Origin of the sequence: Pseudomonas sp. NBRC 111140 (genome assembly GCF_001320885.1) — a bacterium.
Taxonomy (GTDB): Bacteria; Pseudomonadota; Gammaproteobacteria; order Pseudomonadales; family Pseudomonadaceae; genus Aquipseudomonas; species Aquipseudomonas putida_P.
The window spans coordinates 1-54,375 of sequence record NZ_BCBQ01000036.1; the positions used below are offsets into that span (position 1 = coordinate 1).

Sequence of the window (54,375 nt, forward strand, 5' to 3'; positions counted from 1 at the left end):
TCAGCCCATGGCGGGCGATCTGGTCCAGCATGTGTTCAAGGAAAGGCACACCGATATCGAATCGGGCCTTGCCACTGCCATCGAGGTTGATCGAGCACTTGACCTGGGTTTCCAGGGTATTGCGCTCGACGGAAGCCTTACGTTCGACCATCACCAGCTCCGCAAAATCATTGGGCGAAAAGGGCTCCATTATAGGCCCAGAACGCGCCAGCTTGAAACGCGGATGACATATGGCAAAGCGAGGAATTACGCGGGCTAGATGCCGCTACAGGTCTATACAACCAGGTAATTGGGGCTGCCTTGCAACCCCAAAGGAGCGGCTCAGTGGAACAGCACAGCTGTCTTCTGCAAGGTTACCCACACCCCCCAGGCCAACGGCACGACCACCACAGCCCAGGCCAGCAGCACCAGTGGCAGGCTGCCCGGCGCCGCTTTCCACTCCAGCGAGCGTGCACTGTCGGCGCCCTTGTCCTGGCTCAACGCCCGCTCGGCGGCCAGCTCTGCATCGCTCATGAAATGCTTGTCGGCCACCGGGCGTACCAGCATGTTGCAGATAAAGCCCAGCACAAGCAGGCCAGCGAGGATGTACAAGGTCATGTCGTAAGCCGCTGCCCGCTCCACACCCGCGGCCAACTGAGACTCACGCAGATAAGTGATCAACACCGGCCCCAGCACCCCCGCCGCCGCCCAGGCCGTCAGCAGACGACCATGAATGGCGCCGACCATCTGCGTACCGAAGAGGTCAGCCAGGTACGCCGGCACGGTCGCGAAGCCGCCACCATACATCGACAGGATGATGCAGAACGCGGCCACGAACAGCGCCACGTTACCCAAGTGCCCCATGTTCGGCACCAGGCTGTAAAGGCCAACGCCCAAGGCGAAGAAAGCGAAGTAGGTGTTCTTGCGGCCGATGTAGTCGGAGAACGACGCCCAGAAGAACCGCCCGCCAATGTTGAACAGGCTCAGCAAGCCAGTAAAACCGGCAGCGATCGCGGCAATCTGCGCCAGCTGGGCAGTGTTCAGCTGGCTGAAGGTCAGTTCGTTGCCCAGCAGCTTGCCGGCGAACACCTCCTGCAGCAGCGGCGAAGCCATGCCAAGAATGCCGATGCCTGCCGACACGTTCAGGCACAACACCAGCCAGATCAGCGCAAACTGAGGCGTCTTCCAGGCCACGCTGACGTGCACGTGACGGTCGGTGACCATGGCGTTGCCGGCCTTTTTCACCGGGGCCGTCCAGCCTTCAGGCTTCCAGCCGGTCGGCGGGACACGATATGCCAGAGCGCCGGCAGTCATGAACACGAAGTAGATCGCCGCCATGGCGACGAAGCTCTGCCACACGCCAACTTCATGCTCGTTGCCAAAATGCCCCATCAGCGCGGTGGCCAGCGGTGCACCCACCATGGCCCCGCCGCCAAAGCCCATGATCGCCATGCCGGTGGCCATGCCGCGCTTGTCCGGGAACCACTTGATCAGGGTCGACACTGGCGAGATATAGCCCAATCCCAGGCCGATACCGCCAATCACGCCGGAGCCCAGCCACATCAGCCATAGCTGGTGGGTTTTCACGCCGATTGCCGAAAGCAGCATGCCGCCACACCAGCACAGGGCCGAAACCAGGCCAGCCTTGCGCGGGCCGGCGTGCTCCAGCCAACCGCCCAGCACCGCCGCCGAGCAGCCGAGAAAGACGAAGAACAGGGTGTAGATCCAGCTCAGCATCGAGATCGGCCAGTCGCATTCGGCGCTGAACATCCGGGCCATGAAGCTCATGTCTGCGGCACAGGCAACGGGGGCGGTGATGCCGAGGGCTTGCGACAAAGGCAACCAGAACACCGAGAAGCCATAGGCCATGCCGATGCACAAGTGAATGGCCAGGGCGGCGGGTGGCACCAGCCAGCGGTTGAAGCCCGGGCGGGCGATGATGCGCTCCTTCGACAGGAAGCCTGGCGCACTGGCCGAGGAGCCCGTCGCGACGGTACTGGTCATGGATCTGATCCTTGTTATAGGGAGGGTGCTCGCAAAGCGGCGCAAGGTTAGCAGAGCCAAGTAGCGTGAAAGCAATCTGATATCGTGATTTATTGCTTGGCTGAAACGGTCCTCTTTCCTGTGCCAGCCTCTTCGCGGGTAAACCCGCGAAGAGGCCGGCACAGGCGAACATCTGCCCGCCGAAAGCCGTACCATCTGCTGAAAACGTAGGATATGCCCTGTATCTCTGGTCGAATACGCAGGGACAACCCTCGCGGCGTTATACTCTGCCGCCTGAATTTCACTAACGGACTACAAGGACTCGCCCATGAAAGCGTTCGGCAAAATCCTGGGACTGGGGCTTCTCGGGTTGCTGCTGATCATCGTGGCGCTGGGCTTCGCCCTGACCCACCTCTTTGATCCCAACGACTACAAAGACGAGATTCGCCAGCTGGCACGCGACAAGGCTCACGTGGAGCTGACCCTCAACGGCGATATCGGCTGGAGCCTGTTCCCATGGCTGGGCCTGGAGCTGCACGAAGCCAGCATCGCCACCTTGGCCAAACCCAAGGAACCGTTCGCCGACCTGCAGATGCTCGGCCTTTCGGTCCGTGTACTGCCATTGCTGCGCCGCGAAGTGCAAATGAGCGATGTACGCGTCGAAGGCCTGAACCTGACCCTGGCGCGTGACGAACAGGGCCATGGCAACTGGGAAGACATCGGCAAGCCGCTGCCTGCGCAAAACGGCACAACCGCCGGTGCACCCGCGCAGCCACCTGCCGAGCAGAAGCCCACGACCGCCGACAACAACGACCGCGCCGTCAAGCTGGACATCGACAGCCTGACCGTGAACAACGCCCGCGTGCAGTACACCGATGCCAAGACCGGCCAAAGCTATAGCGCCGAAAGCATCCAGCTGAGCACCGGCCCGGTCCATGAAGGCGCCAACATTCCGCTCAAGGCCAGCGCCTTCATCAGCGCCAGCCAACCGAGCATCAAGGCCCGCACCGAGCTGGCCGGCGAACTGCGCTTCGACCGCAAGCTCAAGCGCTACAACTTCGAAGACATGCGCCTGTCGGGCGAAACCTCGGGTGAACCCACTGGTGGCAAGACCGTGACCTTTGCCGCCCAAGGCCAACTGCTGGTAGACCTGGCTGCCAATGTGGCTTCGTGGAACGGCCTGAAAGTCTCCGCCAACCAGCTGCGCGCCCTCGGTGAGCTGAACCTGCGTGACCTGGACAAGGCACCCCAGCTGAGCGGCGGTCTGTCCATCGCCCAGTTCAACCTGCGCACCTTCCTCGACAGCATCGGCCGCCCACTGCCGGCCACCAACGACCCGGCCGCCTTCGCCAAGCTGGAGCTGGTGACTCGCCTGCAGGGCACGCCCAACAGCCTGGCCCTGGAAGACCTGGCGGTGAAGCTGGACGACAGCACCTTCAGCGGCCGCGTGGCCGTCGAAGACTTCGCCAAGCAGGCCCTGCGCCTGCAGCTCAAAGGCGACACCTTCGACGCCGACCGCTACCTGCCGGCCAAGAGCGAAGAAGCCAAGGGCGCCACCGCTGCGCGCCAGGCCGAGGTGAAGCAACAGGAAGCCAGCGCCGTGGCCGGTGCCGGCACCACGCCACTGCCCAATGCCCCGACTCAGGTGGCCTGGAGCGACGACAAACTGCTGCCGGTGGACCGCCTGCGCGCCCTCGACCTGCAGGCCGACCTGGCCTTCGGTTCGTTGACCCTGGACAAGCTGCCGATCGAAGACGCCCAGCTCAAGGCCATTGGCCAAGCTGGCCTGTTGACCCTGCAAACCCTGCGCGGCGAACTGTACAACGGCACCTTCGAAGCCAAGGGCACGGTCGACGTGCGCCCTGCCGTGCCACAACTGGGCGTGAACACCAACATCCAACGGGTGCCGGTGGAGCACTTCATCAAGACCGAAGGCAAGGAGCAGACGCCACCGGTCAAGGGCCTGCTGACCCTGACCAGTGATCTGACGGCCACCGGTAACAGCCAGAAGGCACTGGTCGACACCCTGAACGGCAGCGCAAACTTCACCATCAACGACGGTGTGCTGGTCAATGCCAACCTGGAACAGCAGCTGTGCCAGGCCATCGCCACCCTCAACCGCAAAACCCTGAGCGGCGAACCACGCGGCAAGGACACCCCGTTCCAGGAGCTGCGCGGCAGCCTCGTGGTACGCAATGGCGTCGCCAGCAACCCGGACCTCAAGGCCCGCATCCCAGGCCTGACCGTCAACGGCCATGGCGACCTCGACCTGCGCGTGCTGGGCATGGACTACAACGTGGGTGTGATCGTCGAAGGCGACCAGCGCGCCATGCCGGACCCTGCCTGCCAGGTCAACGAACGGTATGTTGGCGTTGAAGTGCCGCTGCGCTGCCGCGGCCCGCTGGAACTTGGCGCCAAGGCCTGCCGCCTGGACCAGAACGGCCTGGGCAAGGTGGCGGCCAAGCTGGCCGGCAACCGCCTGCAAGACAAGATCGACGAAAAGCTTGAAGAAAAACTTGGAGACAAAGTGAGCCCGGAAGTGAAAGACGCGCTCAAGGGGCTGTTCAAGCGATGAGCCCCGAGCAGTTCTCCAGCGCTGTGCTGGATTGGTATGACGAGCACGGCCGGCACGACCTGCCCTGGCAACAGGGCATCACCCCGTACCGGGTATGGGTGTCAGAAATCATGCTGCAGCAGACCCAGGTCAGCACCGTGCTCAACTACTTCGACCGCTTCATGCAGGCCCTGCCGACCGTGCAGGCCCTGGCCGAGGCGCCGGAGGACGAAGTGCTGCACCTGTGGACCGGGCTGGGCTACTACACCCGTGCCCGCAACCTGCAAAAGGCCGCGAAGATCGTCGTCGAGCAACATGGCGGCGAATTCCCGCGCAGTGTCGAGCAGCTTACCGAGCTGCCCGGCATCGGCCGCTCCACGGCAGGTGCCATCGCCAGCATCAGCATGGGCATCCGCGCGCCGATCCTCGACGGCAACGTCAAGCGCGTGCTGGCCCGCTACAGCGCCCAGGCGGGCTACCCCGGCGAGCCCAAGGTGGCCAACCAGCTGTGGGCCACCGCCGAGCGCTTCACTCCACAATTGCGCGCCAACCACTACACCCAGGCGATGATGGACATGGGCGCCACGCTGTGCACGCGCAGCAAGCCCAGCTGCCTGATCTGCCCGCTGCAGCGCGGCTGCGAAGCGCACCTGCACGGTGAAGAAACCCGCTACCCCGAGCCCAAGCCGCGCAAAGCGCTGCCGCAACGGCGCACCCTGATGCCTCTGCTGACCAACCCCGAAGGCGCCATCCTGTTGTATCGCCGCCCTTCCAGCGGCCTGTGGGGTGGTTTGTGGAGCCTGCCGGAGCTGGATGACATTGCCCAACTCGAAGACCTGGCCTATCAGCACGGCCTGCGCCTGGCTGGCAGCCACGCCATGGATGGCCTGACCCACACCTTCAGCCACTTCCAGCTGGCGATCGAGCCCTGGCTGGTGCGCGTCGACCCGGTCGGCGAGCACATGGCCGAGGCCGACTGGCTCTGGTATAACCTCGCCACCCCGCCGCGCCTGGGCCTTGCCGCCCCGGTAAAAAAGCTGCTTGAACGCGCGGCCGACGAACTGATTGCAGGAGACGCCCGATGACCCGCACCGTGATGTGCCGCAAGTACCAAGAAGAACTCCCAGGCCTGGAACGCCCGCCCTACCCAGGCGCCAAGGGCCAGGACATCTTCGAACACATCTCGCAGAAAGCCTGGGCTGACTGGCAGAAGCACCAGACCATGCTGATCAACGAAAAGCGCCTGAACATGATGAACGCCGAGGACCGCAAATTCCTCCAGGCCGAAATGGACAAGTTTTTCGCCGGCGAAGAATACGCCCAGGCCGAAGGCTACGTTCCACCGGCCGAATGACCCCAAAAATCGTAAGCGACGGAATTAATTTAAAATTTTTTCAAAAAGTCGTTGACGAGCGGTCCGGAAATCTATTTAATTCACCTCGTCGCCCAGATAGCTCAGTCGGTAGAGCAGAGGATTGAAAATCCTCGTGTCGGCGGTTCGACTCCGTCTCTGGGCACCACCTTCAAGCTTCTGGTGGTTGCAAAGTTACCCGAAGCGACAACAAGAAACCCGCCTAGTGCGGGTTTTTTGTTGCCTGTGATTTTTGCTGCAGGCTTGGCAGCCAACTGACTTAGCTACCAAATTCAATCCGGACGTTACCCTGCAGTGGGTGGTAGCACCTCGGCATGAAGCCTCACCCCAAGCGCCGCCATCACTTTCATGATGGTCGCCAAGCTGGGGTTACCTTCAGCAGACAGCGCCTTGTACAACCCCTCCCGCGTGAGCCCGGTATCGCGCGCCAGTTGAGCCATACCACGAGCACGAGCGATATCACCCAAGGCAGCAGCAAGCAGTGCAGGGTCGTTTTCCTCCAGACAGGCTTCGAGGTACAAGACCATGTCCTCCTCTGTCTTCAAATGGTCCACAGCATCCCATTTGGTCAATTTGATATTTTTCATGATGGCCTCCTAGAGGTCGCGAGCCAGCTTGAGAGCCGATTTGATATCCCTGGCCTGACTAGCCTTATCGCCACCCGCCAGGAGGATGATCACTTCATAACCTCGCCGAACGAAATACACCCGATAGCCCGGACCATAGTCGATCCGAAGCTCGGATACCCCTTCAGCAACCGGCCTACAGTCACCCATCACTCCAAGACCCACCCGTCGTAACCGGACAGTTATGCGTGCTTTCGCACGCGGGTCCCGCAAAGCAGCGAACCACGTTCGGTAGGTGTCGGTTTGAACTAATGTATGCATGGGAGGAATGTAAACCGTAGTTCACACTACAGCCAATTGGTAGCTGTTTCAAACTGTTTATAGACACCCAGTTGACCAGCATCAAATGGCCATCACTCGCCACAATTTAAGGTGCTGGATGGACATCCGAATCGACTAGCAAGGACCCCATGAGCGAAGAATCCCCCCTACTGCTCCCCGCCCCCGGCGAACCTGCCGTCACCCCAGTCCGCACGCGCCGCCCACGCCAGCGCAAGCCGGAACCGACGATCACCCGCATCAGCCAGCAACCCGCAGCGCTGGAAGTGGCTACCGCCCCCAGGGGCAGCAATGAAGACAGCACCTCGGCGCGCCTACCGGCCAGCTACCCCTACCGCACCCGGCTGCGCCGCCAGGACTACGAGAAGGCCAAGCACGCGCTACAGATAGAGCTGCTGAAGGTGCAGAGCTGGGTAAAGGACACCGGCCAACGTGTGGTGATTCTGTTCGAAGGGCGTGATGCCGCAGGCAAGGGCGGCACCATCAAGCGCTTCATGGAGCACCTCAACCCTCGCGGTGCGCGCATCGTCGCCCTGGAAAAGCCTTCCGAGCAGGAACAGGGCCAGTGGTATTTCCAGCGCTATATCCAGCACCTGCCCACGGCGGGTGAAATGGTGTTCTTCGACCGGTCCTGGTACAACCGCGCCGGGGTAGAGAAGGTGATGGAGTTCTGCACGCCACTGCAGTACCTGGAATTCATGCGCCAGGCGCCGGACCTTGAGCGCATGCTGTGCAACAGCGGCATCCTGCTGTTCAAGTACTGGTTTTCGGTGAACCGCGAAGAGCAGCTGCGCCGCTTCATCTCGCGCCGCGACGACCCGCTCAAGCACTGGAAGCTGTCACCTATCGACATCAAGTCGCTGGACAAGTGGGAAGACTACACCGCCGCCAAGGAAGCGATGTTCTTCCATACCGACACTGCCGATGCACCGTGGACAGTGATCAAGTCCGATGACAAGAAGCGTGCGCGGCTCAACTGCATCCGCCACTTCCTGCACTCGCTGGACTACCCGGGCAAGGACCATAGTGTGGCCCATGCGCCGGATGAACTACTGGTCGGCAGGGCATCGCACGGGTTCGAAGAGGATGAGTCCGCCCCGCTGGCGAGTTGAAACGCCGAGGCAGCTGCGCTTCAATACGCGCAATTTCCGAACACCCCAAGGATTCACCCCATGGCCACCCCTACCAAGCAACAGAAACGCGCCAAACGCGCCGCCAGCAAGGCCAAGCAGAACCGCATGGTGCGCAGCGGCCAGGCGGTCAAGGCCAGTGCCGGCGACAGCGCCAGCGTCGAGCAGGTGTACAACAAGGCCATGGAGTCGGGCAGCTACGACGCGATGTTCAACAAGATGAAGGAAGCCCAGGAGGGCGGCCTGGTACCGATGATCTCGGTGTTCCTGGTGGACCCGCTACTGGCCCTGGTACTCAAGGGGCACAAGGAAGAGCACGCCACCGACTACATCGTGCTGGTGTTCAACGCCTACCGCAAATGGCTAGACGGCGCTGACGAAGAGGCCACCATGGCCTGGCTGGAGAGCGATGAGTTCCAGGAGGCCTATATCGCCGCTTCCGAACTGGTTGCCAAGCAGCAGCAACAGCAGAAGCAGTTCGGCTGACAGGGCCGTTTAACCTGCCAACGAAAAAGGCCGTGCCCCTCACAGGGCACGGCCTTTTCATTTCAGCCAGCGCGGATCAGTTATCCAGCGCCACCCGTCCGGCAGCCTCACGCTTGCGGTGCACCAGCAAGCCAGCTGCCACCACACCAATGCTCAGCAGCGCAGTCGCGATGATTTCGGCGCGGTGATCTTCACGCAACGCCATTACCACCAGAATGGCAACGATGAAGGCAATGGTCGCCCAGGTCAGGCCCGGGAACAGCCACATCTTGAATGTGATTTTCTCGCCGCGGGCTTCACGCTGGGCACGCATGCGCAACTGCGACACGGCAATCACCAGGTACACCAGCAGCGCAATGGCGCCCGAACTGGCCAGCAGGAACTCGAACACCTGGGCCGGGGCCACGAAGTTGGCGAACACGCAAAGGAACGCCGCTGCCGTGGACAGCAAAACCGCCACGTGCGGGGTAGCCGCCTTGGTGGTGCGCTGGGCGATGGCCGGTGCGTCGCCACGCTTGCTCAGCGAGAACAGCATGCGCGACGAAGTGTACAGCGCCGAGTTCAGGCAGCTGGTCACCGCGATCAACACCACGATGTCGACGATCAGCTTGGCATTCGGTACGCCGATACGGCTCAGCACGGTCTGGTAGGAACCGGTTTCGGCCAGCGCTGGGTCGTTCCAAGGCACCAAGGCGACGACCAGGAAGATCGACACCAGGTAGAACAGGCAGATACGCCAGATCACCGAATTGGTGGCACGGCTGATCTGCTTGCCCGGGTCCTTCGACTCGGCAGCGGCGATGGTGACGATTTCAGTACCCATGAACGAGAACATGGTGGTCAGCATCGCGGCCAGCACAGCGCCCAGGCCGTTCGGCATGAAGCCTTGGGTATCGAACAGGTGGCTGGCACCGCTCACCTGACTGTTTGGCACGAAGCCGAACAAGGCAGCACAGCCCACGGCGATGAAGCCGATGATCGCCAGCACCTTGAGCAGGGCGAACCAGAACTCGAACTCACCGTAGTTCTTAACGCTGCACAGGTTGGTCAGCGTCAGCCCCAAGGTAATGATGAGGGAGAATGCCCACAGGTCGACCGCAGGGAACCACGCATGCAGGATGGCTGCGGCGGCATTGGCCTCCAGCGGTATCACCAGCACCCAGAACCACCAGTACAGCCAGCCAATGGTGAAACCGGCCCAGCGCCCGATGGCGCGGTCGGCATATGTGGAGAACGAACCGGTGTCAGGCGAGGCGACAGCCATTTCACCCAACATGCGCATCACCAGCACCACCAGGGTACCGGCGGCGGCATATGCCAGCAGCACGGCAGGGCCGGCAGCTGCGATGGCGTGGCCGGAGCCTACGAACAGGCCGGCACCGATGACGCCAGCGATGGACAGCATGGTCACATGCCGTTGTTTGAGCCCCTGAGCGAGGTCATTGGAATTGTTACCGCTCATTGAAACTACCTTTGTAAGGAGTGGACCACTCCGACTGCGGGTACAAAGCGCACCAAGGGTTGGCCTAGGCGTCGCTGCAATCGGCGGTTTCCTACTGGCAATAAGCGCGCCATGTGCTGAATGCATTCGTCAGAAGTTTCTGCGGGCCTTTTAGAACGCGGCTTGGAGGGCTTTCGGCCAAGACTTGACCGAAAGAGCACCAAATCATCGGATTACTGAAATACCCACTTACAAATGCACCACAGGTGCTCCCCGGTAACACCTGTGCACCACCGCAATGCAAAAAAGTGCAACCTTGAGGTACAACCTTTAAAGCTAGCGACGCATTCGCGGGTAAACCTGCCCCCACTGGAATCGTTTGACCTAAAGGTCGGCTTTACCCCGCCAATGGGCCAAAACCGCTTCCATGAGCGGCCCAAAGGTGGCACCATTGCGCCTTTTTTCATCAAGGCTCTGGTGCTGGGCGACACCTTCGCGGACATCTGCGCGACGTTACGCTGTAGCGATGCGACAAACTGCCCCACCAGTGCCCACAGTCCCCGGCGACCCTGTTGGCCGTCATAATGCCGCTATGCTAGCTTGGCGCACGCCAGGAAGGCCGCCAATAGCTGGGAACGCACCCGAACACATGAGGACCGCACATGGCTCAGGCCACGCCCGCGCTGGAAATCCGCAATCTGCACAAACGCTACGGCGAGCAGGAAATTCTCAAGGGCATTTCGCTGACCGCACGCGACGGTGACGTGATCTCCATCCTGGGGTCGTCCGGCTCCGGCAAGTCCACCCTGCTGCGCTGCATCAACCTGCTCGAGAACCCGCACCAGGGCGAAATCCTGGTCGCCGGCGAAGCCCTCAAGCTCAAGGCCGCCAAGAACGGCGACCTGGTCGCAGCCGACAACCGCCAGATCAATCGCCTGCGCAGCGAAATCGGCTTTGTCTTCCAGAACTTCAACCTGTGGCCGCACATGTCGATCCTCGACAACATCATCGAGGCGCCACGCCGCGTGCTCGGCCAAAGCAAGGCCGAGGCCATCGAAGCCGCCGAAGCGCTGCTGAACAAGGTCGGCATCTACGACAAGCGCCACAGCTACCCCGCCCAGCTTTCCGGAGGCCAGCAACAGCGCGCCGCCATTGCCCGTACCCTGGCCATGAAGCCCAAAGTGATCCTGTTCGACGAGCCCACCTCGGCGCTCGATCCGGAAATGGTCCAGGAAGTGCTAAACGTTATCCGCGCATTGGCCGAAGAAGGCCGTACCATGCTGCTGGTGACGCACGAGATGAGCTTTGCCCGCCATGTGTCCAGTGAAGTCGTCTTCCTGCACCAAGGCCTGGTCGAAGAGCAGGGATCGCCGCAGCAGGTCTTCGAAAACCCGACCTCGGCGCGTTGCAAGCAATTCATGTCCAGCCACCGCTAACGGAGCAATACATGCACACTTACAAGAAGTTCCTCCTGGCAGCTGCTGCCACGCTGGTGATGTCGGCAAACGCCATGGCCGCAGAAAAACTGCGCATGGGTATCGAAGCCGCCTACCCACCGTTCAACAACAAGGATGCCAGCGGTAACGTGGTTGGTTTCGACAAAGACATCGGTGACGCCCTGTGCGCCAAGATGAAAGTCGAATGCTCGGTCGTTACCTCCGACTGGGACGGCATCATCCCGGCCCTGAATGCCAAGAAGTTCGACTTCCTGGTGTCGTCGCTGTCGATCACCGACGAGCGCAAGCAGGCCGTGGACTTCACCGAGCCGTACTACTCCAACAAGCTGCAGTTCATCGCGCCGAAAAACGTCGATTTCAAAACTGACAAAGAGTCGCTGAAAGGCAAGGTAATCGGCACCCAGCGCGCCACCCTGGCCGGCACCTACCTTGAAGACAACTTCAAGGGCGTCGACGTGAAGCTGTACGACACCCAGGAAAACGCCTACCTGGACCTGGTGTCCGGCCGCATCGACGGCATCCTGGCCGACAAGTACGTACAGTACGAGTGGCTGAAGAGCAAAGACGGCTCGAACTTCGAGTTCAAGGGCGAGCCGGTGATGGACAGCGACAAGATCGGCATTGCCGTGCGCAAAGGTGACACCAAGCTGCGCGACAACCTGAACAAAGCCCTGGCAGAAATCAAAGCCGACGGCACGTACAAGAAGATCAACGACAAGTACTTCCCGTTCAGCATCGAATGACCCGCCCTGACCGGCGCGCCCTTGCGGCGCGCCAGTCCCTAGAATGACCTGCCCATGAATATCGACCTGCACGGATTCGGTCCGGCCATGATGGCCGGCACCTTGATGACCGTAAAACTGGCGCTTTGCGCCTTGCTGCTGGGGCTGGTGCTGGGCCTGCTCGGCGCCCTGGCCAAGACCTCCCCGCTCAAGCCGCTGCAATGGCTTGGCGGCTTTTACTCGACCCTGGTTCGCGGCGTGCCCGAACTGCTGTGGGTGCTGCTTATCTATTTCGGCACCGTCGGGCTGATGAACAGCCTCGGCGAAGCCCTGAACATGCCTGGCCTTGAGCTGAGTGCCTTCGCGGCCGGTGTGATCGCCCTGGGCCTGTGCTTCGGCGCCTATGCCACCGAGGTGTTCCGTGGCGCCATCCTGGCGATTCCCAAGGGCCACCGTGAAGCGGGCCTGGCACTGGGCCTGTCCAAGGGCCGCATCCTGTCGCGGATCATCCTCCCGCAGATGTGGCGCATCGCCCTGCCCGGCCTTGGCAACCTGTTCATGATCCTGATGAAGGACACCGCACTGGTGTCGGTAATCGGCCTTGAAGAGATCATGCGTCATTCGCAGATAGGCGTGACCGTGACCAAAGAGCCGTTCACCTTCTACATGGTCGCGGCCTGCATTTACCTGGGCCTGACCGTCCTTGCCATGACCGGCATGCACTTCATGGAAAAACGCGCCGCTCGCGGCTTTGCGAGGGCCGAATAATGAATTGGGAAGTCATCTTCAAATGGCTGCCACGCCTGGCCGAAGGCGCAACCCTTACCCTGGAGCTGGTGGCCATTGCCGTGGTTGCCGGGTTGATCCTGGCCATCCCGCTGGGCATCGCCCGCTCCTCACGCCATTGGTACGTGCGTGCGGTGCCGTTCAGCTACATCTTCTTCTTCCGTGGTACGCCACTGTTAGTGCAGCTGTTCCTGGTCTACTACGGCCTGGCGCAGTTCGATGCCGTGCGCTCCAGCTCGCTGTGGCCGTACCTGCGCGATCCGTTCTGGTGCACGGTGCTGACCATGACCCTGCACACCGCCGCGTACATCGCCGAGATCCTGCGTGGCGCGCTGCAGTCGATCCCCAAGGGCGAGATCGAAGCGGCACGCGCGCTGGGCATGTCACGGGGCAAGGCACTGTTCTACATCATGCTGCCACGTGCTGCGCGCATCGGCCTGCCGGCGTATAGCAACGAAGTGATCCTGATGCTCAAGGCCAGCGCCCTGGCCAGTACCGTGACCCTGCTGGAACTGACCGGCATGGCCCGTACCATCATTGCGCGGACCTACCTGCCGGTGGAAATCTTCTTCGCGGCCGGGGTGTTCTACCTGGTGATCTCGTTCTTGCTGGTGCAGGGCTTCAAGCTGCTGGAGCGCTGGTTGCGCGTGGATGCCTGCCAAGGCCGCTGAGCCGTCCCGGCCTCTTCGCGGGTGCAACCGCGAAGAGGCCCTAAAACCCAACACACGTCCTCCCATGCCCAGTCACCTCCACAGCCATCACCTAAGCACCCGCTTCCAGGCACTCGACCAGTTCCTGATCGAGCACCAACAGCTGTGGAAACCCCGCCCCTTCACTACCCTGCACCTGGGCTGGGAAACCACCCACCCCGAACTGGCCACCCACCTGCGCCAATGCTCCCTGGCAGACGCCGAAGCCGATAGTACCGCTGACCACTTGCCCGCCCCATTCCCGCAACTGGCCCAGCAAGCCCAGCAGCTCTCCACCCTTGGCAGCCTTCCTCAGAGCGCTCTACCCTCCGCCGCCCACCGTCTGGACGTTGCTGTCCCCGGCCGCAAATGGCAGCAGATCGAAGCCTTCGCCAGCCACCTGGCCTTCCGTGAACCGCCGCAACACTGGCTGGACTGGTGCTCTGGCAAAGGCCACCTGGGCCGCCGCCTGTTGCAACCCGGCCAGCAGCTGACCTGCCTTGAGTACGACGCCGACCTGGTCGCCGCCGGCCAGGCCCTGAGCGCGCACCACCACGTGCCAGCGCAGCATGTGCACCAGGATGTGATGGCCAGCGACAGCGCCCGCCACCTGGCAGGCGACAAAAGCGTGGTCGCCCTGCACGCCTGTGGCGACCTGCATGTACGCCTGATGCAACTGGCCAGCCGGCAAGGTTGCCGGCAGTTGGCCGTAGCCCCCTGCTGCTACAACCGCACAGCCGTGCAGCAATACCAGGCGTTATCCACAGCCGCGCAAGCGTCCAACTTGCAGCTGTCGCTGGACGACCTGGGCCTGCCCTTGAGCGAAACCGTCACCGCTGGCGCCCGCGTGCGGCGCCAGCGCGACACCTCGATGGCCCGGCGCCTGGGCTTCGACCTGCTACAACGCCAGCAGCGCCAGAGCAGCGAATACCTGCCGACGCCGTCGCTGCCGGTAGCCTGGCTGGAAAAGCCTTTCGAGCACTACTGCCGCGACCTGGCAGATCTGAAACAACTGCCTTTGCACGGCAACCCGGATTGGGCCGCCCTGGAGGCCGCGGGCTGGCAGCGCCTGGCCGAGGTACGCAACCTGGAGCGCGTGCGCAACCTATTCCGCCGGCCGCTGGAACTATGGCTGGTGCTCGATCGCGCCCTGTTTCTCGAAGAACAAGGCTATGAGGTGCGCCTGGGCCTGTTTTGCGACTACCCACTGACCCCGCGCAACCTGCTCATCCTTGCGGAACGCGACCGTTAGCCGCAGCACAACCTGTGGATAAGTCTGTGAACAAGCTTGTGATTACCTGTTGGAGCCAAGCGCTATTTCAAGCGCTTGGCTTATTCCAGCTTACGCGTCAAGCCCAACAAAAACAGGCGTTTGCGCAAAGACCAGCGGCGTAGCGATCCGGCATGCCTTTCGCGCAAGTCGGCAATGCCACTTGTGCATAAACATTTCTTGTGGTTGATGCAAGCGCTGTTTGCGCGGTCATTTGTGGGTGTGAGAATTCCCGCGAAGAGCGCCTGACAGGTAACACAAGGCTAATGCCCAACCGCCGTAACGGTGTATCATCCGCCCCCCAAATCATTAAAAAGTGACGTCGCGCGCTGCCCGCCAGCCCCGCGACCTTCTGGCGTTGCGCCAGAACCGACAATGGACCAACGGACTTGACCATCGTGACCCGAGCCACCCCCCTCGCCCTGTTGACCTTCGCTCTGGCCCTGACCGGCTGCACCAACGGCACCGCGCCCCACTCCAACAGCAACCTGGGCTGGAACCACCCCGGCATGCAGCTGGGCGGCGACAACGGCCTGCCCCTGCGCACCGAAAGCCCTTGCCGCAAGCGCGGCTGCGACAATGACAAGCTGTTCTTCAACCCAGGCAAAAGCGAGCCAAGCGTCAACACCATCCACCGCGGCTGGTAAGAAAATTCTCCTTTTGGGCCGCTAACTTAGGTCTTTTGCGAACAATCGCAAGGAAGTGGTTTACAGGCGCCAAACGATCGCTATAATGACGCCCCATTGCCGGTATAGCTCAGATGGTAGAGCAACTGACTTGTAATCAGTAGGTCCCGGGTTCGATTCCTGGTGCCGGCACCATATAAATCAACGACTTAGGCTCACCTTTCGGTGGGCCTTTTTCGTTTTCGGGCCATTTTCTTCTGAATTTTCCCCGTTCGTTCCCCGTTTCGTCCCCCATCCCCTTCGGGAGCAGCCCTCCTGAATGAGACTGCTCAGTGCTCAGTGCTCAGTGCTCAGTGCTCAGTGCTCAGTGCTCAGTGCTCAGTGCTCAGTGCTCAGTGCTCAGTGCAAGATGGTAGGCGCAGCGCAGCAGAAAAGTGGCGATGCGAGGGGAGTTGTGTATAGCCATTGTTTAAGCGATGGCCTGGGGGTTGTGTATAGCCGGGTACCGCTCCCCCAAAAGGGTGGGGTGGCGCTTCACCACCCAATGATCGTGAGTGCTCGCGGCGGGTGTTGCGATAACAGCAACACCTTGTCCAGGCAACTACGGGGAATCCCGTAATTACAGCCCCATCTGCCTGATGATCCTGCGCGGCTCCATTCCATCGCGTAGCGCCCTGCTGGCGCCCATGGTCATCTGGTCGAGCGCCTTGCTCTCGAATGCCTCGGCCATGGCGGCTGGCTTCCTGACGATCAGTAGCGCCAGCTCAGGCGGGAATTGGACCGGTTCCGGCTCGGGTAGGTAGTCGCAGTCGATAACGGACATGGAGCGTCCCTCGATGTGATGGTGCTCAGGTCGATGAGCTGGGCGGCTGATTATCTGATAACTACCCAGTACCCGGGTAGTTCACGGCAGGCCGATCGGTCACCTGCTGGACCTGCGCCACCTGCACATTTTCGTTGCTCCTGCGCTTTCTTGTCAGGCCTGCGGGCCCACCCTGGTGGCCGGCCTCCACCACCTTTGGATATGCGGCCTCAAGTGGTATCCGGGGCCCCTTCGTGGCCGGGTAGGCCCACCCTAGCCTGGCGCACGTTCGCCGCTTGGGTCAGGTCGCCTTGGGGCTGCCCTTGCTCCGTGACCTGCCCTGTACGGTTCTCGCAGGCAGCAACACGCAGTCACCTGGTGCTGTACGGCGTCGAGCGCCGGCACACCGTGTCGACTCCTACACGGTGTGTCGTTTTCTACACACTGGCGCGTGTCGAGTCGATCGATATTGGTAGTTTCGGACCTAAGCCAACAACTCCAAACCCGGCATCACACAACTCGATCGCCAATGACAACAGGGCATGGCACCAACCATTCCCAGAATGGTGGGTCGACTGGATGCGGAAGCCCCTGCCAGTACAGATTCGCAAACAATGACTTCACAGCTGGTGACATCCTAGGGTCAAGCAAACGCATGTCTGCACGGAAAGCATGCTCCGAGACGACCTTATAAACTGGCGCCTCTACTCCGTGGAACTCTCGTTTGAAGGTGTCCGCAGCCTCTAAGCTGTCAACTGCAAATATGCTCTGGAAACGCGATGGTCTCCCTGGATACCTGGCTCTCCTAACCCATTCAAAGAGTATCTCGATGTCTGCATTGATGACCATTTCTGCTTGGTTAGGAGCACTGACAAGATAAGCATCCCCATGCTGCGATACACCACCTGGACATAGCTCTCTGACTAGGTCAGCCACTTCAACCGGAGTGATGTCCTCATGCTCGACCAATGAGCAGGTGAACCCAGTACCAAGCCTTGATAGGCGATCAACGGTATATAAATCCAACTCCCTTTCTCCTGATCCGCGAAATGGACACCGCGATTATCTACATGCAGTGATGCCTGCCAACAGGTGATTACGCTGTCTCAGGCTCTACATGTCAGGTTTTGACCGGTTCTGAGCCACCCGGTTTTTCCTTGACGAGCACGTCCGGAAACTCTTGACGGCCTACGTGCCCACAGGTCAGCCAGACTCAGCGCCAGCCCCTGTACAGCAATGCTTACAGCCGATCCTGCTCAAGCGCCAGCGGCTGAATCCGTCAAGGCCTGTCAAGTATTTCGCCATTCCCCTGCCATTCTGGACGGGCATGCGCTGGTCGATGGTGGCCAGCCTCCCGCGCATGAGGTAAATCACCGCTCCCACGGCATTCCATCTGCTGGTGCTGGTCCTGATCCGTCCAGAGCCTGTCCAGAATTCGGGCTTCGGCATTAGACGGGACTGTCCGCGCCAGCCCATCATGCATTGGCCCAGGCCAGGCCCGGCAGGTGATCCAGCGAATGGGGCCACAGGCCACCGTCTATCGCGGTCTAGTGCGGGTCTATTTTAACTTGGCGGCTCTGGACGAGCGCGCGGTCCGGGCAGATCACCACTAGGCCGGCAGTCACGACATCACGCGCCATAGCGCCAGCACCACCACGCAAAGCCTGCGCCGATCCGTCCAAAGCGGTCCAAAATCCGTCAGGGGTCTGTCAGGGGTATGAGACGGCCAGAGCCTCGACTTTGACGGCCTCCCGCATAGGCCGGGCCTCTGACGCCCACCCGGTGCGGGTTCCGTCTCATGCCTGCCTCACATTCCGTCAAAGCGTGGTCAAAGAGATTTCGGCGTCATCCAATCGGTATACGGCTCGAGTGACCAGGCCAGGTCTGGGACTGCGCCAGACAGCAGCGACTCTATAAGGGACCTGCGAAATATTCGCTGGAGGCATGGCGCTTGGTCGTACTTCCCAATCGCCCACATCCCTTTCTCGCCGAGGTCGAAAATTACGGTGCGTTTGGATACAAGCCAGCCTTCCCGTGGCTTCCGCCACGACCAGGTGTGCTGGCCGCGGTACGATTCCTGTACTACTCCGTCAAAGTCTTTACCGTGGAGTAATTCCAACATCGGTCGAGGTGAACTGGCGGCAGCGATATCGCTTCTACGAAAGTACGCGAAGGCGCCACCATCGAGGCACGGTTTTCTCCACGTGTTTGTCCATGGAGAGTAAACAGGCATGGCCAGTTTGAATTCCCTGACTTTCGGGTGATCAGGATCTGGCAGAGCGTCCCCGACTCGGATGTGATCCTTGAACTTCTCCCCGTTAACAATCCAGATCATCCGCTCACCGTAGAACTTCTCGCGGGTGAGCATTTCCTCGATTCCCATCGGAGAGTTCTGAAGTTCAATGACTGTGCCATCAGGCCGTTTGACGTCCGCGATATGCTTCTCGCCGGCGTGGTCGAAAGCGACCACTTCCTGCCACTCGAATGGAAACAGTGCTTTCCATGCGCGATGCCATGGGCCTTCGTTCTCCTTCCAAGGATCGCAATGCCGTCTGCCAGCATGCGCCCAGTGCCAGCGAACGATCGGCCCACACTTCGCCTGAGCTGGCGCCCCGCACCTCTCACAAACTCCCTTCAGCCCAGGAGCCGGCGGCATTCGCTGCCCATCAACAACTGCTATGTCCATTGAAGCCACGAAACTTCCCTCCTGAAACGTGCCAAAGGAGAATAGCTCGGGCCAGGCACGAAACCGACCTGACAGCCGGCCGATCTCTGTGCGGCAAGCATTGTGATTTTCATGTGGTCATTCGCGGCAGGCGTGGCGGATCGGTTGCTACCGGCAAGGCTGTCATACCGTGGAAACCGGAATGGAAACCTGGGCCTGGCAACCTCAACATTTCTCAACAGGCAGCCCGCCCAGGTTCACGCCAGCGCCGCGGAGAGAATGGACGAGCCAGGTGTGAGAGTCACAATCACGAATGGCTTGTCAGTCGCTAGGAAGGTGCCGCTTGGGACCGCTCCAGTTGAAGCAATTCAGCACCTGGATGAGCACGGACTGTAGGCACTCCATCGACTCAGGAGACACATCGACTTCGCCGTAGTGGCCGTCAGCCATTGTTGAGCCGTACTTTGTTCCATTCAAACAGTTCAGCATCAACACCCCGCCCGGGGCTTTTACTAACGTGTTGTCGATCGGTTTGAGGTCTATTTTAGCCCCACGCACTCCGAGCCCCCTCGCTCGATCCTCCTGATGCTGAGCTGAATTCCTGACACCTCGCAAATCAGGAAAGTGCTCATTCATCTTGTTGCTTAGTTGGGCGATTTCTGGAGGGGCGCCGGTGGTTTTGCTGAGAACCGTGAGGAATTTGTCGAACGTATCCATCGCGTAGAGGAAAGCTCTGGCGTAGATGAAAACGACGTTGTGCTTCAGCTCCCGGGGTATATGGCCTTGAGACCATTTCTCCCGCTTATGAATAACCTCAGCCTCGAAATAGGTCTCCATGTAGTGGTCATGACCAAAGCCACCCCTGGCTTTGGTCAGCGCGTCCTGTATCTCGCTGCGGCGCGCCCTATCCCTCTCCCAGTCGTTGGGACTGAACGACGAATTTTGGGAATCGATTATCCGAGCTTGATGAAATAGGTTCAGAGCTGTATTTGCTTCAAAAAAACTCCCTTCGAGGTGCCGAACCAGGCCCTCCAGCTCCCAAGACAACTGACGGTCTTCCATCTCAAGTCGAACGCCAGGCACAGTCAACTCAAAAACCCACATACACATGCTCCTCATGCGCGGGAGAGAATGGTGTTCAATTGTAGTTACCTGGTTCGCGCAATGGCAGTTGCGAACCAGGCTTGCGAACCACCGGTGCGAACTAACCCGATACGCAGTCCAGAATGCCTACCAGCAGTGCGTACCAGCAGTCCGTACCGTGATGGATATCACGCGCTCATAACCATCACTGGTGGCGCGTGTATCACTGCACAAAAATTTAAAGCCTCACCCCCAAACAGCGGCAGATTCGGCTTGGAAGAACTTGACTTCGATGTTCGGAGAATCTAGAAAACGAGTCGCGTTTCCTCGAGTCGCAGTATTAGCTTCACTATGCTCATCACCATAAATGCTAACATACACCATACGAACTGAACTTTTCTTAATACGATCAAAGATATGCTTATCATTCCCATCCATTGAATGACCATATATAAAAAGCACACCTGAAAGATCTGCAAGCCTTTGAAAGCAGAAATTCAAATAAGGATTATGCTCAATCCTTGACTTTTTCTTTTCAGAAGTAGGCTCAGAAACAAAAGACGGAAACCTTCCCGCCTCAAGGTTATTCCTGACCTTATCAATAATAGAAACACCATCCTCTGCAAAGGTATGCTTCTTTATGTCAGAGCCATTATCATAAATATGCAACCCACCATGCAAAAAATGAACATTCTGACTTGTCCCCTTCCCAACCCATGTTTCATGCTGCCTGAAACCATCATCCGTCCTGTAATTCTGCGGATCCAGAAGCCGCATATTACGCGCCCAATAGAACAACAAATCATAGTTCAAGGTGAAAACTTCTTTAAAACCAGACAGAAAAGCCCGAACCGCTGAGTACTGATGATTTCCGACTTCATTCGGACGGTCAGGATGCGTTGCAGAGATCACCCGAATCAGCGCAGATTTCAGCTCTTCTTGATCCTCCTTAATACAATCGATCATATCTTGATCTGCCGCATAAACAGTTAACACTGTCTCGGCCGCAACCAAATACTTCATGACCTTTTCAAAATCATATGTACCAATTTCATTAAATAGCGCCCTGAGAGCTACATCTCGGCGCCCGAAATCTGCAGCCTCAAACAAGTTCGCATAATTAAAAATATCTACATTCCAGGCCTGCGAAAAACCATTAGCTAATAGTATGGAAGGTGTTTCACCATCTTCAATCGAATCTATAGCTTCTTGAAAAGTGATCATGTATTGCTCTCCATGCGTAAATTTTTCTAGACCTTGCATCATGCCCCATCCGCGACAACACCAATGAGGCTTTAAAAAGCACCACGCAAAGCGCGCAGGCATAGCTCGCGTAGCCATTGGCAAATAATCTTACGTTGGCAGAATGTCAAGATTCCTTTCCCCTGAGCGGGGTTGGCTAGGTTCCCAAACAAGACAGACGATACGGTCTCAGTGAGACGTTTTGGTCTGTCTCGCGCCACAAAACGGTGAGGTCGTATTTCGTGGCGCGATGTAGAGGAAGCCATGGCAGGCTAGAACGCTGTAGGTGAGAGATCCATGCTCATGCTGGTATCGATCGAGATACGGTATTTCTTGATGGCGCCAGCATCCAATACGAATGAACGCTCTTTGAGGCCGCCACCGCATAAGGTAGTGGAGTTGATTCCCACGATTCTCTCGCCCGGCTCAAGGTAGAATTTGGCACTTTCCCCCGAAGCAATTTCATCTGACTTCTTTCCGTCAATGTAGAGGATGGTGTTGCAAGCGCTGCCGGTGAAGCCTGAATCGCGAGTTACGACGAGCGTCCCGTAAGGGCTGGGTGGTGTTGCTTGAAACGCCAACAGGCGGCCTGCTGGAACAGGGTCTGCCTGAGAGGAAGGGATAGGGGATGTAGCACAGCCGGATAGCAACGCCATCCCGGCAGCGACGATATAGGCAATACGCATACGATCATCCATTTGTTGCGCAATAGGGCGCTGAAAGTAACACGCCCCAGTGCCTACGCTAAATCGTCTTTAGGACTTGTCTTCCGCAACAATCGAGGCAGAGATGATCGCCCCGCCCCAACGACGTTCGCCGATGCAGATCGGGACAGGGTTACCACTGGCGGTGGTGTTTCGGGCTGAGCCGAAGGCGTAACTTGGCAGGTTCTCTGGCGCTCCGCTCTGGGACAGACCTTTAGCCTGGGGGCTAAGCATTTGGATGACGCCCCCGATAGCCATAGCAACGCCGGTCTGAACCATCCAAGGTTGCTGAGCAACTACACCAACCACGATCAAAACCGCCGCCAGTACAGTCTGCAGAGCACCGCCGCGTTTACTGCCGGCGATGACAGGCACGATGCGTACCTCCCTAGCCCCTCCACGGTCGAACTCATCCGCCCCAACGTTCTTCCGATTCCTGAAAATGGCGAATCTCATGCCCAGCGCCTCAAGTCGCTTGATCTCTCGTTCAAAGCCTTCCAGCGTTGCCTTCAAGGCACGGAACACCTCCCAGGTGTTTTGGCTGTCCAGCAGGTAGTCCTTTTTGCGGAAGAACTTCCGAATCAACGGGCCAGACAAGTACACAGTGGTCATCTCTGGGGCATTGCGAACAATAGCGGCCATCGTTATTTCTCCTCTGCTCCAGCGGCGCTTGATTTGGGAACATCGGCGCCGATCAGCTCGGCAAGGATCATGCGAGCGGCCATCGCATCCTCTCGAATGGCCTTTTCACGTTTCGGATCAGGGTTCCAGGCCGCGCAGTGGAAGGTCACCTCGGCACGGGCACACTTGCGCTCCGGTGTTGCTTGCCAAAGCTCCGCCGCTATCCTTGCCTCTTCCTCGGTGAAGTACGGGCCATCGAAGTCCTTACGCCCACCCTTCACGATGTCGCTCACGTTCCAGACCTTGTAGCCGGCCACCATTGTTGGGTGCTCGTCAAAGTCCGTGCTCTTGCGCGCATCTGCAAAGAGCTCACGGTGTGTTGGCTGTGAGGTGCTGCTGTTGCTTGGTTCTGTCATGTGTACCTCTGGCGCCGCTGGCGCTGGTTATGGGCAGTTGCCCGTGGGTAGTTGATGGGGCTGATCACCCGATCAGGTTGCAAAGAATTGCCTCTGACTCGGCCATGTCGTCGCGCTGGCTGGCGACCAGGTAGCGGAACACCGCCAGCGCCTCGGCCTTGTCTCGGGGCCGGATCTGCGCCAGCAGGCCGAACACGAACCAGTCCCGCGCTGTCGCCTCTGGCGTCCCGGTCTACGGCGTGGCGCAGCCGGTAGAGCTGGTCCCAGTACCCCAGCTCGTACAGGCAGTCGGTGAGGGTGTGGGGCAGCAGCTCAGGCTGGGCGTTGAACCGGGCGGCTACCTGGCCCTTGTCGAAGTCACCGAGATGGCCGGTAGGCTCCAGCCCGCGCAGCGCTGCGATACAGAACGATTCCGCCTCGGTGTCGGCCAGCAGGGCATCACCAAAGCGAGCGTCGCCCTCCAGCCTCAGCCGGTGCCGCTCGATGGCTCGAGTGGCCAGCGCATCCAGATCAGCGAATCCGAATGACGACATGGCGGCGAATGGGTGGCCGGGGTTGGTGGCCACCAGGTAATCCCGGTACCGCTTCTCCAGCACATCGAGCGGCGTCCTGATCTTCTTGGTGCCCTCCATGGCCCGCTCAATCAGGGCGACCTGACCGGTGCTGATGATCGAGCGCAGCCAGAGCACCGCATCCACTTCCTTGTCGCCGGTGACGACCTCCTGCGGCGGCAGCTCGGGCACGCTCGGCAGGGTCTCGGTGCTGGCGCTGATCGGTGGCAGGGTGAACAAGGCGTGATGTTGCTCGTTGTCGCGGAAAGCCCCGGAGCGTGAAACCAGGGTCTTCACCGTTCCCAGCGGCAGGGCGGTAATCTCGGCCACCTCACGCAGCGAGTGACGGCGGCGCAGGTCCAGCACCTGCCGGCGCTGCTCGTTTGAAACCCGCTGTTTCGTCTTGGCGGCTGAATTTGCCTGTTTCATTGCTGGCGCGGTCATGGCTCACACCACCCTCAGTTTCGGTGGCAGCTTCGGCCCGAACGGCGCCCCAGGTGCGAATGGGTCAGGCAGCACGCCATCGGGGCAGTCCCTGATGAAGTCCGCCATAGCCGCGTGACAGGCGTTGAACAGCGGCGCGTCATTCCACTCCTGCGCCCGGCGCTCTGCGCTGTCCTCCAGCGCATGGGTGAACACCAGGCCTTCCAGGTTGGTGACGCCCTCCTGCCTGGCCCGTTCGCGCTCCACCGTGTTCACGCTCAGCAGGTCGCACAGGCGCTCGAACCCCAGGGCCTTGGCCAGCCCGTCATGGTCGAACAGCAGTGACTGGCCAAATCCCGCCAGCGCCACCAATGCCTTAGCGCGTTCATCCGATCGGTGCATCTGCGCCCGCTGCTCCAGATCGGCAATGGCCTGGCGGGTGAACGGCAGGAACGCTTTCAGCTTGCCCGCCTGGCGGCGCATGGCACGTCGCTCAGCGTGGATCGAATCCAGGTTGCCGCTGATGTTGCGGCAGATGCGCCGGGTGGTGACGAGTTGCGTGCTGGCGCTGATACCTGGCTTCAAGGCGATATCGCACAGGCGCATGGTCGGGGTCATTGTCATGGGTGGGCCTCCATGGGCGTGTTGTCGTAGGTAGCGCGCAGCTCGGTACCGATCAGGCAATGGCGGCCGGCAGGCGCATAGCAGCCCCGGCAGGTCATGACATGGCTGATGTACCGATCGCGGGCCTGCCGCCACTCAGGCGTGGCATTGGCGGCGTTGGCGTAGGGGCCGGATGGCAGCTGGGCAGGCTCGACCAGCACCGGGCGCGGACGAACCGGGGCGCGTTTCACCATGGGTGGTTTGCATGCGCCAGCAACGTTCGGCGGCATGTGATTGAGCAGGTCGGATAGGAGGCTCATGGCGTCACCCCACCCGGATTCCCATAACGCCCAAATGTGTCTGTGAAAAAAAATCGGGGGAACGGGGGAACGCGGGGAACACCCAGTGTTTCCGGGGCCTCCAGCGGGGGTACGTGTTCCCCACCCGAAAAACTGGGGAACAGTGATAACCAAACAGAAGGAACACCACAGGCTCTTATATCCAAAAACATGTTTGTGTTCCCCCTGTTCCCCAACACTTCAATAAGGGGGAACGGCTACAGGCCGCGTATTTGCTGGCTGTTCCCCCGTTCCCCCTGTTCCCCACGTTTTTAGGTTCCTGTGGATTCGGGCATTGGCGTTCGGTGGTGATGGCGGTCATAGGCCACCGCCTTCACCGTCCATGGCGTCGGGGTCGATCACATACAGGCGGGCAGACCCACCAGCAGGCAGGCGGTACTTTTTAGTCCTGCGGCTGTCTCGGTCGGTATCGTGCTTGGCGAGAGCGCCAGCGCCATCCAGCGCCTTCACGACACGCGCCAGCCCGTGCCCATGGGCGGCTTCGGTCAGCGCGGACTTGTTGAACAGATACAGCCGCTTGGTGCCAACCACCTCCCAGTACCCGGCGCGGTTGAACACCTTGGTGTCTGGCATCTGGTCTTCTACGTCCGAAAAACGGCTGCTGCCGTGCTTGTCGATAAAGTCGAGGATGCCGGCCAGGATCTGGCGGTCTTCGGCATTGCCACCGCCCACCCGGCTCAGCCACTCGCCGTACAGCAACTGGCAGTCGGCCAGAGCGGCGCCCGGCGTCCAGGGCAGCAGGCCGTAGGCAATGGCCATTTCCCCTGCCAAGGCGATCACAGCGAAGCGGTCCGCCACCCGCCCGGCCTGGGCGTTATCCTCGACGAACTGGGCGCGGATACCGGCGAAGTCCTCCAGCAGGCCGGGGCGGTCATCGCTGGCCAGCAGCTTCTCCACGAAGGCTGGCCCGATATGGCCATGGTTCGCTCCTACGGCTACCGTGAGCTGGCGATGGAAGTCGGCGCCCTCCAGGCCGTGCAATTCATCGAAGGCTCGGTGCGTGCGGGTACCGGCGTTCACATCCACCATGCGCAGCTCAGCGCCAGCGTGGGCGGCGTTACCGCTGATGGCCGCGTGCTCGGACAGGGAGCGCTCTCCGCTGGAAAGCGCCAGCAGGCGCCAGCTCAGTTTCCCGCGGGCCTCCCGGTCACGGGTCATGGTGCCTTTGCCCTGACCGTTGGCGAGCGAATAGGCCATTTCCTGTACGCGCTTGGGGTCGGCCCTCTTGATCTCGTCCAAGGGCAGCATGGTGTCGTTGCGGCTGGACGCCTCGATCTCCAGGCCTCCCTTGGTCATGTCCCAGGACGCAGCGAAGATGCCCGGGTCGCCCCATACCGACGAACCGATCAGTTGCGCCAGCGACTTGCCGCTGGAGCTGTCGCCCACCAGGTGAACACCGCCACCCAGTACGCCCACCAAGCTCAGCAGCGGGCCAGCGAGGGCGCAGCCGATGGCCAGGGTGAGCACCGGGTTGCCCTCGCACTTGGCCGCTACTTCGGCCTTCCAGCCATCTAGGCTGCCGCGCACGCTGAACAGGTTCTGCCCCTTGGCGCTGGCCTGATAGCGCACCTTGTCGCTGCCGATAGTCCGCCCAGGCAGTACAAAGGCGCCCGACTCATGCCAGCCGGGGCGGCAGGTGGTGGCGAACACCTCTGCAGGGCGCTGGTCCAGCAGATACTCCATGAACTGGCCGCGCTTCTTCAGGGCGATAATGACGCCCATGCCGAACAGCGTCCGCCTGGCGTCCTCGCCACTCCCGCCGAACACCTCCATGGGAATGATCCAGTCCTTGGGGCCGCTGTCGGTGAGCAGCCGCAGATATCGGCCTTCACTGCCGTCATCGCTGTTGGTGGTGCGGGCAGCGACGGTCACCGGCGTGGCAATCCACTCGTCAGTGATCGAGCGGTCGGCCTTGTCGTCGTCGCTGTCGTCGTCGCCGGCACTGCGCTTGAAGCCGTGCCAGTACACACCGGGCTTGAGCCTGCGGCCTTTCTCATTCGTCACCCAGTGCTCATACACACCCCAGCACGGGCGGTCAGGCTCGACCTTGGGTGCTTCGGGGCGCAGGTTGATGACGTTGGTTTCAGGCGGGCGCATGGCGGCAACTCCAGGCGGCGAGGTCGTTGAAATCGGAAAGGGTCAGCGGCGCATCGGCCGGCCACTCGGGGAAGGTCACCAGACCACCACATGCGGCTGCGGCGTCATGGGCGGCGGTGCGCCCCGGATTACCCTTGCCCTCGGCCTCGGTTTCGCGGTCATCGTCGCCGGCGATGATGATTTCGGTGCCGGGGTGGTCGGCACGTAGCGCCAGCGCCACCGGTTTCAGGTTCCCGGCGTTCATCGCGCAGGCGACCGTGTAGCCGCTCTCGTGAAGCGTGGCGCCCGTGGCCCAGCCTTCGCAGATACACAACGGCCTGCCTGGCGTGATGCGTCCCAGGGGCGAATAGGCGCCCTTGATGCGCCCGCCATATAGGAAGCGCTTGTCGCCGTCCGGGGCGATCCGTTGCAGGTTCACCAATACGCCGCCGGCGTACAGCGGGATCAGCAGGTCGTCACCACGCTGGCGCAGGCCGTGGCCACGAATGCCCTTGGCGACCAGGTACGGGTGGGCCGGATCAGCGCGGCGAGCATCACGCCACCAGTGTTGAGCTAGGGTTGCCGCCTTGAGCTGGCGCCGTTGCCGTTCGGCCTCCCGCTGGCGCCGGGCCTGCTCGATGCGCTGGCGCACCTGCTCGGCTTCGCGGGCGTCCACCGGCTCACGGCTACACCAGGTGCTGGTGCCGCCCGTCTTCCAGCTCCCGAACGCGCCCGAGGCAATGCCATCGGCAAACAGGCAGTACCAGCCGTTGAGCGTGGTGGGCTTGTCGCCGGGAACATGGAAGCGGTGAATTTCGCCATCGTCCAGGGGGAGCCAGTCGAGCGGCCCGTAGGCCGACTGGAGCACGTCACGGAAAAGGATCGTCGCGTCGGTCATGCGGCCCCCTGCGGTGGCGTGAAGCGCTTGGCCAGCCGCTCCAGTTGGTTGGTCAGGCGCTCCAGCTCAGGGCAGTGACGACCAGCGTCACCCTCGGCAATGCGCAGTTCCAGGAAGCCAACCAGGGTTTCCACCAGCAGCGCATAGCTGGCGCTGTCGATATGGACGCCAGCAGTGGGCGGGCGACCGGCGCCCTTGCGGCGAATGGGCGTGACCTTACTCACGGCCCACCTCCACGGCGCCAGCGAATGCCCGGCAGACCTGGTCGTTTTTGACCGCGTGCCAGTAGGTCAGCTCGTCCAGCGACTCGACGAGGCAGGCCGTCACTACGGCCTCAGCACTACGCAAAACTACGCGGCCACACTCGGCATCGGCCTGGCTCAGAAACGGCCCCAGCAAGGCGCGTTCGGCCTTAGGGTGGCTCACGTAAAACAGCTCGGTGGCTTTCTTCGGGCAAGCCGATCCCGTCAGCGCTTGCGCACTGTTTTGATTTTGCATGGGTTACTCCCCGTCGAAGTCGATAGGCGTGAAGCGTTCGGCGCCGTTACGCATTGCTCGCAGGCCCAGGGCGGCGGCCTTGGCCACGGCGTCTGCAAAGCCCAGCTCTAGGCTGGTGGTACGACCGCCCATGTCAGCGATGGCAAACCTGATAGCCTCATACGCTGCGGTTTCATCATTGGCCGACAGCTCGACAATCTCACCATCGAAAAAGGCGATGCCCTTTTCCCAGTCAGCGGCCACACCAGGGTTATTGCGCGGCCAATTGACCATCCGCCCGCAATCGTCGCGGCTTGTGAAAGTGAGGTCGTCGCGACAAGCAATGGACGCTTTAATCATGGTGCTCACACGTCACCCCCTTGCTCAGCGATCACGCCGGCCAGCATTTCTGCCCAGGCCATGGCGGTGTGCTGCGCCATCACGGCGGTGACGCGGGCGACGATGAGGGGCGTGGTCGGTGCGGCGATCACCGCCAGGGCCATGCTCAGCAGCACCAGCACGCCTTGTACATCACGCAGATCGTCTTGGGAGTCGTCAGGCATATGGATGAGGGGGCTCATACGATCACCTCGTCATCCATTCCGGCCCGCTCGCCTACAACGCCGAACGAGGCTCCCAGGTGGCGATGAGCCCAGCAGAAATTACGGCTGAAAATTCGAACCTGCTCCAAGTGCCGTGCAATGTCGCACATCGGCCCTTCGGTATGGCTTGAACACATGGGGTAGAGCAGCTCGTAAAGCTTGTTGAATTCATCCCTGGCAAAGTTCATCGAGCACATGGCGCGGGCGTCGAGCACTGCCTCAGACAGCACCTCGCCTTCAAGGGTCGCAACGCTTGGAAAGCGGTTCATTGGGCACCTCCGACATTGGCAACAGCCTGGAAGTGCCCCACCAGAGCAGCGCCTGGATGCGGCTGCTGCCGGCACTCCTCCAACGCGGCACGGACTTCATCCGACACACGCAAGGCTTCGTCCAGGCCGGCCAAAGAGCCACGGCAACGACCTAGGATGCTCACAGCTGCTCGAGGAAAGTCCGCACTCACCAAGGTGGCGATATCACCTGCGAGGCTTACCCCAACCACTGGGGGAAGACGGAACACTTGTTGACCAGGATTCGTGACCACGACTTGAGACTGGATGAAGCCCTGTACGGCCTCGGAGGCCTGCTGAACGTGAGTCACTGGGCACCGCCTTGCGCTTCCAGGGCGCGTGCTTTCGCCATAGCGGCGTTGTAGCGTTTGAGGCGCGTGGCAAGGCTGGAGTCAGCGTGAAGGGCAGCGATCGCCATTGCGCGATGCGCGGCGGCACGAAGTCGAGACGGATTGAGGGCGTGTTGCATGTGTGTAGCTCCAACTTGAGATGTGGAGCTGCCACGAACCGTCGCCAAACGATTATGGGTGGCAGCCGTACGCAGGTTGGCGAACCGGGCAAGTTGGCACCCGGCAGACCCGAAGGTCTCCCACGTACGGCCACCATAAAGCAGCATTGCAAGCACAAAAAAAGCGCCAGCAATGGTCATGGGGCGCTTGTGCGCCAACTTGAAGTTCAGGTCGCCAAACCTGACCGCTGAATTTGCAACGGCAGCCGGACGATACCTGCCGTTGGGAGTGTATGCAACCCCCTGTTTCGGACTGGGCAACGGCAGCACTGGGTGGATGGCGGGCGTCATTGGTGGTCGCCCTCCAGGTCGAGTGGGAGTTTCAACTGCTCCCGCAGATGAGCGACGTGCTGGTACGCGCCTGGCTTGTCGTAGCGCCAGTGGGCCAAGCGACGGCCGCATTCGCTGACCTGCTGTTGGCGAGCTTCCAGAACTTGGCGGGCATACCCGTACCGCGCTTCGCGGAATGCCATGATGAGGTCGGCTTTCAGACCAACTACGCGATCACTGTTGCGCGACAGCGCCAGCAGGAAGAACGCTTGATCCTCATTCAACAGGGCGAAACGTTCCGGCCTCCCCCCGGTCGTCCCCGCCAGAGGTTTCTCCGTTTGAAACGGAACAACCCCGAACTCTTCGAACTTGGCTATGTAGCGGTCGATCAGCGCTATGGAGTTCTTGTGCTTGTTCTCCAACTGTTGAGCCAGCAGGCGGCTATCAACGCGTGGCTCACCGTTGTACTGGGTCAGGGTAATGAGGGGCTTCTCGTTGGCAGGCGCTGCCGGTGGCATGGTCGTCTTTTTCATGCGGCCACCCGCTGGCGCTGCTTCAAAGGCGAGCACAGCATCTCCAACACGGTGCTGGCGCGGCGGCGTTCGTCGGCAGGAAGGGTGTACCTGGTCACGGTGCAAGGTTCGCCCCAGTGATTCGGCACGCGCTCGAGCTGGCGCTGAAACTTCAGGCCATAGCCGTTGGCCAAGCTGCTGATGGTCGAGTGCAAGCAGTGGTCGCCCAGACGCTCAGCCTCGAAGCGTTGCAAGCTGCCATCATTCAACATGTACGCCAACACCCGGGCGATCTTGCTCGGTGGCTTGATGGTGGCCATATCGCCATGAAACTGGTTGCGGTTCTCTGCAGGAATCGTGGCCTTAGTCATTTAGGCCACCTCGCTTTCAGAGCGAGCACCAAGGCTGTTCACCTCATGCCGCTGAGTGCCCCAGGAACGGAGCACCAAAAATTTTAAGGGTACAGGAAGGGATAGAACCGCTTTTCCCAGGCCAGCCGATCCCCGCCCTGCGCTTACGCAGAGTTGATTTGTCATCATGGGTTAAGCCTCCTGGCTACGCAGGAAAGACTCCACAGATTCCGGCTCCCAACGGACAGAGCGACCGAAACGGATAGGGGTAGGGAAACCGGGAGTTTTGGACCAGCGCCACCAGGTGGAGCGGCTAACTTGGTACTTGGCGCACAGCTGGGCTGCGGTGGCGCGGGTGCCGGGGATCGGCAGACGAGGTGTATCGGCGTTGCTGATGGCAGTTTGAGCCATGATCGATTTCTCCATTCGAGGAAAAACCGAGGGGATCGACCTGTGAATCACCGGGAATGGGGCACCTGTATGGAGACCCAGTGTTGCGCAATATTCCCGTTGGTACTACAGTCCGCCCGAGTTTACCTTTTACGGTAAAACGTAAAAAGCAAACCCTGAAGCCGTCTCAAAAGCTTCTCCCCTCGGGGCTTGTGTGCTGGCTTAGCTACGCACAGAGGGCGCTGCAACGCCCTTTCCCGATCAGCCCCTGGTGCTGCAATACCAGGGGCTTTTCTTTGTCTGCTGCTCAACGGACCAGCATCCCGACATTTATGCCTTGGCGTTTCACCACATAGCTGCCGTGCCAGGAATGAGCAGATGTTAACGGCGGACTTTGCGAATTCGCAACAACTTTCTCGCCTTTCTGGCAGGTACCTTTAGATAACTAAAGTCCGAGGACTGTTTATCCCCGGACAAATCCATCGTTTCATTTGTACCACTGGGTACCGCTGAGTGCCCAGGAGTGCTCAGGAGGGCTTTTGGGGTCTTCCGCCATCCACTACCGATTCGCCACCTACCGCTCGTCAAAAACCGTGAAACCCCCGTTTTTACTGGGCCCTGAACAGGGACTGTTGAGGGCCTCAAAAGGTACTGCGTAGAAAAACCCGCCACCTTGGCCAGGTCTCATTGACGGCACGAGAACCGTTTTCCTTGTTCCACTGAAAGAAGGAAATCGACTCCGCGCCACAAAACCGTGAATTACGATTTCGTGGCGCGCACGCTCTTTTTCCACATGCAGAACAGCCCGGCCGGCAAGTTACAACGCTGCGTATTATTAAACGTTGCTTATTTGCTCTTATTCGCCGTTATTCACTGTTATGCATTGTTTCTGACTGTTTTCGGCAGGGTTTGCGGAAGTGAAAATGGCGGCAGGCCGCGCCAACAGGGAAATTGTAGACGGACTGAACTGGATGGGGTTCGCATAGCCTGGCGGCTGTCATCCCATAGCCTGCCGATGCGCTAGGCAGGCCGAAAGCTGAAAGGATGATGTTGAAAGCGAGGGTAGTCAGTTTTTAGCGGCTAAATTTGGGCCACTGGCCCCGGTGACTGAGGGGCCAGCCGAGAAGCCCTTCACGTCTTAGGCCCCGCTGCCTTCTTTTTCCGGCGCGAAATTGAAAGCACATTGCCATCAGCCTCCTTAACTTCTCCTAGGGCAACTGCCAATCCATGCTCAAACAGCTCCATAGCCCGGCGCTTCTCTGGCAATGCGGCCTCTGGGTTGTTCCGGTAGTGCTTCGATACCACTCCCGTCTGGCCATGCGCCTGCAAAAGGTCCGACAGCCGATCATCGATGCCCCGCCTTTGCATTAGCTGGGTGCAAGTACGGCGCAGGTCCCTTGGCGAAAAGGACGGTACCCGCACTCCTTCAACCGCGGCGTGCTTGGAATCCATCCAGTCAGCTATTGCATGAGTCGGGCTACTGATAACGAATGGCTGCTTACCATGGGTTGTCCAAGGCCACTGATGGTCGCCGCTGATCTCACGCACGCGCAGCATGAGGGAAATGGCCCGATCCGAGAGGGGGACAAGATGCGGTCGACTCATGGTCTGCCCACCCCTGCCTTTCCGATGAACCAGCAGGACTGTACCTGCCTCTAGGTCATAGTCAGCCCAGGTGGTTTCGATGATGTTCTTGATGCGTTGCCCGCCAGTGGCGATCACAAACTTGAACAGCAGCGCCATCACAGGACCGATGCCCTCTGTACTCTCGATCGTCTGCCAAAAGTGCCTCAGCTCCGCATCCGACAGCGCTCGCTCGACAGGGGCCGAAACCTTCTCGACCCTCACCATCGCGGCCGGATTGATTTCCAGGCTGTACACCTTCGCATTGGCGCGCCCTACTACGCTCTCCACTGTTAAGCCATGATTGAAGGCAGCGACCAGAAACGAACGCATTCGGTCGGCCTGAACCTTGGAGCCACGTTCCCAGATCGGATTGAGGATGCTCAGGATATGCTCTGACCGAACGTCCCGGGCCTTCATTTGCATGATCTCGGGATGCGGCGTCTCCAGGTTGGTCTTGAATAAGCGCTCAAGCTCCTTTACGACGCCTGGAGTCGCTTTGGCTCGACGTGACTCAACGTAATCCAGAAACAGGTCATGGAAGCTGCCGCGGGCTGCGTCTATTTCGGCCAGGCGTATGCGCTCCCGCCTGTCCGCCTCCGCCAATGCCTCCGCGTTCTCACGCTCGATTTCGGCCGCAGCCTTCTGAGCGGCAACGCAATCAAGATATTTGGCTAGGCCGCCCACAGCTGATGCCTCAGCCGAAATACGCATTGCCTCGGTACGGATGCTATCCAGGGTGTGTTCACCTGTGCCAACACGCGGCTTCTTGGAAAGTATTCCCAGAGCCAGTCGCTTGTCGCTGTCGGGTGTGCGCTCTCGGTAATAGGCCTGGATCGCGCCAGAAGCTTTGCGCTCGAGCAGCAGGGTGCCCTTTCCACGGGAGCCCACCGGTTCCGACTGTCTCGTTTTGACCGCGTAGGCCTCCATTTCAGTCATGCGCGTGCGCTTAGCCATTTTTCCCCGTTTCCTCCACATTTTCCCCGTTCGATCCCCGTTTCTCATGCAAAGGTACGCTATCGGGTGAAACTTAGAAAGACAACGATTAGGCTGAAAGGCGCATAAATCCAAGGTATAGCGATATTTCGTGCAATCCAGTGAGCACTCAAAAATCATCAAAGCAAACGGCTTGTAATCAGTAGTTCCCGGGTTCGATTCCTGGTGCCGGCACCATACGCAGTATCAAAAAGGCTCACCGAAAGGTGGGCCTTTTTTGTTTGTACCGTTTTTCTTTGAATACCCACATCAAACACCCTGCAGTCGCCAAAAGACTGCAGCCTTCCCCCTCAGCGTGCTCGTGCAATTACTGCAGCGTTTGATTTCGATCAAGCTCCCTGCAGCCATGAGGCATAGCCTGTTTTCAGGCAGCCCTTGAGGGAAGCACCCCATGGCCAAGAAATTCCCCACAAACCCCAGCCATCCCGAGCGTATCTGCTGGGGCTGCGACCTCTACTGCCCAGCCAAAGCCCTAGCCTGTGGCAACGGTGCAGATCGAACAATGCATCCGATAGAGCTGTTTGGCGAGGATTGGGAGAGCTTGGAGGGCCGGCTGGAGAAGCCGGTTGTTCGGGGGCAAGAGGCAGAGCCCGGGTGAAGAAGGGCCGCTGCGCGGCCCATCGCGACACAAGGCCGCTCCTACACTTGACCGTGCCTGATCAGAAGGCAGTGCTGACCGTCAGCGAAAGGTTACGCGGGTCGCCATAGATTGCCCCGGCGTAGAACCCGTACTGGGTGTAGTAGTGCTTGTCGAACAGGTTGTTGGCGTTGACGCTGACGCTGGTGTCGTCGGTCAGCTGGTACTTGGCCATGGCATTCCAGATGGCATAACCGGACCAGTTCACGTCAGTGGCACCATTGCTCACGCCATTGGTGGGCTGACCTGCCGGGCTGGAAATGGCGCGAATGTTGGTTTGCGCGGTCACGCCTGCGCCCAGGGTGAGGCGGTCGAGCGGGCCGCTCAGGCGGTAGGTGGTCGAGGCCTTGAACAGGTGCGACGGGTCGCTGCGACCGTCGCTGTCGACGCGGCGGAAATGCAGATAGGTGTAGCCGGCATACACGTTCCAGTTGGGGCTCAGGGCACCCGCGACTTCCAGGTCGATACCGTCGGTTTCCTGCCCGGAACCGGCCTTGTAGGCATTGCCACCAGTCGGGGTGGTCAGGTCGCCATCCAGCACGGCCTTGTTTTCCTGCTTGGTGCGGAAGTACGCCGCCGAGGCGTTCAACCGGCCATCGAACCACTCACCTTTGATGCCGGTCTCGTAGCTTTGCCCGCGAATCGGCTCGACCTTGCTGCCGCTGCTGGTTTCAGAAGTTTGCGGTGTGAAGATGTCGGTGTAGCTGGCATACACCGAGTAATTCTCGTTGAGGTCGTACACCGCACCCAGGTAAGGGGTGACGATGCCGTTCTCTTCCTGGCTGCTGCGCACGCCGGCCACGCTACGGGTAACGGACGAGTAGTTGCTGGTGCGCACGCCGACGATCACCGACAGCGGGTCGGTGACGCTCAGGCGGGTGGCGGCGTACATGCCCTGCAGGCGGGTGGTGGTCTTGCTGTGGCGGCCGGTGCGCGAGGCGAGGATGTCGTAGTCGTCATCCACTCCATTGCGCCAGTCGGTCAGCGGGAAGCCGTTGTTGGCGCGGAACTGGCAGCCCAAAGCAGGCGCGCTGGCCATGCCGTCACCGACCATGGTGCAGGAGTATTCCGGCGACCAGCCCACCGTGCGGCTGTCGTTGTAGCCAACCATGGCCTGGTGGGTACGGCCGAACAACTGGAACGGACCGGACAGGTCGATTTGCGCCGATTGCTGGGTGGTGTCGCTGGAGCTGTGCAGGCCATTGAGCACGGCGCCGCTGCCATCCTGGTCCCAGTAGCCGCCGTAGCTGCCACGGCCCGCCGAGTTGACCTTCGCCAGGCCACGGTGGTTCAGGGCTTCGGTAGTGGCCTGGGCGCCTTTCAGGTCCAGGGTCCAGTCGTTGTCGAAGCGGTGCTCCAGCGAGCCGAACGCAGTGCGGGTGGTGTACTCGCCAAAGCTCCAGCTGGGCACCACGTTGGTGCTACGTGGCAGGTCGGTCTTGCTGCCGTCGCGGTACCACAGCGGGATGTTCGCCCCCCAGCCGCCACCAACCACCTTGTTGTACTCGTACTGGTAGCCAGCGCCGAGGGTAGTCGCCTCGTCCAGGTCGAATTCGAAGTTGGCCAGCGCGGCGCGGGAGCGCTCGGACTGGTTGTCGCGGAACGAGTTGGCGTCTTGCTGGGTCATCACGAAGCGCGAGCGCAGCCGGCCGTCTTCGGACAATGGCAGGTTGAGGTCGGCGCCCAGGCGGCGTTTGTCCCAGCTGCCGTAGGTGGCATAGGCGCTGCCACCAAAGGTCTTGGTCGGTGCCTTGCGGATCAGGTTGACGGTGGCCGACGGGTCGCCGGTGCCGCCCAGCAGACCGTTGGCGCCGCGCACGATGTCGATGCGCTCGTACAGGTCCATGTTCAGCGCATTGCCGCTGCCGCTGAAGTCAGAGCCGCCCTGGGTCTGCAGGCCATCGACCTTCCAGTTGCTGATCGAGTAACCACGGGCACGGTAGTCGGTACGCCCACCCACTTCGGACTTGTTGGCCGTTACCCCCGGCGTGGTTTGCAGCGCCTGCTCGATGGTGTGGATGTCGCGGTCATCCATCTGCTGACGGGTGATGGTGGTGACCGATTGTGGCGTCTGTCGCGGCGTCAGATCGAGGCCGGTGGAGCTGCGAGTGCGCTCGACCGTGTAGCCCAACTGGCCGGCATCGTCGGCTGGCAGTAACGCGCTGTCTTCGATCTGCGTGGCATCCAGCTCCAGGGGTTTACCGTCGGCAGCCATGGCGCCACCGCTGATGGCAACGGCAACGAAGAAGGCCAGCGGCTTGAGACGACTGCCACTTGGGCTGCTGGGGGTGAAGACTTTCGGGGTGCTCATAGGATTCATTTGGGAAGACTTCGTATTTGCAGATGATTTTTTGTTAGGATTCTAGGGACCGGCCCTCCGGGCTCCAGACCCGACATGTACGGGGATGTAATTGAACGTAATGAGCGCCACCGGCCCTCACCGAACAGGTGTTTTTCCGCATGAGCACGACCCTGCTGGTTGTCGATGATGACGACGAGATCCGCGAACTTCTTTGCGATTACCTGAAAGATGCCGGCTACACCGTGTTAGCTGCGGCCGACGGTGAACAGATGCGCGAGCAGCTGGCCCGGCAAAAAGTGGAGCTGGTGGTGCTCGACTTGATGCTGCCTGACGAGGACGGTCTGAGCCTGTGCCGTCAGCTGCAGGCCACACCTGGGCTGGCGGTGATCATGCTGTCGGCCAAAGGCAGCACGCTGGACCGCATCATCGGCCTGGAGGTGGGTGCCGACGACTACCTGGCCAAGCCCTTCGAGCCACGCGAGCTGATCGCCCGGATCAAGGCCGTGCTGCGTCGCCCGCAACGCCTGGACGCACAGGCCGAAGAGCCCGCCGTGATGGATGCGCAGCTGTTCGCCGGGTTTCGCCTGGAACACGTAAAGCGCCTGCTGACTCGGCCCGATGGCGAGACCCTGACCCTGCCGCGCTCCGACTACCGCGTACTGCGTGAACTGCTGGAAGCCAACAACCGCGTGGTCTCCCGCGACCAGCTGACGCGCAGTGCGTTCGGCCGCGACCACCTGCCCGACGACCGCTCGGTTGACATGTGCGTCAGCCGCCTGCGTCAGCAACTGCGCCGTGCACCGGCGGGGGCCGCGCAAATCCTAACCATCCGCAACGAAGGCTACCTGCTGAGCATCGCCAGCCACGAGGCCGATGCCTGACATGCGCTGGCTTCGCCGGCTGTGGCCACGCACCTTGTTTGGTCAGTTGCTGCTGATCATGGTCAGCGGCACGCTGGTGATTCAGTTGATGTCGAGCAGCATCTGGTTCGATGTGCGTTTCGCCCAGGTGCTCGAGGCGCCTGTGCGGCTGGTCGCTGCGCGCAGCGCTCCACTGATTGCCCAGGCCGACTGCCACGGCGGCATGCTGCAGCCACCAGCCCATTACCAGCTACGCTGCGCCGAAAGCCTGCCCACGCCGGAGCATGACGAGCGCCGCGGGCGCAGGCGCATCGAGCTGTTGCTGCAGCAGGCCCTCAAGTACGAGCTGGGGCATGCCCAGGACGTGCGCCTGATGAAGGTGCAACTGACCGATGAACTGGGCCAGCCGATCGTCTGGCGCAGCTTGTTCGGCCTGCGCACGGCCCAGGCGCATATCCAGTTCGCGGTGCCGTTGGCCGATGGTCACTGGCTGACCGTCGACGGCCAGGAACTGCAGGGTTGGAGCGGCGAGTCGGCTTGGGTGCTGATCAGCGACTACCTGTTGCGGGTATACGCCCTGCGGATTGTCGCGGTATTGCTGGTGTGCCTGATTGCCGTGCGCCTGTGCCTGCGCCCGCTGCGTCGCCTGGCCGATGCCGCACGCGGCCTGGGCGCTAACCTCGAGCAACCGCCCTTGGCGCTGGATGGCCCGGAGGAAGTGCGTCAGGCGGCGCAAGCGTTCAACGCCATGCAGCAGCGGCTGATAGCCATGGTCAACGACAAAGCCTACTTCCTGGCTGCCGTATCACACGACCTGCGCACACCACTGACCCGAATGCGCCTGCGCCTGGAGCGCCTGCCCGACGACGAACACCGCCAACGCCTGCGGCAGAACATCACACAGATGGACGACATGATCGGCCAGGTCCTCGATTACCTGCGTGCGGGGGAACAGCAGAATTTGCAGCAGGTGGACCTGGACCGGCTGGTGGCGCGCCAGTGTGCGGACCTGGCCAGCGCCGAGGAACCACTGCCAGTACACGGCCAGGCAGGCAGCTTGCGGGTGGATGCCCTGCTGTTGCAGCGTTGCCTGCAAAATTTGTTGGTGAATGCGTTGCGCTATGCCCAAGACATTTCGGTCACGCTGGAGCGAGCGAGCACAGGGGTATTCATCCATATCGACGACCGTGGGCCGGGGATCGCGCCCGCGCTGCTGACGACCATTACCGACCCGTTCGTGCGCGGCGAAGGCTCGCGTAACCAGGCCTCGGGAGGGTATGGGCTGGGGTTGAGCATTGCCCAGCGGATTGCAACCAGCCATGGCGGTGAGCTGATGCTGTCGAACCGTGAGGGCGGTGGATTGCGGGTCAGCATACTGCTCCCCATCTGACGGCGAGCGCTCTGGCATACGCAATCAGGTAATAGTCTTTTACCAATTCCCCAGGTTTTCCCTGCCCCGCCTTTGCCTATCCTATGCCCGGTCATCCTGCCTGCGATGGACCCATGAAACACTCTCTGCCCAGCCGCTACGCCTGCCTCGCGCTCTGCCTTGTCTTCAGCTTCGCCAGCCTACCGCTGCTCGCCCAACATGCCTGGCTGTGGCCAGTAACGCTGATCACCGCATTGCTTAGCCTGGTCGGCCTGAACGACCTGCGACAAAGTCACCACGCGGTACGCCGCAACTACCCGATCCTCGGCAACATCCGCTACCTGATCGAAACTATACGCCCGGAAATCCGCCAGTACCTGATCGAGGGTGACGACGACAAGCTGCCGTTTTCCCGGTCGCAGCGCTCGCTGGTCTACGCACGGGCCAAGAACGAAAGTGCCGAGAAAGCCTTCGGCACACTGAACGATGCCTACAAGCCCGGTTTCGAATTCATCAGCCATTCGATGCTGCCAGTGGCTACGCCAGACCCGGCATCGTTTCGCATTGCCATCGGTGGGCCGCAATGCCGCCTGCCCTATTCGGCCTCGATCTTCAACATTTCGGCCATGAGCTTCGGTGCCCTCAGTGCCAACGCCATCGCCGCGCTCAACCGCGGCGCACGCATGGGCCGGTTTGCCCATGACACCGGCGAAGGCAGCATCAGCCCGTATCACCGTGAACACGGCGGCGACCTGATCTGGGAAATCGGCAGCGGCTACTTCGGCTGCCGCACCGAGGACGGTCGCTTCGACCCACAGCGCTTTGCCGAACAGGCCAAGTCGCCACAAGTGAAGATGATTGAAATCAAGCTCAGCCAGGGCGCCAAACCAGGCCACGGCGGCATTTTGCCGGGGCACAAGGTCAGCCCTGAAATTGCCCAGACCCGCGGCGTGCGCGCAGGTGAGGACTGCATCTCGCCGGCAGCGCACAGCGCCTTCCGCACACCAGTCGAGTTGCTGCAGTTCGTGGCCAGCCTGCGCAAGCTGTCGGGCGGCAAACCTGTAGGCTTCAAGTTCTGCCTGGGCCACCCGTGGGAGTTCATGGGCATTGCCAAGGCCATGCTCGCCACCGGCATCACCCCGGACTTCATCGTCGTCGATGGCAAGGAAGGCGGTACCGGCGCGGCACCACGCGAATTCAGCGACAACATGGGCGTGCCGATGCGCGAAGGCCTGATGTTCGTGCACAACACCCTGGTTGGCCTGAACCTGCGCTCGAGCATTCGCATTGGCGCAGCAGGCAAGATCGTCAGCGCCTTCGACATTGCCAGCGTGTTGGCCATCGGCGCTGACTGGGTCAACTCGGCACGCGGCTTCATGTTCGCCATTGGCTGCATTCAGTCGCAAAGCTGCCATACCAACAAGTGCCCGACCGGCGTGGCCACGCAAGACCCACTGCGCCAGCGCGCCCTGGTAGTGCCGGACAAGGCCGAGCGGGTGGCCAGCTTCCACCGCAACACCCTGCACACCCTGGCCGAGATGCTGGCTGCCGCGGGCCTGGAGCACCCTTCGGAGCTCAAGCCCAAGCACCTGGCACGGCGTATCAGCCCCAGCGAGATCGGGTTGTTTTCAGACTTGCACACCTTCCTCAAGCCGGGCGAATTGCTCAGCGGCTCGATCGAAAGCGAGTTTTATGCACGGATGTGGCGGATGGCGCGTAGCGACAGTTTTGCACCGGAAACCACAGATGCAACACCGGCTCCGGCAGTAACCTTGCGCCGAAAAGAAACAGCCCCGGCATAGGCCAGGGCTGTTGGGTACATCACATCAGCATCAGAAGATGCTGATCGGGTACTCGACGAATACGCGGACTTCGTTGCCGTCGTCGTTGTAACCGTTCTGCTGCACGGCGTTATTGGTACGCACGAACGAGCTACGCAGCTTGATGGACAGGTCCTTGGCCGGGCCGTCCTGCACCACGTAACGGATCTGGTTGAAGATCTCGCGCTCTTTACCTTCGCCAAAGCCCTGCGGGTTGGCAACGTTGCGGGTGTTGATGTTGTCACCCACCACGTAGGCCAGCTTGTAGGTCAGGCCCGGAATGCCGTAGGCACCGAAGTCCAGGCCGTAGCCCAGCTGCCAGGAGCGCTCGTCTTCGGCATTGAAGTCGGACCAGTACGAGTTGGCCAGGTAGATGGTCGAACCACCGTCACCCACGCCACCGGCGTTCTGGTAGAAGCCGTAGTTGTAGCCAGTGCTGCCGGTGCTGCGCTGGTGAGCGAGGGTGAACGAGTGGGCACCGTACGCGTAGGTGGCGGCCAGGCTCCAGATGGTGTTGGAGTCGCCGTTCAGGCCAGCGGCTTGTACGTACTTGTGGTCGATGTCCGACTTGTAGCCGTTGAAGTCCAGGGTCAGGGACTGGTCGCTGGCGATCGGGAAGACGTAGTTCAAGCCCAGGTAGTGCTTCTTCATCACGTCTTCGTTGTCGGCGGTGTACAGCGAAGCGGTGAAGTTGTCGGTGAACTTGTAGCTACCACCGAAGACGTTGATCGACTTCAGGCCACCGCTATCACGCCCCTCTGCGCTCTTGCGCGCTTCCTGGGTGAAACGACCGGCGTTCAGTTCCAGGCCCTGGATTTCTTTGGAAGTGATCAGGGTACCGGTGAAGCTTTCTGGCAGCAGACGTGCATCGTCGTACTGCAGCACAGGCAGTGCTGGCATCTGGTCACCGTACTTCAGCACGGTGTTGGAGATGCGGAATTTCACTGCAGCACCACCACGGGCCAGGTTGTGCGGCGAGCTGGCGTTGCCTTCGGCGTTGGTGGTTTCGTGCGGTTTGAAGAAGTCGACGCCGCCGCCACCGTTGTGGCCTTTGCCGCCATCGAGGCGCACCGCGTACAGGCCAAATGCGTCGACACCGACGCCGACGGTGCCTTGGGTGAAGCCGGAGGAGAAGTTGGCGATGAACGCCTGGCCCCATTCGATCTGGTCGTCGGTGCCGTGCTTCTTGTCACGGTTGATGTAGGCGTTGCGCAGGAGGACGTTGGCGTGGCTGTCCTCGATGAAGCCCTTGCTGTCGGCCTGTTCATTGGCCTGTGCCTGGGTCGCGGCGATCATCGCCAAGGCGACCAGGCTGATCCTGGTTTTCAACATGTTGTTTTCCTTATTTCTTAATCAAAAACGCTCTGCAATATGACGCCAGGAACCAACGCCCCTTCGTAGGTTCGACGCTATGCGGATCCAGCCGGGCGGGCCAACCGGTAATACACGGCGGCCCTTGGCAGCAGCTTGGCCAAGATCATGGCCAGCAGGCGTTGGCCGAATCCTAGCCGTGTGCGATTACAAATGTCAAAAAGTCGTGAAATGCAGGTTGATATAACCAAAATCCCCGGTGAGCCTGGTGCATTTCCATACAGGTTTGCGCTATCAGCGGGCATTTTATCTTGCGTGGGAAAAAGCCTTTTGATCGTACGGACAACTTCCCGTGGAGCTGTTTTCACAGCACAAGGTTGCTCCAACAGGCAAAGTCGCTGCGATCAGGGCTGTTACAAACAGACACATATGTAAAGGCAAGCCTTTACAAATACCCAAGCAAGAGTAAATAGCAAGCATTACCATTCGCACCTTTCTTTTCACCTGCCCGGTCCGGATGTGCCCATGCTTGTACCCTGCCGCCTTTCACCCCTGACGCTTGGCCTGTCGCTGCTGTTCAGCGTCGACCTGGCGAGTGCCGCCACCACCACGCTGCCAGAGTCGTCGATTACCGCCGACAGCGAGCGCGAGAAGGACAACCCACGGGTCAAGGAGGTAAGCACCGCCACCCGCACCTCGACGCCGGTGCGCTATGTCCCCCAGGCCATCGACACGGTGAAAACCGTTAACGTGCTGGATTACGGCAGCAACACCTTGGGCAAGGCGCTGGAGGGCATCCCCAACGTCAGCAGCGGCGCCGATACCCGCTTCGACAGTGTGCGCATCCGCGGCTTCGAGGCCAGCAACGACTTTTACCTGGACGGCATTCGTGACGACAGCCAGTACATCCGCGACCTGCACAACATCGAACGGGTCGAGGTGCTAAAGGGGCCTGCGGCGGTGCTATACGGCCGTGGCAGCCAGGGCGGTATCGTCAACCGGGTCAGCAAGGCACCGGAGCCGGGCCGACGCTCGACCCTCGAAGCGCAGGCCGGCAGTGAAGACCTGCGCAGCCTGTATGCCGACCTCAGCGCCGACCCCAGCGACACCGTCAGCCTGCGCCTGAACATGGGCAACCAGGACAACAACAGCTTCCGCGATGGTGTTCACGGCAGCCGCCAACTGTTCGCCCCGTCGATCAGCTGGCAGATCAACCCCGACCTGAACTGGCTGGTGCAATACGAATACAGCCGTTACAACCGCACACCCGACCGGGGTATCCCCGGGGTCAACGGCCGCCCGGCCGACGTGAGCCGCGGCACCACCTACGGTGACCCGCGCGACTATATCGATGATCACGCCCAGTCCCTGCGCTCACGCCTGAACTACCAGCTGAACGAAACCTGGCAGCTGCGCCATACCCTGGGCCTGTTCAAGCTCGACAGTGAGTTCGACAACACCTATGTCGTCGGCTACAACGCCGGCACCAACACCGTGACCCGCCAGCGTTGGCAGCAGGACCTCAACACCCGCAACCTGTTCAATAACCTGGAGGCCGAGGGCGACTTCGACACCCTGGGGTTGGAACACAAGCTGCTTGTAGGCCTGGAGTTCGGTAACCAGCGGCGTGACCCTCTGCTGTACACCGCCTTGCCTGTTGCGAAGGGTGGCCAGGCGGTTCCAGGCCTGGACCTGAACAACCCCGACCGCAGCCAGCAGCACAATGGCCCTATGACGGTGTCGAGTGACAACCACACCGTGGTCGATAGCCGTGGCCTTTACCTGCAGGACCAGATCCGCCTGAACGATCAGTGGCAGATCCTTGCTGGGGTACGCTTCGACCAATTCGATGTGCAAACCACCAACAAGGATGGCGTGCGCGAACCACAGGACAGCAACAGCACCAGCCCGCGCCTGGGCGTGGTCTACACGCCGTGGCGCGACCATTCGTTCTACGCTTCGTGGAGCAAGACCTTTTCGCCGGTGGGCGGCGGCCTGATCGGCATCACTCCAGATGCGCCGGGCAACGGCAACGACGCCAAGCCGGAAGAAACCCGTCAAAAGGAAATCGGCGTGAAGAGCGACTGGCTCGACCAGCGCCTGACCACCACCTTGGCCATTTACGAGCTGGAGCTGTACAACCGCCGCACCCGCGACCCGCTGATCCCGGAAAACATTTTGCTCAGCGGTCTGCAGCGTTCGCGCGGCATCGAGCTGACCGCCACCGGCAATATCGTTGGCAACTGGTATGTACGCGGCGGCATCGGCCTGCAGGACGCCATCATCGTCAAGGACAACAACGGCCAGGAAGGCAACCGCATCAATGACGTGGCCAAGCGCAACGGCAGCTTGTTCGTGACCTGGAAGCCAGAGCTGGGCTGGTACGCTGAAACCGGCCTGACGTTGGTGGGTGAACGTTATGCGGACAACCAGAACACCACGGTATTGCCGGGGTATGGCCGTTGGGATGCATTGGCGGGGTACCGCACCCATGACTGGGATGTACGGGCGGCGCTGAGCAACATTGCCGACAAGACCTACTACAGCTCAGCGACCAGTGCGGCGCAGATTCAGGTAGGGGACCCGCGTAGCCTGGTGGTGACGGGTAGCTACAGCTTCTGATCTTGGTTGACTGCACCGGCCTCTTCGCGGGCATGTCCGCGAAGAGGTCGGTGCAGGTAGAACCGATTCGATCAGTGCCACACCGCCATCAGCGCCTGCATTTCTGCTTCGCTGATCAGCCCCTGGGGGTATCGCCCGGCAAGCAGACGTCGTGGGTCGGTCGTCCTGACCCTGATGCTTCCATGGTGTTTCAACCACTTCGCCACAACCCTGAGCGATTGGTGATTCACTGCCGATGGGCGCAAAGCCGACTCACTTGCTACGTTCATGTCCACACGTACTCCCTGGCCCGTGAGCGGCTAATTTACGTAAGTATTGTTACAGATCAGATACCCCGGCCTGGCCAAGCTATCTATTTGAAAAACAATACAAAACATATGCCAGTCCAGGCCCCGGACGTCGCCCCAAAAAAAAGGCCCGTCACACGACGGGCCTCTTCATTCACTTCACGCTCAGCGCTTGACCGGCGCCGGCTGCTGCTGGGTCAGGCAGTGGATATTGCCGCCACCCAAGAGCAACTCGCGGCCCGGGATCATCACCACCTCATGGTCGGGGAAGATCTTCGCCAGGATCGCTCTGGCTTCGGCGTCTGCAGGGTCGTCGAAGCTTGGCGCGATGATGCCACCGTTGACGATCAGGAAGTTCACGTACGAACCGGCCAGGCGCACCGACGGATCACGCTCCTGGCTGCCGGCCACCTGGTCGACACCGGCGCACTCTTCGGCGGTGGCGAACAGTGGGCCCGGAATCGGCATCTTGTGCACGATGAACTCACGGCCCTTGGCGTCGCGAGTGTTCTTCAACACCTCCATGGCCGCGTGGCAGCGCGCATAGTTGGGGTCGTTGGAATCATCGGTCCAGGCCAGTAACACTTCGCCCGGGCGCACGTAACAGCAGAAATTGTCCACATGGCCGTCGGTTTCGTCGTTGAACAAGCCATCCGGCAACCAAACCACGGTGTCCACCGCCAGCTGATCGCGCAGCACCGCTTCGATCTGCTCGCGGTTCATGTGCGGGTTGCGGTTGCGATTGAGCAGGCATTCCTCGGTGGTGATCACGGTGCCTTCACCGTCCACGTGGATCGAACCACCTTCAAGCACGAAACCTTCGGTCTGATAGCGCTGGCAGCGCTCCATTTCCAGCACCTTGGCGGCCAGCTCCTCGTCGCGGTTCCACGGCGCGTACAGGCCGCCATCGAAGCCGCCCCAGGCATTGAAGCCCCAATCCACACCGCGCACTTCGCCATGGTCGTTGATGACGAAGGTTGGGCCGGTGTCACGCACCCAGGCGTCGTCGTTGCTGATTTCGACCACACGAATGTTCGGCTGGTCGAGCTGGCGACGGGCGTTTTCGTACTGGCCGGCGGAGGCCGCGACGGTGACAGGCTCGAAGCGGGCAATGGCCTTGGCCAGGGTTACGTGGGCGGCCTGCGCCGGCTTGCCGCCGAGGCGCCAGTTGTCCGGGCGCTCTGGCCAGACCATCCACACCTGGGTCTGCGGGGCCCACTCGGCGGGCATGTGGAAACCATCGGCACGGGGTGTGGAATTGAGGGTTTTCATGGGTGACCTCTGTGATGGCCCTAAGCCGGAGTGCGCTGGGGCGTTTGCCAATTTATAACCGATATATATCGATATTTAAAGCCGATACGGTAGAAATTCCGAGGCCGTTCGGCGCATTTAAATCGATAACAATCGACACAAGCTAACCTTAGCCTGGTGAAAGGAGCAGCCTGCCGTCTACCATAGCCACACCTTATGCATCCTGTTGCAGCTACACACGGAAAATTCCGACAAGGACGACTAGGGTCAATACGTGAGCAACGGGCCAGCGAGCCGCTATGAACATCATCCCTACCGCAATCCCTGAAGTACTGATCATCGAACCGAAAGTGTTCGGTGACAGCCGTGGTTTTTTCTTCGAGGCATTCAACGCCCGTGAGTTCGCACGGCAAACCGGCGTGAACGTGGAATTTGTCCAGGACAACCACTCGCGCTCCATCAAGGGCGTGCTGCGTGGGCTGCACTACCAGGTGGCAAACACCCAGGGCAAACTGGTGCGCGTGGTGCATGGCGAGATCCGCGATATTGCCGTGGATGTGCGCAAAAGCTCGCCAACCTTTGGCCAATGGGTTGCCGTGCACCTGTCGGCCGACAACCACCGCCAACTGTGGATTCCACCCGGTTTTGCCCACGGTTTTGCGGTGATGAGCGAATCGGCCGAATTCCTCTACAAGACCACCGACTACTACAACCCCGGCGCCGACCGCTGCATCCGCTGGGACGACCCACAACTGGGCATCGACTGGGGGCTACGGCAGCCACCGGTACTGTCGGACAAGGACAAGGTCGGCCTGCCACTGGCAGAGGCGGAACTGCTCCCTTAACTAGCGCATAATTGCGCCAGACTTTTCTGGCGCCTATACGTGATGATCGCAAAACCCACGCCCCCACGCCGTCCCCGCTGGCGCAGCCTGGCCCTGCTGGCCCTGTGCCTGGCACCGTTACTGTGGCCACTGCACCATCTGGCCGAACGCTACTACCAGCAAGAGCTGGCCTCGCAGAACCGCCAGACCCTCGACCTGTATGTCGCCAACCTGCTCGGCACCCTGCACCGCTACGAGACCCTCCCGCAAATCCTCGGCGACCTGCCGGCATTGCGTGGCGTGTTGGCCGACCCGTTCCGCCTGGAAGCGGTGACCAACGCCAACCGCCTGCTCAAAGACATTGTCCAGCAGACCGGTGCCGAGGTGATGTACCTGATGGACGTCAGCGGCAACACCCTGGCCGCCTCCAATTGGGACAAGCACGACAGCTTCGTCGGCCGCAATTTCGCCTTCCGTCCCTACTTCAACGAGGCCATGGCCGGGCATCTGGGCCGTTTCTTCGGCCAGGGCACCACGTCGGCCAAACGCGGCTACTTTTTCGCCGCAGCAGTACGGGACCGTGAGCGGACCGTGGGCGTGCTGGTGGTCAAGGTCGACCTGGATCACACCGAAACCCTGTGGGGTCGTACCCCTGAGCAGTTGTTGCTGACCGATCATAATGGCGTGGTCATCCTCACCTCGCGGCCCGACTGGCGCTTCCGCGCCACCCGTGTGCTGAGCGAGGCCGAGCGCCAGGCCATCATCGCCATCCAGCCCTACCCGACCCAGGCCCCGCAACCGCTGGTACTCAGCCCGGACGCCTGGATCTCCCAAACCCGCGACATCAAGGAAACCGGCTGGCAAGTGAGCATCCTTGCCCCACGCACACTGGTCGACCGCTCGGTACAGACGGTGATGGCGATCGGCGCCGGCACCTTGCTGGTGGTAATGCTGCTGGCCGGGCTGGTGATGCAGCGGCGGCGCCATTACATCGACCGCATCGACTTCGAGGCCCGTGGCCGCCAAGAGCTGGAAAAACGTGTAGCCGAACGTACCGCCGACCTCGAAGGCCTGAACACCCGCCTGAAAAGCGCCGTGCTGGAACGCGAGAACGCTCAGCAGGAAGCCGTGCGCGCCCAGGACGAACTGGTGCAGGCCGGCAAGCTGTCGGTACTGGGCACCATGTCGGCCAGCATCAGCCATGAGCTGAACCAGCCGCTGGCGGCCATTCGCAGCTACGCGGAAAACGCCGAGATCCTACTCGACCACCAACGCACCGAAGACGCACGCGGCAACCTCAAGCTGATCGGCGAGCTGACCGGGCGCATGGCCTCGATCATCGCCCACCTGCGCGCCTTCGCCCGCCGCGACCGCCACGCCCCGGAAAGCGTGGCCCTGCAGCCGGCCCTGGACGATGCCCTGGCGCTGCTGGCCAAACGCCGCCGGGCAATGGCCGTAGAGCTGATCCGCGACCTGCCTGAAGCCACTTTGTGGGTACAGGCCGGTGAAACCCGACTGCGCCAGGTGCTGGGCAACCTGCTGGCCAATGCCCTCGATGCCCTGACCGAAAAGGCCAACCCGCGCCGTTTGTGGCTAAGTGCCGAGCAACGTGATGGCTGCGTCTACCTGTACATCCGCGACAACGGCCCCGGTTTCAGCCGCCAGGCCCTGGAGCACGCCAAGGAGCCGTTCTTCACCACCAAGACCCGTACCCAGGGCTTGGGCCTTGGCCTGGCCATCTGCGAAAGCCTGATGCGCGCCCTGGGCGGTGAACTGCTGCTGGCCAACCACCCGGAAGGTGGCGCACTGCTGACCCTGCAGCTGCGTGTGGCCGCGCCTGGCGCTACTTTGCCCAATTCGGAGGACCCCTCGGCATGACCACCGAGACACTGATCGACAGCCGAGCCCAGGTCATCCTGGTCGACGATGACCCCCACCTGCGCCAGGCCTTGAGCCAGACCCTGGACCTGGCAGGGCTCAAGGTAGTCGCCTTGGCCGATGCCCAAGGCCTGGCCGAGCGAATCGAGGCCGACTGGCCGGGCGTGGTGGTCAGCGACATCCGCATGCCCGGTATCGATGGCTTGCAGTTGCTGGAACAACTGCACAGCCGCGACAGCGAGCTACCGGTGCTGCTGATTACCGGCCATGGCGATGTGCCGCTGGCAGTGCAGGCAATGCGCGCCGGGGCTTATGACTTCCTGGAAAAGCCGTTTGCCACGGACGCCCTGCTCGACAGCGTGCGCCGCGCCCTGGCCCTGCGCCGCCTGGTGCTGGACAACCGCAGCCTGCGCCTGGCGCTAAGCGACCGTCAGCAGCTGGCCACCCGCCTGGTGGGCCATTCACCGGCCATGCAGCGCCTGCGCGAGCAGATCGGCGCCTTGGCCGGCACCCGTGCCGATGTGCTGATTTTGGGCGAAACCGGCGCAGGCAAAGAGGTGGTGGCCCGTGCCCTGCACGACCTTTCCAGCCGCCGCGACGGCCCGTTCGTGGCGATCAACGCGGGGGCACTGGCCGAGTCGGTGGTCGAAAGCGAGCTGTTCGGCCATGAGCCCGGCGCGTTCACCGGCGCGCAGAAGCGGCGCATCGGCAAGTTCGAATTTGCCAACGGCGGCACGCTGTTTCTCGATGAAATCGAGAGCATGAGCCTGGATGTTCAGGTGAAACTGCTGCGCATGCTGCAAGAGCGGGTGGTCGAACGCCTGGGCGGCAACCAGCTTATCCCGCTGGATATCCGCATCATCGCTGCCACCAAGGAAGACCTGCGTCAGGCCGCAGACCAGGGGCGCTTCCGCGCCGACTTGTATTACCGCCTTAACGTCGCACCGCTGCGTATTCCGCCGCTGCGCGAACGCGGCGATGACATTCTGGTGTTGTTCCAGCATTTCGCCGATGCCGCCAGCCAGCGACATGGCCTGTCACCGCACGCGCTGCAGCCAGCACAACGTGCCCTGCTGCTGCGTCACGACTGGCCGGGTAATGTGCGCGAACTGCAGAACGCCGCCGAGCGCTTCGCCCTTGGCCTGGAACTGGCCCTGGATGGCCAGGCACCTCCGGCAGCAGCACCCGCAGCACCATTGCTGAGCGGCAACCTCAGCGAGCAGGTGGAGCAGTTCGAACGCTCGCTGATCGCTGCCGAACTGGCCCAGCCACACAGCTCCATGCGCAGCTTGGCCGAGGCGCTGGGCATCCCCCGCAAAACCCTGCACGACAAACTGCGCAAGCATGGCTTGAACTTCGACGGAGGCAGTGGCGGGCATGACGAACAAGAGGACAATCGTTAATGAGCACCGATAGCCAGTATCTGCAGTCCGTACTGCACAGCGACATCCCCCTGACCCGCGAAATGGGCCTGGAAGTGATCGATTGGCAGCAGCACACCCTGCGCCTGCAGCTGCCGCTGGCGGCCAACGTCAATCACAAAAGCACCATGTTCGGCGGCAGCCTGTACTGCGCAGCGGTGCTGGTGGGGTGGGGCTGGTTGCACCTGCGCCTGCGAGCGCTGGGGATCGATGACGGGCATATCGTCATTCAGGAGGGGCAGATCAGTTATCCACTGCCAGTTACCGGCACGGCGGTGGCGCGTTGTGCAGCGCCGGACGAGAAGACCTGGGAGCGATTCCTGAACATGTACCAACGGCGCGGGCGGGCGCGGTTGACGCTGGAGACCACGGTAAGCAATGCCGGTAGTGACGAGCCTGCCGTTACCTTCAGCGGCCAGTACGTTCTGCACCGCTAGCCCAACAGCCTTGCGCAAAATCCAAAGGCTCCCACAGCAAAACCCCGTCAGATCAGGTTAAGGAACGCCTGGCGCCAGGCAGCATTTGCCGGCAACGCCAGGAAATACGGGTTAAGCAACGACTCGCGCGGTGGATACCGGAACGGCAACCCATCCAGCCCGATGACCTCGCCCCCGGCCCCTTCCACCACACCCTGCGCCGCCGCAGTGTCCCACTGCGAAGTCGGCGCCAGGCGCGGATAGCAATCGGCGCTACCCTCAGCCAACAGGCAGAACTTCAACGAGCTGCCAACGTTGGCCAGTTCCAGCTCCCCCACCGCAGCACCCAGCCCGGCCAGCAGCGCTTCCTGCTCCGGGCTGGAGTGCCGGCGGCTGGCAACCACGGTGAAACACTCACCTGCAGGAGGCGCGTTACGCACCTGAATCGGCTTGGCAGCCTCACCCGCGTCGGCCCGCCAGGCACCCAGGCCGCGACCACCGAAATAGCAGCGCCCGTTGGTCGGCATCGACACCACGCCGAACACCACCTGGCCGTTTTCGATCAGGGCGATGTTGACCGTGAACTCTTCGCTGCCGACGATGAACTCCTTGGTGCCATCCAGCGGGTCGACCAGCCACCAGCGGCCCCAGCCCTGACGCTCGGCCAGGGGAATATTGCAATCCTCTTCGGACAGCACCGGTATGTGCGGCGCCAGCGCCAACAGGCCATCGGCAATCACCCGGTGCGCCGCCAGGTCGGCAACGGTAACCGGCGAATCGTCGGCCTTGTTGGTCACCGCCACATCGGCGCGCCAGAACGGCAGGATCGCCTCGCCTGCCGTCAGTGCCAGCTTGACCACTTCGTGCATCAGTTGCAGGTCGTTCATAGCTCCAGCAAACCCCGCTGAATCAACAGGTCACGGGCCAGGTAAAGCGCCGCCAGGGCGCGCCCCTCGGTGAACTGCGGGTGCATGGCCAAGGCCGAAAGCTCACGCAAGTTGACCTTGTCGACCCGCATCGGCTCCGGCTCGTCGCCTTCCAGGCGCTCTTCATACAGCTCGCTGGCCAGCACCACCTGGATCTTCTGGCTCATGTAGCCCGGCGACAACGACAGCTCGGTCAGGTGCTCCAGCTGGCGTGCGCCAAAACCGGCTTCTTCCTTGAGCTCCCGGTCGGCGGCCGCCAGCACGTCTTCGCCAGGCTCGATCAAGCCCTTGGGCAACGACAACTCATATTCATCGGTGCCGCCGCAGTATTCTTCCACCAGCACGGCATGCTCGGCGTCGAGCATGGCCACGATCATCACCGCACCGTAGCCATTCCCCCGGCCGACCAGGCGCTCGTAAGTGCGCTCGTTGCCATTGCTGAAGCGCAATTGCACGGCTTCGACGCGAAACAGGCGGCTACTGGCGACGATTTCGCGGCTGAGTACGGTGGGTTTCTGGCGCATGGGGCGGCTCCTTGGCGTGAACGGGTTACTATACCGTGGCTTGCCGACTGATCGAGAGTTTCCCATGCCTGTTCTTCCCTGGTCCGCCATCGATACCGTCCTGCTGGACATGGACGGCACCCTGCTCGACCTGCATTACGACAACCGCTTCTGGCTGGACCACCTGCCCCAGCGCTATGCCGAGCTGCACGGGGTAAGCCGCGCCATGGCGGAAATGGAGCTGCAACCGCTGTTCGAACGCAATGCCGGCACCTTGAACTGGTATTGCCTGGATTTCTGGAGCCGCGAGCTGCGCCTGCCCATTCGCGAGCTGAAGCGGGAAATTGCCGACCTAATTGCCCTGCGCCCGGATGCCGATACCTTCCTGGCTGCGATTCGCCAGGCAGGCAAGCGCGTGGTGATGATCACCAATGCCCACCGTGATTCACTGTCGCTGAAGCTGGAGCGTGTAGAACTGGCGCCGTACTTCGAGCGGCTGATCAGCTCCCACGACTATGGCTACCCGAAGGAAAGCCCGCAGTTCTGGGATGCCTTGCAGGCGGATATCGGCTTCGAACCGGGGCGCAGCCTGTTCATCGATGACACGCTGGCGATTCTGCGCAGTGCGCGACGCTTTGGTGTGGGGCACCTGCTGGCGGTGCGGCAGCCCGATAGCAAGGCGCAGCCGCGTGATACCGAGGAATTTGCAGCGGTCGAGGATTATCGGGAGTTATTGGTAGGCCTGTGAGGCCCCATTCGCGGGCGCGCCCGCGAAGAGGCCGCTACAGGCTTTAGAGATCAGTCAGGAATACGCAGCACCTGCCCCGGATAAATCTTGTCCGGGTGCGTGAGCATCGGCTTGTTGGCCTCAAAGATTTTGTTGTACTGGTTGGCATTGCCATAAACCACCACAGAGATGGCCGACAGCGTGTCGCCCTTCTTCACCGTAACAAACCTGGCCGCCGCCACCACTGGCCCGGTCACAGTGATCTGGTCATCGACACTGGCCACACCATTGATGTTGCCGGCTGCGAGAATGATCTTCTCCTTCTCTTCCTGGCTGGCCACTTCTCCCTTGAGGATGATCTTGTCTCCCTCTACAGTGGCGGTGATGTTCGGGTTGCCCAGGCCGACACTTTCCACGTGTTTCTTAAGCTGCTCTTCGGCATTGGCGTTGCCAGGGGTCAGCAGGTCGATCAACTTCTCGCCGGCTTCCTTCACGAAACTGAACAGGCTCATTGCGCTCTCCTTGTTGACGAAACCTCGGACACAGGAGTCTAGGCCAGCTTTGCCACTCTCGCCCCATGCGGCCAATCGACGCGGTCTATCAAGGCATAGAGCCTAGCGATTAGACGCCACCGGCACGCAAGCCTAGGCTTGTGCAATCAGAAAGCCGCCGGTATTCAGCGCCCCGATGAACAGCAAGCCTCCGGTCTGCGCGGCCTCATCGCCCTTGTCCATGCCCGCCGCCAGCAACACCTACGATTACGTCCAGCTCAGCGACGCCAAACGCGACAGCACCCCGCTGGCCGAGGAAGTGGCCCTGGCCATCGTCTATAACGGCCTCAACCAGGCGGTGATGCTGGTCAGCCCCACCGATTTGGAAGATTTCGCCGTGGGCTTCAGCGTCGGCAGCGGGATTGTCGAAGGCACCGCAGAAATCTACGACCTCAAGCTCTCGGGCAGCGGCTCGGCGATGTATGCCGACCTGGAAATTTCCAGCCGGGCATTCTGGAACCTGAAGAACCAGCGCCGCCAGCTGTCCGGCACCAGTGGTTGTGGCCTGTGTGGGGTCGAAGCCCTGGAGCAGGCGCTGCCGGAACTGGCCGTGCTGCCGGGTGCCCCCCTGCCGCCGGCCCAGTGGCTGGTCGGCCTGCGCGAGCGCATCGATGCCTTCCAGCCTCTGGGCCAGCACTGCGGCGCCGTACATGCGGCACTGTTCATGGACCGCCATGGCGAATTGCTGCTCGGCCGTGAAGACATTGGTCGGCACAACGCCCTCGACAAGCTGATCGGCGCCTTGCTGCGCCAAGGCATCGACAGCCAGGGCGGCCTGGCCATCGTCACCAGCCGCTGCAGCCTGGAGCTGA

At 61.2% G+C, this 54,375-nt stretch carries 56 protein-coding genes, 2 tRNA genes and 1 pseudogene; 24 read left to right on the plus strand and 35 right to left on the minus strand.

Annotated features, from left to right (window positions below):
* A pseudogene (locus APH42_RS13800) lies at positions 1 to 151 on the minus strand (imidazoleglycerol-phosphate dehydratase); the annotation flags it as partial.
* Positions 152 to 321: 170 nt separating this feature from the next.
* Entirely contained in the window at positions 322 to 1,983 is a 1,662-nt protein-coding gene (locus APH42_RS13805) for an OFA family MFS transporter (RefSeq protein ID WP_060493521.1), read from the minus strand.
* Positions 1,984 to 2,290: 307 nt separating this feature from the next.
* Here APH42_RS13805 and APH42_RS13810 point away from each other — a divergent pair, with 307 nt between their 5' ends.
* From APH42_RS13810 to APH42_RS13825, 4 genes are all read left to right on the plus strand, one after another.
* Positions 2,291 to 4,537, plus strand: a complete 2,247-nt coding sequence (locus APH42_RS13810) for an AsmA family protein (protein WP_012270089.1) — start codon at positions 2,291 to 2,293, stop codon at positions 4,535 to 4,537.
* Positions 4,534 to 5,601 (plus strand): A/G-specific adenine glycosylase, encoded by a 1,068-nt coding sequence (mutY, locus tag APH42_RS13815; RefSeq protein WP_060493522.1) that lies wholly within the window; start codon positions 4,534 to 4,536, stop codon positions 5,599 to 5,601. The genes APH42_RS13810 and mutY overlap by 4 nt, the downstream gene beginning before the upstream one ends.
* Positions 5,598 to 5,870 (plus strand): oxidative damage protection protein, encoded by a 273-nt coding sequence (locus APH42_RS13820; RefSeq protein WP_003255742.1) that lies wholly within the window; start codon positions 5,598 to 5,600, stop codon positions 5,868 to 5,870. The genes mutY and APH42_RS13820 overlap by 4 nt, the downstream gene beginning before the upstream one ends.
* A 90-nt stretch (positions 5,871 to 5,960) precedes the next feature.
* A tRNA-Phe gene (locus tag APH42_RS13825) sits at positions 5,961 to 6,036 on the plus strand.
* Positions 6,037 to 6,172: 136 nt separating this feature from the next.
* Here APH42_RS13825 and APH42_RS13830 read toward each other — a convergent pair.
* Together APH42_RS13830 and APH42_RS13835 are read right to left on the minus strand one after the other, a co-directional pair.
* Complete coding sequence (locus APH42_RS13830) at positions 6,173 to 6,475, minus strand: addiction module antidote protein (protein ID WP_060493523.1); 303 nt, start codon at positions 6,473 to 6,475, stop codon at positions 6,173 to 6,175.
* Between the two features lie 9 nt (positions 6,476 to 6,484).
* Complete coding sequence (locus APH42_RS13835) at positions 6,485 to 6,775, minus strand: type II toxin-antitoxin system RelE/ParE family toxin (protein WP_060493524.1); 291 nt, start codon at positions 6,773 to 6,775, stop codon at positions 6,485 to 6,487.
* 149 nt (positions 6,776 to 6,924) lie between these two features.
* Between APH42_RS13835 and ppk2 the strand changes: the two genes are divergently transcribed.
* Positions 6,925 to 7,905 (plus strand): polyphosphate kinase 2, encoded by a 981-nt coding sequence (ppk2, locus tag APH42_RS13840; protein ID WP_060493525.1) that lies wholly within the window; start codon positions 6,925 to 6,927, stop codon positions 7,903 to 7,905.
* A gap of 60 nt (positions 7,906 to 7,965) precedes the next feature.
* The gene (locus APH42_RS13845) at positions 7,966 to 8,409 is read left to right on the plus strand and encodes a hypothetical protein (protein WP_012270086.1); all 444 of its coding nucleotides are present in this window, start codon (positions 7,966 to 7,968) and stop codon (positions 8,407 to 8,409) included.
* A gap of 76 nt (positions 8,410 to 8,485) precedes the next feature.
* Here APH42_RS13845 and gabP read toward each other — a convergent pair whose 3' ends face one another.
* Entirely contained in the window at positions 8,486 to 9,871 is a 1,386-nt protein-coding gene (gabP, locus tag APH42_RS13850; RefSeq protein ID WP_060493526.1) for a GABA permease, read from the minus strand.
* A 641-nt stretch (positions 9,872 to 10,512) separates the two neighbouring features.
* Here gabP and APH42_RS13855 point away from each other — a divergent pair.
* From APH42_RS13855 to APH42_RS13885, 7 genes are all read left to right on the plus strand, one after another.
* Positions 10,513 to 11,286 carry an ABC transporter ATP-binding protein gene (locus tag APH42_RS13855; protein ID WP_003257472.1) on the plus strand — a complete coding sequence of 258 codons (774 nt, stop codon included), beginning with the start codon at positions 10,513 to 10,515 and terminating at the stop codon, positions 11,284 to 11,286.
* An 11-nt stretch (positions 11,287 to 11,297) separates the two neighbouring features.
* Positions 11,298 to 12,050: an ABC transporter substrate-binding protein gene (locus APH42_RS13860; protein WP_060493527.1), complete on the plus strand. Its 753-nt coding sequence runs from the start codon at positions 11,298 to 11,300 to the stop codon at positions 12,048 to 12,050.
* A gap of 54 nt (positions 12,051 to 12,104) precedes the next feature.
* Complete coding sequence (locus APH42_RS13865) at positions 12,105 to 12,797, plus strand: ABC transporter permease (RefSeq protein WP_003255749.1); 693 nt, start codon at positions 12,105 to 12,107, stop codon at positions 12,795 to 12,797.
* Positions 12,797 to 13,486, plus strand: coding sequence for an ABC transporter permease (locus APH42_RS13870; RefSeq protein ID WP_012270083.1), 690 nt, complete (start codon positions 12,797 to 12,799; stop codon positions 13,484 to 13,486). The genes APH42_RS13865 and APH42_RS13870 overlap by 1 nt, the downstream gene beginning before the upstream one ends.
* A 64-nt stretch (positions 13,487 to 13,550) precedes the next feature.
* Complete coding sequence (locus APH42_RS13875) at positions 13,551 to 14,756, plus strand: methyltransferase (protein WP_060493528.1); 1,206 nt, start codon at positions 13,551 to 13,553, stop codon at positions 14,754 to 14,756.
* A gap of 416 nt (positions 14,757 to 15,172) precedes the next feature.
* The gene (locus APH42_RS13880) at positions 15,173 to 15,421 is read left to right on the plus strand and encodes a hypothetical protein (protein ID WP_060493557.1); all 249 of its coding nucleotides are present in this window, start codon (positions 15,173 to 15,175) and stop codon (positions 15,419 to 15,421) included.
* Between the two features lie 98 nt (positions 15,422 to 15,519).
* A tRNA-Thr gene (locus APH42_RS13885) sits at positions 15,520 to 15,595 on the plus strand.
* A gap of 424 nt (positions 15,596 to 16,019) precedes the next feature.
* On the opposite strand, the gene APH42_RS13890 is transcribed toward APH42_RS13885, so the two are convergent.
* The 23 genes from APH42_RS13890 to APH42_RS14000 all read right to left on the minus strand — a co-directional run bounded on the left by APH42_RS13890 (position 16,020) and on the right by APH42_RS14000 (position 33,819).
* Entirely contained in the window at positions 16,020 to 16,223 is a 204-nt protein-coding gene (locus APH42_RS13890; RefSeq protein ID WP_060493529.1) for a hypothetical protein, read from the minus strand.
* A 1,807-nt stretch (positions 16,224 to 18,030) separates the two neighbouring features.
* On the minus strand, positions 18,031 to 18,672 hold the full coding sequence (locus APH42_RS13900) for a hypothetical protein (RefSeq protein WP_256217825.1): 642 nt from the start codon (positions 18,670 to 18,672) through the stop codon (positions 18,031 to 18,033).
* A gap of 516 nt (positions 18,673 to 19,188) precedes the next feature.
* Positions 19,189 to 19,971: a hypothetical protein gene (locus tag APH42_RS13905; protein ID WP_060493531.1), complete on the minus strand. Its 783-nt coding sequence runs from the start codon at positions 19,969 to 19,971 to the stop codon at positions 19,189 to 19,191.
* Positions 19,972 to 20,196: 225 nt separating this feature from the next.
* Positions 20,197 to 21,174, minus strand: coding sequence for a DUF4917 family protein (locus APH42_RS13910; protein WP_060493532.1), 978 nt, complete (start codon positions 21,172 to 21,174; stop codon positions 20,197 to 20,199).
* A gap of 290 nt (positions 21,175 to 21,464) precedes the next feature.
* Positions 21,465 to 21,878: a hypothetical protein gene (locus APH42_RS13915; protein WP_218187657.1), complete on the minus strand. Its 414-nt coding sequence runs from the start codon at positions 21,876 to 21,878 to the stop codon at positions 21,465 to 21,467.
* Between the two features lie 69 nt (positions 21,879 to 21,947).
* A complete protein-coding gene (locus tag APH42_RS13920; RefSeq protein ID WP_060493534.1) occupies positions 21,948 to 22,538 on the minus strand; it encodes a tail assembly protein in 591 nt (196 codons plus the stop codon).
* 2 nt (positions 22,539 to 22,540) lie between these two features.
* Entirely contained in the window at positions 22,541 to 22,933 is a 393-nt protein-coding gene (locus APH42_RS13925; RefSeq protein ID WP_060493535.1) for a hypothetical protein, read from the minus strand.
* Positions 22,930 to 23,928, minus strand: coding sequence for a hypothetical protein (locus tag APH42_RS13930; RefSeq protein ID WP_256217826.1), 999 nt, complete (start codon positions 23,926 to 23,928; stop codon positions 22,930 to 22,932). Before APH42_RS13930 ends, APH42_RS13925 begins: the two co-directional genes overlap by 4 nt.
* A 3-nt stretch (positions 23,929 to 23,931) precedes the next feature.
* Entirely contained in the window at positions 23,932 to 24,531 is a 600-nt protein-coding gene (locus tag APH42_RS13935; RefSeq protein WP_060493536.1) for a hypothetical protein, read from the minus strand.
* Positions 24,528 to 24,830 carry a hypothetical protein gene (locus tag APH42_RS13940; protein WP_060493537.1) on the minus strand — a complete coding sequence of 101 codons (303 nt, stop codon included), beginning with the start codon at positions 24,828 to 24,830 and terminating at the stop codon, positions 24,528 to 24,530. The genes APH42_RS13935 and APH42_RS13940 overlap by 4 nt, the downstream gene beginning before the upstream one ends.
* Before the next feature lie 336 nt (positions 24,831 to 25,166).
* Positions 25,167 to 26,966, minus strand: a complete 1,800-nt coding sequence (locus APH42_RS13945) for a DUF927 domain-containing protein (protein WP_060493538.1) — start codon at positions 26,964 to 26,966, stop codon at positions 25,167 to 25,169.
* Positions 26,953 to 27,843 (minus strand): toprim domain-containing protein, encoded by an 891-nt coding sequence (locus APH42_RS13950; RefSeq protein WP_060493539.1) that lies wholly within the window; start codon positions 27,841 to 27,843, stop codon positions 26,953 to 26,955. Before APH42_RS13950 ends, APH42_RS13945 begins: the two co-directional genes overlap by 14 nt.
* Complete coding sequence (locus APH42_RS13955; protein WP_060493540.1) at positions 27,840 to 28,067, minus strand: hypothetical protein; 228 nt, start codon at positions 28,065 to 28,067, stop codon at positions 27,840 to 27,842. The genes APH42_RS13950 and APH42_RS13955 overlap by 4 nt, the downstream gene beginning before the upstream one ends.
* Entirely contained in the window at positions 28,060 to 28,341 is a 282-nt protein-coding gene (locus tag APH42_RS13960; RefSeq protein WP_060493541.1) for a hypothetical protein, read from the minus strand. Before APH42_RS13960 ends, APH42_RS13955 begins: the two co-directional genes overlap by 8 nt.
* 3 nt (positions 28,342 to 28,344) lie before the next feature.
* Positions 28,345 to 28,689: a hypothetical protein gene (locus tag APH42_RS13965; protein ID WP_156352759.1), complete on the minus strand. Its 345-nt coding sequence runs from the start codon at positions 28,687 to 28,689 to the stop codon at positions 28,345 to 28,347.
* Positions 28,686 to 28,901 carry a hypothetical protein gene (locus APH42_RS13970; RefSeq protein ID WP_060493543.1) on the minus strand — a complete coding sequence of 72 codons (216 nt, stop codon included), beginning with the start codon at positions 28,899 to 28,901 and terminating at the stop codon, positions 28,686 to 28,688. Before APH42_RS13970 ends, APH42_RS13965 begins: the two co-directional genes overlap by 4 nt.
* Positions 28,898 to 29,191, minus strand: a complete 294-nt coding sequence (locus APH42_RS13975) for a hypothetical protein (protein ID WP_060493544.1) — start codon at positions 29,189 to 29,191, stop codon at positions 28,898 to 28,900. Before APH42_RS13975 ends, APH42_RS13970 begins: the two co-directional genes overlap by 4 nt.
* Complete coding sequence (locus APH42_RS29860; RefSeq protein WP_156352762.1) at positions 29,188 to 29,355, minus strand: hypothetical protein; 168 nt, start codon at positions 29,353 to 29,355, stop codon at positions 29,188 to 29,190. Before APH42_RS29860 ends, APH42_RS13975 begins: the two co-directional genes overlap by 4 nt.
* A 161-nt stretch (positions 29,356 to 29,516) precedes the next feature.
* Positions 29,517 to 30,008, minus strand: a complete 492-nt coding sequence (locus APH42_RS13985; protein WP_060493546.1) for a hypothetical protein — start codon at positions 30,006 to 30,008, stop codon at positions 29,517 to 29,519.
* Positions 30,005 to 30,520, minus strand: a complete 516-nt coding sequence (locus APH42_RS13990; RefSeq protein WP_256217827.1) for a Rha family transcriptional regulator — start codon at positions 30,518 to 30,520, stop codon at positions 30,005 to 30,007. Before APH42_RS13990 ends, APH42_RS13985 begins: the two co-directional genes overlap by 4 nt.
* Positions 30,517 to 30,870, minus strand: coding sequence for a hypothetical protein (locus APH42_RS13995; RefSeq protein ID WP_060493548.1), 354 nt, complete (start codon positions 30,868 to 30,870; stop codon positions 30,517 to 30,519). The genes APH42_RS13990 and APH42_RS13995 overlap by 4 nt, the downstream gene beginning before the upstream one ends.
* Before the next feature lie 171 nt (positions 30,871 to 31,041).
* Positions 31,042 to 31,260, minus strand: a complete 219-nt coding sequence (locus APH42_RS29210) for an AlpA family transcriptional regulator (protein WP_082421397.1) — start codon at positions 31,258 to 31,260, stop codon at positions 31,042 to 31,044.
* Positions 31,261 to 32,370: 1,110 nt separating this feature from the next.
* Positions 32,371 to 33,819 carry a tyrosine-type recombinase/integrase gene (locus APH42_RS14000; RefSeq protein WP_060493549.1) on the minus strand — a complete coding sequence of 483 codons (1,449 nt, stop codon included), beginning with the start codon at positions 33,817 to 33,819 and terminating at the stop codon, positions 32,371 to 32,373.
* Between the two features lie 430 nt (positions 33,820 to 34,249).
* Here APH42_RS14000 and APH42_RS14005 point away from each other — a divergent pair, with 430 nt between their 5' ends.
* Positions 34,250 to 34,456 carry a DUF3079 domain-containing protein gene (locus tag APH42_RS14005; protein WP_012270079.1) on the plus strand — a complete coding sequence of 69 codons (207 nt, stop codon included), beginning with the start codon at positions 34,250 to 34,252 and terminating at the stop codon, positions 34,454 to 34,456.
* Between the two features lie 61 nt (positions 34,457 to 34,517).
* Here the strand turns inward: APH42_RS14005 and APH42_RS14010 are convergent, their stop codons facing one another.
* Positions 34,518 to 36,815 carry a TonB-dependent siderophore receptor gene (locus APH42_RS14010; RefSeq protein ID WP_060493550.1) on the minus strand — a complete coding sequence of 766 codons (2,298 nt, stop codon included), beginning with the start codon at positions 36,813 to 36,815 and terminating at the stop codon, positions 34,518 to 34,520.
* Positions 36,816 to 36,955: 140 nt separating this feature from the next.
* Here APH42_RS14010 and APH42_RS14015 point away from each other — a divergent pair, with 140 nt between their 5' ends.
* The 3 genes from APH42_RS14015 (at position 36,956) to APH42_RS14025 (ending at position 40,828) form a co-directional block, all read left to right on the plus strand.
* Entirely contained in the window at positions 36,956 to 37,678 is a 723-nt protein-coding gene (locus APH42_RS14015; protein ID WP_060493551.1) for a response regulator, read from the plus strand.
* 1 nt (position 37,679) lies between these two features.
* Positions 37,680 to 39,047, plus strand: coding sequence for an ATP-binding protein (locus tag APH42_RS14020; RefSeq protein ID WP_060493559.1), 1,368 nt, complete (start codon positions 37,680 to 37,682; stop codon positions 39,045 to 39,047).
* Positions 39,048 to 39,160: 113 nt separating this feature from the next.
* Positions 39,161 to 40,828 carry an FMN-binding glutamate synthase family protein gene (locus APH42_RS14025; protein ID WP_060493552.1) on the plus strand — a complete coding sequence of 556 codons (1,668 nt, stop codon included), beginning with the start codon at positions 39,161 to 39,163 and terminating at the stop codon, positions 40,826 to 40,828.
* Between the two features lie 30 nt (positions 40,829 to 40,858).
* On the opposite strand, the gene APH42_RS14030 is transcribed toward APH42_RS14025, so the two are convergent.
* Positions 40,859 to 42,178 carry an OprD family porin gene (locus APH42_RS14030; RefSeq protein WP_012270074.1) on the minus strand — a complete coding sequence of 440 codons (1,320 nt, stop codon included), beginning with the start codon at positions 42,176 to 42,178 and terminating at the stop codon, positions 40,859 to 40,861.
* Positions 42,179 to 42,682: 504 nt separating this feature from the next.
* Between APH42_RS14030 and APH42_RS14035 the strand changes: the two genes are divergently transcribed.
* The gene (locus APH42_RS14035) at positions 42,683 to 44,779 is read left to right on the plus strand and encodes a TonB-dependent siderophore receptor (RefSeq protein WP_060493553.1); all 2,097 of its coding nucleotides are present in this window, start codon (positions 42,683 to 42,685) and stop codon (positions 44,777 to 44,779) included.
* Between the two features lie 71 nt (positions 44,780 to 44,850).
* Here the strand turns inward: APH42_RS14035 and APH42_RS30455 are convergent, their stop codons facing one another.
* Both APH42_RS30455 and aguA read right to left on the minus strand, forming a co-directional pair.
* On the minus strand, positions 44,851 to 45,048 hold the full coding sequence (locus APH42_RS30455) for a hypothetical protein (protein WP_012270072.1): 198 nt from the start codon (positions 45,046 to 45,048) through the stop codon (positions 44,851 to 44,853).
* Positions 45,049 to 45,231: 183 nt separating this feature from the next.
* A complete protein-coding gene (gene aguA, locus APH42_RS14040) occupies positions 45,232 to 46,338 on the minus strand; it encodes an agmatine deiminase (RefSeq protein WP_012270071.1) in 1,107 nt (368 codons plus the stop codon).
* Between the two features lie 278 nt (positions 46,339 to 46,616).
* Between aguA and rfbC the strand changes: the two genes are divergently transcribed.
* Genes rfbC through APH42_RS14060 form a run of 4 tightly spaced genes read left to right on the plus strand, consistent with a single transcriptional unit; the run spans position 46,617 to position 50,877 of the window.
* Complete coding sequence (rfbC, locus tag APH42_RS14045; protein WP_012270070.1) at positions 46,617 to 47,162, plus strand: dTDP-4-dehydrorhamnose 3,5-epimerase; 546 nt, start codon at positions 46,617 to 46,619, stop codon at positions 47,160 to 47,162.
* Positions 47,163 to 47,204: 42 nt separating this feature from the next.
* Positions 47,205 to 49,019, plus strand: coding sequence for an ATP-binding protein (locus APH42_RS14050; protein WP_012270069.1), 1,815 nt, complete (start codon positions 47,205 to 47,207; stop codon positions 49,017 to 49,019).
* Entirely contained in the window at positions 49,016 to 50,422 is a 1,407-nt protein-coding gene (locus tag APH42_RS14055; protein ID WP_060493554.1) for a sigma-54 dependent transcriptional regulator, read from the plus strand. The genes APH42_RS14050 and APH42_RS14055 overlap by 4 nt, the downstream gene beginning before the upstream one ends.
* The gene (locus APH42_RS14060; RefSeq protein WP_060493555.1) at positions 50,422 to 50,877 is read left to right on the plus strand and encodes a YiiD C-terminal domain-containing protein; all 456 of its coding nucleotides are present in this window, start codon (positions 50,422 to 50,424) and stop codon (positions 50,875 to 50,877) included. The genes APH42_RS14055 and APH42_RS14060 overlap by 1 nt, the downstream gene beginning before the upstream one ends.
* A gap of 47 nt (positions 50,878 to 50,924) precedes the next feature.
* On the opposite strand, the gene cysQ is transcribed toward APH42_RS14060, so the two are convergent.
* Positions 50,925 to 51,743 (minus strand): 3'(2'),5'-bisphosphate nucleotidase CysQ, encoded by an 819-nt coding sequence (gene cysQ, locus APH42_RS14065; RefSeq protein ID WP_060493556.1) that lies wholly within the window; start codon positions 51,741 to 51,743, stop codon positions 50,925 to 50,927.
* Positions 51,740 to 52,306 (minus strand): ADP compounds hydrolase NudE, encoded by a 567-nt coding sequence (gene nudE / locus APH42_RS14070; protein WP_012270065.1) that lies wholly within the window; start codon positions 52,304 to 52,306, stop codon positions 51,740 to 51,742. Before nudE ends, cysQ begins: the two co-directional genes overlap by 4 nt.
* A 64-nt stretch (positions 52,307 to 52,370) precedes the next feature.
* Between nudE and yrfG the strand changes: the two genes are divergently transcribed.
* Complete coding sequence (gene yrfG / locus APH42_RS14075; protein ID WP_012270064.1) at positions 52,371 to 53,033, plus strand: GMP/IMP nucleotidase; 663 nt, start codon at positions 52,371 to 52,373, stop codon at positions 53,031 to 53,033.
* A 50-nt stretch (positions 53,034 to 53,083) separates the two neighbouring features.
* On the opposite strand, the gene lysM is transcribed toward yrfG, so the two are convergent.
* Complete coding sequence (gene lysM / locus APH42_RS14080; protein ID WP_012270063.1) at positions 53,084 to 53,524, minus strand: peptidoglycan-binding protein LysM; 441 nt, start codon at positions 53,522 to 53,524, stop codon at positions 53,084 to 53,086.
* Positions 53,525 to 53,744: 220 nt separating this feature from the next.
* On the opposite strand from lysM, the gene APH42_RS14085 reads away from it, so the two are divergent.
* The coding region (locus tag APH42_RS14085; RefSeq protein WP_256217828.1) for a formate dehydrogenase accessory sulfurtransferase FdhD at positions 53,745 to 54,375 on the plus strand (631 nt) is incomplete at its 3' end.

Bases quoted from the DNA above. Each gene is read 5' to 3' on its own strand.
- APH42_RS14060 (WP_060493555.1), top strand. From the start codon at position 50,422: ATGAGCACCGATAGCCAGTATCTGCAGTCCGTACTGCACAGCGACATC.
- APH42_RS13890 (WP_060493529.1), bottom strand. From the start codon at position 16,223: ATGTCCGTTATCGACTGCGACTACCTACCCGAGCCGGAACCGGTCCAA.
- APH42_RS14055 (WP_060493554.1), top strand. From the start codon at position 49,016: ATGACCACCGAGACACTGATCGACAGCCGAGCCCAGGTCATCCTGGTC.
- aguA (WP_012270071.1), bottom strand. From the start codon at position 46,338: ATGAAAACCCTCAATTCCACACCCCGTGCCGATGGTTTCCACATGCCC.
- APH42_RS13860 (WP_060493527.1), top strand. From the start codon at position 11,298: ATGCACACTTACAAGAAGTTCCTCCTGGCAGCTGCTGCCACGCTGGTG.
- APH42_RS13910 (WP_060493532.1), bottom strand. From the start codon at position 21,174: ATGATCACTTTTCAAGAAGCTATAGATTCGATTGAAGATGGTGAAACA.
- APH42_RS13835 (WP_060493524.1), bottom strand. From the start codon at position 6,775: ATGCATACATTAGTTCAAACCGACACCTACCGAACGTGGTTCGCTGCT.
- APH42_RS14005 (WP_012270079.1), top strand. From the start codon at position 34,250: ATGGCCAAGAAATTCCCCACAAACCCCAGCCATCCCGAGCGTATCTGC.
- APH42_RS14035 (WP_060493553.1), top strand. From the start codon at position 42,683: ATGCTTGTACCCTGCCGCCTTTCACCCCTGACGCTTGGCCTGTCGCTG.
- APH42_RS13925 (WP_060493535.1), bottom strand. From the start codon at position 22,933: ATGACAGAACCAAGCAACAGCAGCACCTCACAGCCAACACACCGTGAG.
- APH42_RS13945 (WP_060493538.1), bottom strand. From the start codon at position 26,966: ATGCGCCCGCCTGAAACCAACGTCATCAACCTGCGCCCCGAAGCACCC.
- APH42_RS14010 (WP_060493550.1), bottom strand. From the start codon at position 36,815: ATGAATCCTATGAGCACCCCGAAAGTCTTCACCCCCAGCAGCCCAAGT.
- APH42_RS30455 (WP_012270072.1), bottom strand. From the start codon at position 45,048: ATGAACGTAGCAAGTGAGTCGGCTTTGCGCCCATCGGCAGTGAATCAC.
- APH42_RS13830 (WP_060493523.1), bottom strand. From the start codon at position 6,475: ATGAAAAATATCAAATTGACCAAATGGGATGCTGTGGACCATTTGAAG.
- APH42_RS14030 (WP_012270074.1), bottom strand. From the start codon at position 42,178: ATGTTGAAAACCAGGATCAGCCTGGTCGCCTTGGCGATGATCGCCGCG.
- APH42_RS13805 (WP_060493521.1), bottom strand. From the start codon at position 1,983: ATGACCAGTACCGTCGCGACGGGCTCCTCGGCCAGTGCGCCAGGCTTC.
- APH42_RS13820 (WP_003255742.1), top strand. From the start codon at position 5,598: ATGACCCGCACCGTGATGTGCCGCAAGTACCAAGAAGAACTCCCAGGC.
- APH42_RS29210 (WP_082421397.1), bottom strand. From the start codon at position 31,260: ATGGCTCAAACTGCCATCAGCAACGCCGATACACCTCGTCTGCCGATC.
- lysM (WP_012270063.1), bottom strand. From the start codon at position 53,524: ATGAGCCTGTTCAGTTTCGTGAAGGAAGCCGGCGAGAAGTTGATCGAC.
- gabP (WP_060493526.1), bottom strand. From the start codon at position 9,871: ATGAGCGGTAACAATTCCAATGACCTCGCTCAGGGGCTCAAACAACGG.
- mutY (WP_060493522.1), top strand. From the start codon at position 4,534: ATGAGCCCCGAGCAGTTCTCCAGCGCTGTGCTGGATTGGTATGACGAG.
- cysQ (WP_060493556.1), bottom strand. From the start codon at position 51,743: ATGAACGACCTGCAACTGATGCACGAAGTGGTCAAGCTGGCACTGACG.
- ppk2 (WP_060493525.1), top strand. From the start codon at position 6,925: ATGAGCGAAGAATCCCCCCTACTGCTCCCCGCCCCCGGCGAACCTGCC.
- APH42_RS13810 (WP_012270089.1), top strand. From the start codon at position 2,291: ATGAAAGCGTTCGGCAAAATCCTGGGACTGGGGCTTCTCGGGTTGCTG.
- APH42_RS13920 (WP_060493534.1), bottom strand. From the start codon at position 22,538: ATGGCCGCTATTGTTCGCAATGCCCCAGAGATGACCACTGTGTACTTG.
- APH42_RS13930 (WP_256217826.1), bottom strand. From the start codon at position 23,928: ATGACCGCGCCAGCAATGAAACAGGCAAATTCAGCCGCCAAGACGAAA.
- APH42_RS13960 (WP_060493541.1), bottom strand. From the start codon at position 28,341: ATGCAAAATCAAAACAGTGCGCAAGCGCTGACGGGATCGGCTTGCCCG.
- APH42_RS13845 (WP_012270086.1), top strand. From the start codon at position 7,966: ATGGCCACCCCTACCAAGCAACAGAAACGCGCCAAACGCGCCGCCAGC.
- APH42_RS14000 (WP_060493549.1), bottom strand. From the start codon at position 33,819: ATGGCTAAGCGCACGCGCATGACTGAAATGGAGGCCTACGCGGTCAAA.
- APH42_RS13870 (WP_012270083.1), top strand. From the start codon at position 12,797: ATGAATTGGGAAGTCATCTTCAAATGGCTGCCACGCCTGGCCGAAGGC.
- nudE (WP_012270065.1), bottom strand. From the start codon at position 52,306: ATGCGCCAGAAACCCACCGTACTCAGCCGCGAAATCGTCGCCAGTAGC.
- APH42_RS13950 (WP_060493539.1), bottom strand. From the start codon at position 27,843: ATGACCGACGCGACGATCCTTTTCCGTGACGTGCTCCAGTCGGCCTAC.
- APH42_RS14020 (WP_060493559.1), top strand. From the start codon at position 37,680: ATGCGCTGGCTTCGCCGGCTGTGGCCACGCACCTTGTTTGGTCAGTTG.
- APH42_RS13990 (WP_256217827.1), bottom strand. From the start codon at position 30,520: ATGAAAAAGACGACCATGCCACCGGCAGCGCCTGCCAACGAGAAGCCC.
- APH42_RS14015 (WP_060493551.1), top strand. From the start codon at position 36,956: ATGAGCACGACCCTGCTGGTTGTCGATGATGACGACGAGATCCGCGAA.
- APH42_RS13995 (WP_060493548.1), bottom strand. From the start codon at position 30,870: ATGACTAAGGCCACGATTCCTGCAGAGAACCGCAACCAGTTTCATGGC.
- APH42_RS14025 (WP_060493552.1), top strand. From the start codon at position 39,161: ATGAAACACTCTCTGCCCAGCCGCTACGCCTGCCTCGCGCTCTGCCTT.
- APH42_RS13915 (WP_218187657.1), bottom strand. From the start codon at position 21,878: ATGCGTATTGCCTATATCGTCGCTGCCGGGATGGCGTTGCTATCCGGC.
- APH42_RS13970 (WP_060493543.1), bottom strand. From the start codon at position 28,901: ATGAGCCCCCTCATCCATATGCCTGACGACTCCCAAGACGATCTGCGT.
- APH42_RS13940 (WP_060493537.1), bottom strand. From the start codon at position 24,830: ATGAGCCTCCTATCCGACCTGCTCAATCACATGCCGCCGAACGTTGCT.
- APH42_RS13935 (WP_060493536.1), bottom strand. From the start codon at position 24,531: ATGACAATGACCCCGACCATGCGCCTGTGCGATATCGCCTTGAAGCCA.
- APH42_RS13985 (WP_060493546.1), bottom strand. From the start codon at position 30,008: ATGACGCCCGCCATCCACCCAGTGCTGCCGTTGCCCAGTCCGAAACAG.
- APH42_RS13905 (WP_060493531.1), bottom strand. From the start codon at position 19,971: ATGTGGGTTTTTGAGTTGACTGTGCCTGGCGTTCGACTTGAGATGGAA.
- yrfG (WP_012270064.1), top strand. From the start codon at position 52,371: ATGCCTGTTCTTCCCTGGTCCGCCATCGATACCGTCCTGCTGGACATG.
- rfbC (WP_012270070.1), top strand. From the start codon at position 46,617: ATGAACATCATCCCTACCGCAATCCCTGAAGTACTGATCATCGAACCG.
- APH42_RS13975 (WP_060493544.1), bottom strand. From the start codon at position 29,191: ATGAACCGCTTTCCAAGCGTTGCGACCCTTGAAGGCGAGGTGCTGTCT.
- APH42_RS13855 (WP_003257472.1), top strand. From the start codon at position 10,513: ATGGCTCAGGCCACGCCCGCGCTGGAAATCCGCAATCTGCACAAACGC.
- APH42_RS13865 (WP_003255749.1), top strand. From the start codon at position 12,105: ATGAATATCGACCTGCACGGATTCGGTCCGGCCATGATGGCCGGCACC.
- APH42_RS14050 (WP_012270069.1), top strand. From the start codon at position 47,205: ATGATCGCAAAACCCACGCCCCCACGCCGTCCCCGCTGGCGCAGCCTG.
- APH42_RS13875 (WP_060493528.1), top strand. From the start codon at position 13,551: ATGCCCAGTCACCTCCACAGCCATCACCTAAGCACCCGCTTCCAGGCA.